At 42.6% G+C, this 57,671-nt stretch carries 51 protein-coding genes and 1 tRNA gene; 23 read left to right on the forward strand and 29 right to left on the reverse strand.

The genetic code is table 11. The features are described 5' to 3' along the window. Positions 1–574: 574 nt before the first annotated feature. The 4 genes from ade (at position 575) to Q0081_RS02925 (ending at position 3,648) form a co-directional block, all read left to right on the forward strand. Entirely contained in the window at positions 575–2,221 is a 1,647-nt protein-coding gene (gene ade, locus Q0081_RS02910; RefSeq protein ID WP_298349054.1) for an adenine deaminase, read from the forward strand. Positions 2,222–2,313: 92 nt separating this feature from the next. After that, the gene (locus Q0081_RS02915) at positions 2,314–2,895 is read left to right on the forward strand and encodes an RNA polymerase sigma factor (RefSeq protein ID WP_298349057.1); all 582 of its coding nucleotides are present in this window, start codon (positions 2,314–2,316) and stop codon (positions 2,893–2,895) included. Positions 2,896–3,043: 148 nt separating this feature from the next. Then, positions 3,044–3,247 (forward strand): hypothetical protein, encoded by a 204-nt coding sequence (locus Q0081_RS02920; RefSeq protein WP_298349059.1) that lies wholly within the window; start codon positions 3,044–3,046, stop codon positions 3,245–3,247. Continuing rightward, positions 3,247–3,648, forward strand: a complete 402-nt coding sequence (locus tag Q0081_RS02925; RefSeq protein WP_298349062.1) for a type II toxin-antitoxin system death-on-curing family toxin — start codon at positions 3,247–3,249, stop codon at positions 3,646–3,648. Before Q0081_RS02920 ends, Q0081_RS02925 begins: the two co-directional genes overlap by 1 nt. A gap of 28 nt (positions 3,649–3,676) precedes the next feature. On the opposite strand, the gene Q0081_RS02930 is transcribed toward Q0081_RS02925, so the two are convergent. After that, on the reverse strand, positions 3,677–4,216 hold the full coding sequence (locus Q0081_RS02930; RefSeq protein ID WP_298349066.1) for a GNAT family N-acetyltransferase: 540 nt from the start codon (positions 4,214–4,216) through the stop codon (positions 3,677–3,679). Between the two features lie 83 nt (positions 4,217–4,299). Here Q0081_RS02930 and Q0081_RS02935 point away from each other — a divergent pair, with 83 nt between their 5' ends. Then, the gene (locus Q0081_RS02935) at positions 4,300–5,562 is read left to right on the forward strand and encodes a replication-associated recombination protein A (RefSeq protein WP_298349069.1); all 1,263 of its coding nucleotides are present in this window, start codon (positions 4,300–4,302) and stop codon (positions 5,560–5,562) included. Next, positions 5,547–6,500: an endonuclease/exonuclease/phosphatase family protein gene (locus tag Q0081_RS02940; RefSeq protein ID WP_298349072.1), complete on the forward strand. Its 954-nt coding sequence runs from the start codon at positions 5,547–5,549 to the stop codon at positions 6,498–6,500. The genes Q0081_RS02935 and Q0081_RS02940 overlap by 16 nt, the downstream gene beginning before the upstream one ends. On the opposite strand, the gene Q0081_RS02945 is transcribed toward Q0081_RS02940, so the two are convergent. Then, on the reverse strand, positions 6,469–7,233 hold the full coding sequence (locus tag Q0081_RS02945) for an enoyl-CoA hydratase/isomerase family protein (protein WP_298349075.1): 765 nt from the start codon (positions 7,231–7,233) through the stop codon (positions 6,469–6,471). The genes Q0081_RS02940 and Q0081_RS02945 overlap by 32 nt on opposite strands. 7 nt (positions 7,234–7,240) lie before the next feature. Beyond that, complete coding sequence (locus tag Q0081_RS02950) at positions 7,241–8,785, reverse strand: DUF5723 family protein (protein WP_298349078.1); 1,545 nt, start codon at positions 8,783–8,785, stop codon at positions 7,241–7,243. Between the two features lie 243 nt (positions 8,786–9,028). On the opposite strand from Q0081_RS02950, the gene Q0081_RS02955 reads away from it, so the two are divergent. Beyond that, positions 9,029–10,459, forward strand: a complete 1,431-nt coding sequence (locus Q0081_RS02955) for a circularly permuted type 2 ATP-grasp protein (RefSeq protein WP_298349081.1) — start codon at positions 9,029–9,031, stop codon at positions 10,457–10,459. A 110-nt stretch (positions 10,460–10,569) separates the two neighbouring features. After that, positions 10,570–11,280 (forward strand): DUF4412 domain-containing protein, encoded by a 711-nt coding sequence (locus Q0081_RS02960; RefSeq protein WP_298349083.1) that lies wholly within the window; start codon positions 10,570–10,572, stop codon positions 11,278–11,280. A 154-nt stretch (positions 11,281–11,434) separates the two neighbouring features. Here Q0081_RS02960 and Q0081_RS02965 read toward each other — a convergent pair whose 3' ends face one another. The 3 genes from Q0081_RS02965 to Q0081_RS02975 form a co-directional block, all read right to left on the reverse strand. Next, complete coding sequence (locus Q0081_RS02965) at positions 11,435–12,736, reverse strand: amidohydrolase family protein (protein ID WP_298349086.1); 1,302 nt, start codon at positions 12,734–12,736, stop codon at positions 11,435–11,437. 26 nt (positions 12,737–12,762) lie between these two features. Beyond that, on the reverse strand, positions 12,763–15,792 hold the full coding sequence (locus tag Q0081_RS02970; protein ID WP_298349090.1) for an amidohydrolase family protein: 3,030 nt from the start codon (positions 15,790–15,792) through the stop codon (positions 12,763–12,765). Between the two features lie 96 nt (positions 15,793–15,888). Next, entirely contained in the window at positions 15,889–17,379 is a 1,491-nt protein-coding gene (locus tag Q0081_RS02975) for a M48 family metalloprotease (RefSeq protein WP_298349092.1), read from the reverse strand. A gap of 185 nt (positions 17,380–17,564) precedes the next feature. On the opposite strand from Q0081_RS02975, the gene Q0081_RS02980 reads away from it, so the two are divergent. The 3 genes from Q0081_RS02980 to Q0081_RS02990 are packed head-to-tail and all read left to right on the forward strand — an operon-like array spanning position 17,565 to position 19,818. Continuing rightward, a complete protein-coding gene (locus Q0081_RS02980; protein WP_298349095.1) occupies positions 17,565–18,419 on the forward strand; it encodes a glycoside hydrolase family 16 protein in 855 nt (284 codons plus the stop codon). Between the two features lie 59 nt (positions 18,420–18,478). Next, complete coding sequence (locus Q0081_RS02985) at positions 18,479–18,892, forward strand: Uma2 family endonuclease (protein WP_298349098.1); 414 nt, start codon at positions 18,479–18,481, stop codon at positions 18,890–18,892. A gap of 8 nt (positions 18,893–18,900) precedes the next feature. Continuing rightward, positions 18,901–19,818, forward strand: coding sequence for a hypothetical protein (locus Q0081_RS02990; protein WP_298349101.1), 918 nt, complete (start codon positions 18,901–18,903; stop codon positions 19,816–19,818). Between the two features lie 207 nt (positions 19,819–20,025). On the opposite strand, the gene Q0081_RS02995 is transcribed toward Q0081_RS02990, so the two are convergent. The 3 genes from Q0081_RS02995 to Q0081_RS03005 all read right to left on the reverse strand — a co-directional run bounded on the left by Q0081_RS02995 (position 20,026) and on the right by Q0081_RS03005 (position 23,373). Continuing rightward, positions 20,026–21,702: a D-alanine--D-alanine ligase gene (locus Q0081_RS02995; RefSeq protein WP_298349104.1), complete on the reverse strand. Its 1,677-nt coding sequence runs from the start codon at positions 21,700–21,702 to the stop codon at positions 20,026–20,028. A 72-nt stretch (positions 21,703–21,774) separates the two neighbouring features. Beyond that, positions 21,775–22,674 (reverse strand): class A beta-lactamase, subclass A2, encoded by a 900-nt coding sequence (gene bla, locus Q0081_RS03000; protein WP_298349107.1) that lies wholly within the window; start codon positions 22,672–22,674, stop codon positions 21,775–21,777. A 78-nt stretch (positions 22,675–22,752) separates the two neighbouring features. Beyond that, a complete protein-coding gene (locus Q0081_RS03005) occupies positions 22,753–23,373 on the reverse strand; it encodes a DUF4230 domain-containing protein (RefSeq protein ID WP_298349111.1) in 621 nt (206 codons plus the stop codon). A 217-nt stretch (positions 23,374–23,590) separates the two neighbouring features. Here Q0081_RS03005 and Q0081_RS03010 point away from each other — a divergent pair, with 217 nt between their 5' ends. The 4 genes from Q0081_RS03010 to trxA all read left to right on the forward strand — a co-directional run bounded on the left by Q0081_RS03010 (position 23,591) and on the right by trxA (position 28,085). Further along, on the forward strand, positions 23,591–25,276 hold the full coding sequence (locus Q0081_RS03010) for a CTP synthase (RefSeq protein ID WP_298349114.1): 1,686 nt from the start codon (positions 23,591–23,593) through the stop codon (positions 25,274–25,276). Between the two features lie 157 nt (positions 25,277–25,433). Next, on the forward strand, positions 25,434–26,333 hold the full coding sequence (gene miaA, locus Q0081_RS03015; RefSeq protein ID WP_310586473.1) for a tRNA (adenosine(37)-N6)-dimethylallyltransferase MiaA: 900 nt from the start codon (positions 25,434–25,436) through the stop codon (positions 26,331–26,333). Next, entirely contained in the window at positions 26,327–27,616 is a 1,290-nt protein-coding gene (locus tag Q0081_RS03020; protein ID WP_298349117.1) for a serine hydrolase, read from the forward strand. Before miaA ends, Q0081_RS03020 begins: the two co-directional genes overlap by 7 nt. Positions 27,617–27,749: 133 nt before the next feature. Beyond that, positions 27,750–28,085 (forward strand): thioredoxin, encoded by a 336-nt coding sequence (gene trxA / locus Q0081_RS03025; protein ID WP_298349121.1) that lies wholly within the window; start codon positions 27,750–27,752, stop codon positions 28,083–28,085. 82 nt (positions 28,086–28,167) lie between these two features. Here the strand turns inward: trxA and Q0081_RS03030 are convergent, their stop codons facing one another. From Q0081_RS03030 to trpS, 4 genes are all read right to left on the reverse strand, one after another. Continuing rightward, positions 28,168–28,731: a 50S ribosomal protein L25/general stress protein Ctc gene (locus Q0081_RS03030; RefSeq protein ID WP_298349124.1), complete on the reverse strand. Its 564-nt coding sequence runs from the start codon at positions 28,729–28,731 to the stop codon at positions 28,168–28,170. A gap of 89 nt (positions 28,732–28,820) precedes the next feature. Continuing rightward, positions 28,821–29,765, reverse strand: a complete 945-nt coding sequence (locus Q0081_RS03035) for a ribose-phosphate pyrophosphokinase (protein WP_298349215.1) — start codon at positions 29,763–29,765, stop codon at positions 28,821–28,823. 135 nt (positions 29,766–29,900) lie between these two features. Beyond that, a complete protein-coding gene (locus Q0081_RS03040) occupies positions 29,901–30,488 on the reverse strand; it encodes a phosphatase PAP2 family protein (protein ID WP_298349129.1) in 588 nt (195 codons plus the stop codon). Positions 30,489–30,616: 128 nt separating this feature from the next. Continuing rightward, positions 30,617–31,594, reverse strand: coding sequence for a tryptophan--tRNA ligase (gene trpS / locus Q0081_RS03045; protein ID WP_298349136.1), 978 nt, complete (start codon positions 31,592–31,594; stop codon positions 30,617–30,619). Between the two features lie 151 nt (positions 31,595–31,745). Here trpS and Q0081_RS03050 point away from each other — a divergent pair, with 151 nt between their 5' ends. The 3 genes from Q0081_RS03050 to Q0081_RS03060 all read left to right on the forward strand — a co-directional run bounded on the left by Q0081_RS03050 (position 31,746) and on the right by Q0081_RS03060 (position 33,378). Then, complete coding sequence (locus tag Q0081_RS03050; protein ID WP_298349139.1) at positions 31,746–32,426, forward strand: DUF2461 domain-containing protein; 681 nt, start codon at positions 31,746–31,748, stop codon at positions 32,424–32,426. A 77-nt stretch (positions 32,427–32,503) separates the two neighbouring features. Further along, the gene (locus Q0081_RS03055) at positions 32,504–32,932 is read left to right on the forward strand and encodes a hypothetical protein (RefSeq protein ID WP_298349141.1); all 429 of its coding nucleotides are present in this window, start codon (positions 32,504–32,506) and stop codon (positions 32,930–32,932) included. A 38-nt stretch (positions 32,933–32,970) separates the two neighbouring features. After that, a complete protein-coding gene (locus tag Q0081_RS03060) occupies positions 32,971–33,378 on the forward strand; it encodes a hypothetical protein (RefSeq protein ID WP_298349144.1) in 408 nt (135 codons plus the stop codon). Between the two features lie 14 nt (positions 33,379–33,392). Here Q0081_RS03060 and Q0081_RS03065 read toward each other — a convergent pair whose 3' ends face one another. The 10 genes from Q0081_RS03065 to Q0081_RS03110 form a co-directional block, all read right to left on the reverse strand. Beyond that, positions 33,393–33,539: a hypothetical protein gene (locus Q0081_RS03065; RefSeq protein ID WP_298349146.1), complete on the reverse strand. Its 147-nt coding sequence runs from the start codon at positions 33,537–33,539 to the stop codon at positions 33,393–33,395. Positions 33,540–33,609: 70 nt separating this feature from the next. Then, positions 33,610–34,887 carry an ADP-ribosylglycohydrolase family protein gene (locus Q0081_RS03070; protein WP_298349149.1) on the reverse strand — a complete coding sequence of 426 codons (1,278 nt, stop codon included), beginning with the start codon at positions 34,885–34,887 and terminating at the stop codon, positions 33,610–33,612. Positions 34,888–34,976: 89 nt separating this feature from the next. Beyond that, positions 34,977–37,676, reverse strand: a complete 2,700-nt coding sequence (tnpC, locus tag Q0081_RS03075; RefSeq protein ID WP_298349151.1) for an IS66 family transposase — start codon at positions 37,674–37,676, stop codon at positions 34,977–34,979. Between the two features lie 254 nt (positions 37,677–37,930). Further along, positions 37,931–38,530, reverse strand: a complete 600-nt coding sequence (locus Q0081_RS03080; RefSeq protein WP_298349154.1) for a hypothetical protein — start codon at positions 38,528–38,530, stop codon at positions 37,931–37,933. A gap of 41 nt (positions 38,531–38,571) precedes the next feature. Continuing rightward, positions 38,572–39,240 carry a hypothetical protein gene (locus tag Q0081_RS03085; RefSeq protein ID WP_298349155.1) on the reverse strand — a complete coding sequence of 223 codons (669 nt, stop codon included), beginning with the start codon at positions 39,238–39,240 and terminating at the stop codon, positions 38,572–38,574. Positions 39,241–39,381: 141 nt separating this feature from the next. After that, positions 39,382–40,044 (reverse strand): LytTR family DNA-binding domain-containing protein, encoded by a 663-nt coding sequence (locus tag Q0081_RS03090; RefSeq protein ID WP_298349157.1) that lies wholly within the window; start codon positions 40,042–40,044, stop codon positions 39,382–39,384. Positions 40,045–40,321: 277 nt separating this feature from the next. Then, on the reverse strand, positions 40,322–41,074 hold the full coding sequence (locus Q0081_RS03095) for a succinate dehydrogenase/fumarate reductase iron-sulfur subunit (RefSeq protein WP_298349159.1): 753 nt from the start codon (positions 41,072–41,074) through the stop codon (positions 40,322–40,324). 17 nt (positions 41,075–41,091) lie between these two features. Continuing rightward, positions 41,092–41,475 (reverse strand): four helix bundle protein, encoded by a 384-nt coding sequence (locus Q0081_RS03100; RefSeq protein ID WP_298349161.1) that lies wholly within the window; start codon positions 41,473–41,475, stop codon positions 41,092–41,094. Positions 41,476–41,511: 36 nt separating this feature from the next. Next, a complete protein-coding gene (locus tag Q0081_RS03105) occupies positions 41,512–43,500 on the reverse strand; it encodes a fumarate reductase/succinate dehydrogenase flavoprotein subunit (protein WP_298349164.1) in 1,989 nt (662 codons plus the stop codon). 136 nt (positions 43,501–43,636) lie between these two features. Then, complete coding sequence (locus tag Q0081_RS03110; protein WP_298349166.1) at positions 43,637–44,422, reverse strand: succinate dehydrogenase cytochrome b subunit; 786 nt, start codon at positions 44,420–44,422, stop codon at positions 43,637–43,639. A 317-nt stretch (positions 44,423–44,739) separates the two neighbouring features. On the opposite strand from Q0081_RS03110, the gene Q0081_RS03115 reads away from it, so the two are divergent. From Q0081_RS03115 to Q0081_RS03130, 4 genes are all read left to right on the forward strand, one after another. Next, complete coding sequence (locus Q0081_RS03115; protein ID WP_298349169.1) at positions 44,740–47,595, forward strand: gliding motility-associated C-terminal domain-containing protein; 2,856 nt, start codon at positions 44,740–44,742, stop codon at positions 47,593–47,595. A 16-nt stretch (positions 47,596–47,611) separates the two neighbouring features. Further along, positions 47,612–48,004, forward strand: coding sequence for a thiol-disulfide oxidoreductase DCC family protein (locus Q0081_RS03120; protein WP_298349172.1), 393 nt, complete (start codon positions 47,612–47,614; stop codon positions 48,002–48,004). A 99-nt stretch (positions 48,005–48,103) separates the two neighbouring features. Further along, a complete protein-coding gene (gene fabD / locus Q0081_RS03125) occupies positions 48,104–48,985 on the forward strand; it encodes an ACP S-malonyltransferase (RefSeq protein ID WP_298349174.1) in 882 nt (293 codons plus the stop codon). Positions 48,986–49,147: 162 nt separating this feature from the next. Next, a tRNA-Gln gene (locus Q0081_RS03130) sits at positions 49,148–49,218 on the forward strand. A 482-nt stretch (positions 49,219–49,700) separates the two neighbouring features. On the opposite strand, the gene Q0081_RS03135 is transcribed toward Q0081_RS03130, so the two are convergent. From Q0081_RS03135 to Q0081_RS03155, 5 genes are all read right to left on the reverse strand, one after another. Next, a complete protein-coding gene (locus Q0081_RS03135; protein WP_298349177.1) occupies positions 49,701–51,017 on the reverse strand; it encodes a gluconate:H+ symporter in 1,317 nt (438 codons plus the stop codon). A gap of 95 nt (positions 51,018–51,112) precedes the next feature. Further along, complete coding sequence (locus Q0081_RS03140) at positions 51,113–51,907, reverse strand: ABC transporter substrate-binding protein (RefSeq protein ID WP_298349179.1); 795 nt, start codon at positions 51,905–51,907, stop codon at positions 51,113–51,115. A gap of 29 nt (positions 51,908–51,936) precedes the next feature. Beyond that, complete coding sequence (locus tag Q0081_RS03145; RefSeq protein ID WP_298349181.1) at positions 51,937–53,391, reverse strand: capsule assembly Wzi family protein; 1,455 nt, start codon at positions 53,389–53,391, stop codon at positions 51,937–51,939. Positions 53,392–53,506: 115 nt separating this feature from the next. Continuing rightward, the gene (locus Q0081_RS03150; RefSeq protein ID WP_298349183.1) at positions 53,507–54,967 is read right to left on the reverse strand and encodes a capsule assembly Wzi family protein; all 1,461 of its coding nucleotides are present in this window, start codon (positions 54,965–54,967) and stop codon (positions 53,507–53,509) included. Between the two features lie 21 nt (positions 54,968–54,988). Next, a complete protein-coding gene (locus Q0081_RS03155) occupies positions 54,989–56,041 on the reverse strand; it encodes an exopolysaccharide biosynthesis polyprenyl glycosylphosphotransferase (protein ID WP_298349185.1) in 1,053 nt (350 codons plus the stop codon). A 201-nt stretch (positions 56,042–56,242) separates the two neighbouring features. Between Q0081_RS03155 and Q0081_RS03160 the strand changes: the two genes are divergently transcribed. Further along, complete coding sequence (locus Q0081_RS03160; protein WP_298349186.1) at positions 56,243–56,815, forward strand: dTDP-4-dehydrorhamnose 3,5-epimerase family protein; 573 nt, start codon at positions 56,243–56,245, stop codon at positions 56,813–56,815. Here the strand turns inward: Q0081_RS03160 and Q0081_RS03165 are convergent. Beyond that, the gene (locus Q0081_RS03165; protein ID WP_298349187.1) at positions 56,757–57,617 is read right to left on the reverse strand and encodes a glycosyltransferase; all 861 of its coding nucleotides are present in this window, start codon (positions 57,615–57,617) and stop codon (positions 56,757–56,759) included. The genes Q0081_RS03160 and Q0081_RS03165 overlap by 59 nt on opposite strands. Between the last annotated feature and the right edge of the window lie 54 nt (positions 57,618–57,671).

Genomic DNA, 57,671 nt, shown 5'->3' on the forward strand with positions numbered 1-57,671 from the left:
CAACCATATTCGTAGTATCATTCGGAGGGCCTTTGGTTACGTAGATTTTGCAGCCCTTCGTTTGCGGGTATTAACCGAGTGCGGGTGTAGTCCGTAATAATTTTCTAAGAACTTCATCTGTTAATTCTTTAAAGCCATCGACTGGGGTTTTAAATTTAAACATTAAAACAGATTTAGTAAGTGCAATAAAAAGCTTTTTGAAGTCTATTTTTACAACTTTATTGTACCACTTTATAGGTCGATTTACGGAAACAAAAGTCGTATCCTGCATTGAATTGATTGTATTTAAGGATTATAACAAAGGTTTAGCCAAAAATAGCATATTCCTTTTTAATGCCCTAAAAACATCGTCGTAGAACATATATAAACGTTAATACATTAAAGATTTTATGGTGATTTTGCCTCATTACTCCCAAAAATTTGGCTTCCTTTGACGAAAATCCTACTTTTAGGACATGCTCGTGCGTATATTGTTGAGGAAAAAGGCAGGATTATGAAAAATAACTCATAATCGGGCAGTTAGTCCATAAACTTCGTTTACATAACTTCTTACTTATTTAACCCTTTGGGTCTTATGCGTCTTACAGCCAATCTTCTCAATGTATTTGACCATGTAATTTCTTATGCCGAAATTGAAATCGAAGACAAACGAATTGTCAATGTAACTATTTTGGGAGCGGAAAAAGTAGGGGCGCCTTATGTCATGCCTGGTTTTGTGGATGCGCACGTCCACATCGAAAGTTCTATGCTGACACCGGCTCAATTTGCGCGGCTGGCGGTGGTGCATGGTACGGTCGCTACCGTGTCTGACCCGCACGAGATTGGGAATGTATTGGGCGTCAAAGGAGTAGAGTACATGATTGAAGACGGAAAGCGGGTGCCGTTCAAGTTTTGTTTTGGGGCTCCTTCCTGCGTTCCGGCTACTACGTTTGAGACGGCAGGTGCGACTATTTCGGTGAAAGAAGTGCGGCAACTATTGGCATTGAAAGAGATTGGATACTTGGCTGAAATGATGAATTTTCCTGGGGTATTGCACGAAGACCCCGAGGTAATGATGAAAATTCAATGGGCAAAAGCGTTTAACAAACCCGTAGACGGTCATGCACCGGGTCTGCGGGGAGAAGTGGCCAAAAAATACATTGAGGCAGGCATCAGTACTGACCATGAGTGTTTTACCTACGAGGAAGCATTGGATAAACTTCAATTAGGACTTGATTATATTCTGATTCGTGAAGGAAGTGCGGCCAAAAACTTTGAAGCATTAATTCTGCTTATGGCCGATTATCCGACGCGACTTATGTTTTGCTCCGACGACAAACACCCGGATAATCTCGTTGCAGGTCACATCAATCAGTTGGTAAAACGTGCTTTGGCCAAAGGACATAAGCTCTTTGATGTTTTGAGAGTAGCCTGTCTCAATCCTGCCTTGCATTATCGCCTTCCCGTGGGGCTGTTGCGGGAAGGCGATCCGGCCGATTTTATTGTGGTGGATAATTTGGAAGATTTTAACGTACTGGAAACCTACATCAACGGGCAAAAGGTAGCCGAGCGCGGTGTCTCGTTTCTTCCTGATTTGCGGAGTCCGATGGTGAATCAGTTTGATTGTCAGCCCTGTCAGTCGGCTGACTTGGCAGTAGAAGCACCTGCTGAGCACGTAAGGTTGAAAGTAATAGAGGCGTTGGATGGGCAGTTGATTACCAATGCTTTGGAATTTCCTGCTCGGATTGTAAATGGAACCATTGTGCCCGATGTTGAAAATGATATTTTGAAAATAGTGGTTGTCAATCGCTATCATCCAGCACCCGTGGCAGTGGGATTTATCAAAAATTTTGGTCTGAAAGAAGGGGCTATTGCGTCGTCGGTAGCGCATGATTCGCACAATATCATCGCTGTGGGGTGCGATGATGAAAGCTTGGCCCGAGCTATCAATTTGGTCATTGAGGCAAAAGGCGGAGTCAGTGCAATACAGGACGACAAAACCGCGTTTTTATTAGCGCTGCCTATAGCGGGACTGATGTCTGATGAGGATGGATACGAGGTTGCACGACAATATACAGCGATTGATGATTTTGTTAAAAAAATATTAAAATCTTCGCTGACTTCTCCCTTTATGACACTCTCTTTTATGGCATTACTGGTAATTCCTTCTCTGAAAATGAGTGACTTAGGGATTTTTGATGGGCAAAGTTTCAATTTTGCCAAATATTATTTTGAAAATTAATTGTAAAAAAAACACTTTTTATTTTGCAACTTATTATAAAGAAAATTACATTTGAGTCGTGATTGTTTCTCAACCCCAAACCCCTCCCCCCAATGCCCCGGTTTCATCTAACTACCCAAGAAGAGGTAACGCTCTGGAATCAGTTCCGTCAGGACGACGAAGCCTCATTCGCAAAACTTTACCAATGCTACGTTCAACTTTTGTACAACTATTGTACACAATTTAGCGCCGACAAAGCATTGATTAAGGATTGTATCCACGATTTATTTGTGGAGCTTTGGCAGCATCGCCGTACACTGGGCGATACGACTTCGGTGCGTTATTATTTGATGGCTTCTATCAAGCGCAAGCTGGTACGTCATCTCAATGCCCAACAAAAAAATACGAGTAGTGAAGAAATTCCACTCGAGTATCACCACTTGTACACTGCTTCGGCAGAGTCGTACGTGATTGCACAGGAAGAATATTTACAAACCAATCGTAACTTGAACGAAGCGATGGAGCGTTTACCACGCCGTCAGCGTGAGGCGATTTTCCTGAAATTTTATGTTAACATGACCAATGAAGAGATTTCTAACTTCATGAAAATCAACATTCAATCGGTTTACAACCTTGTATTTGGTGCTTTGAACAGTATGAAAAAGCAGTTGACTGTAGAGCACGTGATTGTGTAGGAATTAAAAATAGTAGAGAACAACAAAACGCCCGCAGAAATTCATCTGCGGGCGTTTTGTTGTCTATAGCGGGCCTGAGAACGTTTGATATTGTAAAAATGTTAAATTTGTAAAAGAGAAGTATAATCACGCATAAACAACTACTGCAATGACGGCAATTATTGATAAAGCTTTAGTAAAACAAGCACTTAAAGAATTGATTCAAGAAGACCCTGTAACTTTCAAAGCCTTGTTGAAAGAAGTTTTGAATGAGTCTTTTCTTACTGCAAATCAAGAAGAAGATGTAGAAATAGAGCAGCTTATTTATAAAAATTTTGACCGTTATTCAGCCACTTTTAAGGCATTGGCCTGATGCGTTATTTGACAAAAAAGCAGGTTGTTCGGTTTAATAGAGCAACTATTCAAGAGCATGGCGGCAATTTTACGCCTCCCGATAACTTCCTTCACGAAGAAAATTTAGATTATTTAATCGAAGCGGTACAAGCCGAAATGTTTGGCGCACCTTTGTACCCTTCTATTGCCGATAAAGCCGCGCTTTATTGTTACAATATCATCTGCAATCACATCTTCATTGATGGCAACAAACGCACAGGTCTTGCAGCTGCTTTAGTCTTTCTCAACCTAAACGGCTTCGATTTATCTATCAACATAAATGATCATGTCTTAACCGATTTCATTATCAAAATAGCCTCCGGTGAATCCAACTTGGAAGAATGTCGCGAATGGTTTGCAGAAAATAGTGTGGAGTTATAAATCCCCAATAAAAACGGACTCTTAGCGCTCAAGACTTAAACTTCTGCCATACATACCGACAAACATTGACACTTTTTCCTCCCGGCATTATTTCTGAGAAATCAGCCTGCTTTACCCCGCCCACTTTCTCATAAAAAAATCGGGCAGCATGATTGTCTTCGAGGACTTTCAGGTAGAGCTTGGGTTGATTGAAATGTTGAAGACTCCAATTAGACACTTCTTTCATTAAATCCCTACCAATCCCTTTTCCTTTGAAAGAAGGTAATACGTGGAGATTGTCAATAAATGTCCCGAAATTGTCGGTGGAACTTCCGTAGGCACATACAAACCCAACGACTGAATTGTCTATTTCTTTGAGTAGGATGATTTGATGAGCAGGAGGTTCATTTATTTTCTGTGTCCACACCTGAATTCGGTCCGCCAAGACGTGATTGTCTAAATAATCGTCGGTAAGCATACCTCGATAACTGTTTTGCCAGCTCAGGGCGTGCAGGTTAGCGATTGTTTCAATATCGTTGTGAGTGGCTATTCGGAAGTTGTGCATGGTTTTAAGATAAGTAGAATTCAAAAATAATAGAAGTTTGGGAGTCTTTGAAGATAGATTTCTACGAGCGTTTGTATTTTTGTGCCCACTATTAACAAGCCAACCCTATGTCTGCTCCCCTGCCTGAACGAATGCGTCCGCGAAATCTGGATGATTTTATCGGCCAAAAGAAATTAGTAGGTCCTAATGGGGCGCTGCGACGTGCCATTACTAACAACCTCGTTCCGTCTTTGATTTTGTGGGGGCCGTCTGGCGTTGGCAAAACGACGTTGGCGTTGCTGATTGCAGAAACGACCAAGCGTGTATTTTATCCCTTGAGTGCCATTAATTCGGGCGTAAAAGAATTGCGTGAGGTATTGTCGCGGCCTTCGGGGCTTTTTTCGCCCATTGTGTTTATTGATGAAATTCATCGCTATAACAAAAGTCAGCAGGATGCTTTATTGGGAGCGGTTGAAAAGGGACAAATTACGCTCATTGGTGCCACTACTGAAAATCCTTCCTTTGAGATAAATTCCGCTTTGTTGTCGCGCTGTCAGGTATATATTTTGGAAGGTCTGGGGAAAGATGAACTCATTCAAATGCTGCATCAAGCGGTTGAAAAAGACGAAATTCTGAAAACAAAAACCATTCAGTTTGAATCGTATGATGCGCTGTTGCGATTGTCAGGAGGAGATGGGCGTAAACTCTTGAATTTGTTGGAATTGGTTGCCAATGCTCATTTTCAGGAATCACCGATTGTGATTACGGACGAGATGGTGACGGAAGTAGCGCAACAAAATTTAGCCCGTTATGATAAATCGGGGGAGCAGCACTACGACATTGCCTCGGCTTTTATTAAATCCATGCGGGGAAGTGATCCCAATGCGGCGCTTTATTGGATGGCACGTATGATAAAAGCGGGCGAAGACCCCGAGTTCATCGCGCGTCGGATGTTGATTTTGGCATCGGAAGACATTGGAAATGCGAATCCAACGGCGGTGATTATGGCCAATGCGTGTCTGCAGGCCGTGAAGGCGATTGGGTATCCCGAATGTAGAATCGTGTTGGGGCAAGTGGTGGTTTATTTGGCGACTTCTCCCAAAAGTAACGCGAGTTATTTGGCGATTGATGAAGCCTTGGCTTTGGCCGAAAAAACGGCGCATTTACCTGTCCCTCTGCATTTACGAAATGCTCCCACCAAATTGATGAAGGAGATCGGTTATGGTAAAAACTACCAATACGCTCATGATTTTGAAGGAAATTTTACTCCGCTTGACTTTTTGCCCGACGAATTGAAAGGAACGAAACTCTATCAACCAGGGCAAAATGCCCGCGAAAACGAAATCCGTAAACAATTGCAAAAATGGTGGGGCGAATGGTACGGCTATTAAAACGATTCTTAGTTCTGGCCCCTTGGGGTGTTTTAGTAGCTTCCTTGATTGGTTTTGCGGGAAAATACAGCCGTTGGTTTGACCATTTTTCCAATTTTCGGGTACAGTACTTGCTGCTGAGTATGGCGCTTTTGGTTTACTTTTTAGTGAAAAAACAGCGTGCAGGAATGGCAATCAGTTTCGTAAGCCTATTGCTGAATGCCTGGTTGGTCGTGAATTGGTTTGACACTTCTCGAAGGAACAGCGATTTAAAAGCCGACTTTCGAATTTTTCACGCCAATGTGCTTTTCAAAAACTTAGATTATTTGCCTGTAACAAAACAGATTCAGGAAGAAAAGCCCGATTTTATTTCCATCAATGAAGCAACACCGGCGTTTATCAATCATTTCCGAAAGGCACTTGCGGAAGAATATCCGTATACTTTTTACGTAGTTGCTAAAAACAATACCAAAGTGTTGGTAGGAAGCCGGACGCCTTTTGTTGTGGATTCTGTGGCGAGTTTTGGCGTGAAAGGAGTACTGAAACTGACGACTTTGGTAAAGGGGAAACCGCTGATCATTATTGCCTGTCATGCGTATAATCCGTTGGTTTTAGCCGATTTTGAGATGCGGAATGAGCAATTGAAACAGATGGCTCGTTTGGTAAAAAAACAAATCAACCCAACGCTCGTTGTGGGGGACCTTAACATTACACCTTGGTCGGCTTTCTATGAGGATTTTATTGTAGAGTCGGGCTTGATAAACTGTCGACAGGGTTTTGGATTAAATCCTACTTGGCCCTCTTGGTTTTTTCCCATGTGGATTCCCATTGACCATTGCCTGATTAACAATCAATTGGAAACAGCCGATTTTCGAGTCGGGAAGTACAACAAATCCGATCACTTACCTGTTATCATTGATTTACGTTTTATTGATTCTTCGACTTCATCCGGGCGATAGCCGTTTGTGTGTGTGTTGACAAAACCAAGCTTCCACTTAGGGCGGCCCGTTCCAAAAGAAGCGTATCCCATTGTTCGGTACCTTCCCAAAACACCTTTTTTAATTTGTGCAATGCATCGGGATTGTATTGAATAAGTTGTTGGGCAAAGGCTTCTATGGCCGCATCCATAGCTTCTGTATTTTCATAGACCTCAGAAAACAGGCCTTTCTCTTTGGCCCAAGCGGCTTCGTAGAAAGTAGGGGCGTTGAGGGTCATTTGGGAAAAAGAGGCGATTCCAATTTTTCGCTCAATGGCAGGGCCTACCACAAAAGGCCCAATCCCAATCAGCAATTCACTGAGGCGAACAGCGGCATGTTGGGTGGCAAAACAGTAATCAGTGGCCGCGGCCAAACCAACCCCTCCGCCCACGGCTTTGCCCTGTACCCGTCCAATAATAAGAACCGGAGAACAGCGGCAGGCATTGATGACTTTGGCAAAGCCCGAAAAAAAAGTCAGGCCTTCGGCTTCGGTTTGAATAGAAGCTAATTCGTCAAAACTCGCTCCTGCACAGAAAGTACGGTCACCGCCGCTTTTGAGAATGATGATTTTTGCGTTGGGATTTTGCCCCGTTTGCTCAATGGTATCTGCCAGCAATTGCAAAAGATGCCCCGGCAGGGAGTTTTGAGCCGGATGAAAAAAAGTAACGGTTGCAATACCCTCGGGAGAAAGGTCGGTGGTGACGTAAGGGCTCATCAGGGAATTATCTTTTTCGTCTTGCTCTTTTTTCGTAGGGCATGTACCAGCACTTGTTGGGGTCTTGGGGCTTGCGGTGAAAAAAGGGCGCATACAGGCCAAAGTAAAAATCCAAGCCTTGCGGTTTGCCAATGTCGATGATACCGCCCAAGTGGTCGGTGCCGATAATGACCGGTCCCAAACGCGCCGCCAAACCCACCGCAAAAACGCGGTAATTGTCTATCATAGACACCGGTATGGCCACTTCAATCCAGCGCGTTTCGTAACGCGGTGTAACGGCTAAAACAGACTGAGGTTTGATGTCCAAATTGTTATTCCCTCTCAAACTTTGTACTAAAAGGGCATTAACGTACCAGTTTTTTTTGTGATGATAATCAAAACTGATGTTTGCCGCAGTAGGCAATCCAACGGTAAAGGCACGGGCATTTTGATCGGGATTTACCGGTAAAGATTGATTGAGTGCTGTAAGTGCCTTGCTGCTTGTATTGGCTTTGTCAAAAAAGCGGTAAGAAAACTGTTGAGCGTTTTTGTTGACATCAATCTCTCTGACGTAATTCAGATTTTTGTAATGAATAGCCCCTACATCGGTCAATGCCGCCGAAATTCGAAACTTATACTTGCTTTTGTTGGGATCGGGTTCTTTCCCTCCGCGTGGCGCATTCCGTTGAAGTTTTCCAAAATCAGGGCGATATTCATAAACGGCTCCTATGTCGAACCCCCAGCCTGCACCCGCGGATTGTTTCCCAAACAAAAAACCGGGTGAAGGGCTGATATTAGTAAAGGCTTCGTCAGTAGTATAGCCGTATTTGGCTTGTAATAGGGTCGCTGAGATGAATTCACGCTCCCGATTAAGATTGTCAACCAATACGCGATAAGTAGCGTTTTCCATGTCGGCATGAACATTGTACACTCCAACGGCACGCTTGACAGTCGCTCCTATTTTGAGAAAATCTTCGTCATTATCCATGACTACTGCCCCGAAAGTAGCCCCCAACTCTATATAACCATTGGTAGAGAGTTTGGCTGTTTGATTGGTATACCGTTTGTTTTGTAATTCTAATAAATCAGTACCGTATCGTATCACCCGTGCCGTTTCTTCAGATACGTTGGTCATGTTCAATAAATAGCGCGCTCTACTCGTAAGACCAATGGCAAAGCGATTTTTTTTAAATGAATACAAAACAGAAGGCCCGCGCAGGTCACCACCCATGTGAAAATGTTTGGGTTGACCGTTGAGGCGTTCGGCATAGTAGCTATCTCTCCATATAATAAGCCCTCGCTCACTGCGGTATTTTTGAGGAACGGTATTGGTAACAAGGCTTAAAAATGAATAGGGGGCGTCGTAGCGGAGATAGTTGTTGATGACGAAAAAATCGTTGCCAACCAGATTGATGTACAATTTATGACGGGAGTCGGCGGCGTGAGCGGGATTAAGAAAAAGGGCGTTGGTTCCTGCGTAATTACTGGAAGATAAACCCAACCAATGTTGAGCCTGACTTGGAATACAACTGATTATCCCAATAATAATACTAATCAAAAAGCGATGTAACATCCCCAAAATGTGGTGTTAAGTGTTTAGAAAGAAGGCGCTGTGAACATTGGTAAGACAGTATATAATTACTTCCCCAAAATAACGCTAAAAGAAGTTATAAAGTACGATATAATTGTATAAATTCAGAAATGTATTAAGTAATTATCACCGATTTTGATAAATCTCCACAGATAATTTGGCTAAATTCGTGATTTGTCCATATCTTGTTCGGCAAAACAAAAAACTCACCAACGATTCGCCATTATGCAATTTACTTTCAAAGACTACGATACCGAAAAATTCTTCGACGAGATGTTTACGCCCGATGGTAAAATCCGGCCCGGGTATGAAGCTTTTAAACAGAGAGTCGAGCAGTTGAATCAAACTGAACTCATGAATCGCCAGCATACCGCTGAACGTGCCCTGATGTCGATGGGAATCACTTTTAACGTATATTCTGAAGGTGAAGGAACCGAGCGCATTATGCCGCTTGATATTATTCCCAGAGTAGTATCGGGAGAAGATTGGAATAGGACAGAACAAGGCCTTATTCAGCGAATTACGGCTCTGAATATGTTTATTGATGATATTTACAATGATCAAAAAATCCTGAAAGACGGCGTTGTACCGCGCGATTTGATTGAAACTTCCAAGTGTTATTTGGAAGCTTGCCGTGGTCTTAAACCTCCTAAAGGGATTTGGTGCCATATTACGGGAACCGATTTGATTCGTGGCGATGATGGTGAATTTATGGTTTTGGAAGACAACCTTCGTTGTCCGTCGGGAGTATCGTATATGCTCGAAAATCGGGAACTTTCTAAGCAGATTTTCCCCGAAGTATTGGCCCGTACCGGTGTTCGCCCGGTGTCTGATTATCCGGCGCGCTTGTTTGAAATGCTCAAATTCATTGCTGACCGTCCTGATCCCAATATCGTCGTTCTGACGCCGGGAATTTACAATTCAGCTTATTTTGAACACTCTTACTTAGCCCAGCAGATGGGAGTGGAGTTGGTAGATGCCCGGGATTTGGTAGTTTCGGGTGGCTATGTCAAAATGCGGACTACTCGCGGTTTTGAAATTGTTGATGTGATTTATCGCCGTTTGGATGATACATTTCTTGATCCTCAAGTGTTTAACCCTCATTCGTTAATCGGTATTCCGGGTATTTTTGAGGTCTTCAAAAAAGGCCGTGTAGCCCTTGCCAATGCGCCGGGTACAGGAGTCGCCGACGACAAGGTAATTTATGCGTATGTGCCTCGAATCATCAAGTATTATTTAGACCAGGAGGCTATCATTCCTAACGTTCGTACCTACATCTGCCGCGAGCCTGACGATTTGAAATACGTATTGGAAAATATTGAGAATTTGGTGGTGAAAGAAGCCAACGAAGCGGGTGGCTACGGAATGTTGATTGGGCCGAAAGCTACCAAAGAAGAACACGAGATTTTCCGTATAAAAGTGAAAGAAAATCCGCGTAATTACATTGCTCAACCGGTGATCTCATTGTCGAGAGTACCGTGTATTGTGGATGATCACGCTGAAGGCCGCCACGTGGATTTGCGTCCCTACATTCTTTATGGAGATGGTATCAACGTGATTCCGGGCGGATTAACGCGGGTGGCGTTGCGCAAAGGCTCATTGGTTGTCAACTCCTCACAAGGGGGAGGTGGAAAAGATACATGGGTAACGTACTAAACAGTTGCCTGCAATAACATAGATTTCTGATCGTTACAAACGTCCTGCCTGTATTTTTATAATTCAGGCAGGACGTTTATTTTTATGGATAGTTAAAAACAGATTTTACAATGAAACAACTATTGATTTTGAGCTTAAGTATACTGATCACGCTCAGCGCTGTTGCCCAACAGGGAACTTTGGAATATAAAATGATCCTATCAAGAGGACAGGAAAAAGGCATGGTATCGGCCAGTAAAATGATGTTTTCGGGCACTAAAATACGAGTGGAAACCAATATGGCTATTGCCGGGACAACGATTAAACAGGCGATGTTGATGCTTCCTGAAAAGCCAAACGTAATCACCATGTTGGACGAAAGTTCTAAAACGTATCGGGAAGTAAGTACGGGGCAGAAAACGATGGATAAAGTGACTCTCAAAGTGGTTGGTAAAGAAAAAATTCAAAATTTTAATTGCACCCACGTCATTGTTACGACTCAAAATCGCCCAATGGATATGTGGACGACCAAAGACATCAGTGGATACGAAAATATGCTGGCTTACTGGAAATCAAGCATTAGTGGTGGTAATGACCAAATGTATACTGAACTGAAAAAAGCAGGGGCCGAGGGTTTTGTGGTTAAGATGCAGATTCCCGGCAGCATGACCATGGAGTTGGTAAAATACGATGCTAAACCCGTTTCTGCATCGGTATTTACTATTCCGGCAGGATACAAAAAAGGGACCTCTATGGATCCCGAAAAAATGAAAAACATGACCCCCGCCGAAAGACGGAAGGCCATGGAAGAAATGATGAAACAATACGGAGGGAAGCAGTAGCGGGGCCGCCCGTGCGGCAGTTTACAGTTAAAAAAAGTTTACAGGTTATATGCAGTAGGCAGTTAAAAATAGGGTAAATTTTACTGCCTACTGCCTACTGCCTACTGCCTACTGCCTACTGCCTACTGCCTACTGCCTACTGCCTACTGCCTACTTATTTATCTCCAATCTCGTATTTATCGGAATATTTGCGGTACTGACGTTTTTGGCGGTCGTCAAGGTCGGTTTTTCGGCCTCTGATAAAAGCCTGTTCGATGCCGTTGGAACGCATATCCAAAATGTCACCTTTGCAAACTACAAGCGTAGCCATTTTCCCTTTTTCCAACGTACCTACCAGTTTATCAATTCCTAATAGTTTGGCAGGAGTAGAAGTAATCATCTTTAATGCTTCTTCGCGGTCGAGATTTCCGAATCCCGCAGCTGTACCAGCTACAAAAGGAAGATTACGGGTTCGCCAATAGGCTTCGCCGTAGCTAAGGGCCACGGTTACTCCCGCTTTCTGTAAAAGCGCAGGCAACTGATAAGGTTGATACACAGGCTCATCCTGCCGATTAGGCAAACGATGAGTTTCGCCCAATACGACTGCCACATTATTCTCTTTTAAAAAATCGGCAACGCGCAGGGCATCTTCGGCTCCCACAATATTGATTTTTTGTACCCCCTGTTGTTTCGCAAATTTTACGGCTTCTATGATGTCTTTGCTGTTGTCGGCACGGATGTACAGACTTTGGCTTCCGCTGAAAAGCCCTCGCAATGCCTCCAGTTTGAGATTTGTAATGCTTACATTTTTGATTTGACTGTACGCACGAGCATCAGAAAACAGTTGAGTAAGGCTATTGATAATCTCCTGACGACGTGTATTTCGTTGAAGACTCAACGAAAAATCATCGAAGTTGAATTCGCGGGCAAAGTAAGGAGGCCAAGTGAGCCACAAACCATCGTCTTTTTTCAAAGCAGCATCTTCCCAGTTCCAGCCGTCAAGCTCCATCACGGATGAGGAGCCAGAAATCGTACCGCCCTGGGGCGTGGCTTGAGTTAACAGCAAACCATTGTTACGAAGCGTTGGTATCACTTCCGAATCGGTATTGTAAGCAACCAACGCCCGCACACTGGGGTTGAGGTTGCCGGTTTCCTGATTGTCACTGGTAGCGCGTACCGAGCTGATTTCGACCAAACCCGTTGTGGCTCCCATGGCGATGAGCCCCGGATAAAGATGCTTACCTGACACCTCAATTACCTCCGTTTTACTGCGGTCAAATGCCGTGTTGGCATCACCTACCGCTGTAAGAATACCTTTATCAAATACAACGATGCCTTTTTCAATTACGGTTCCATTTCCAACGTGGATGGTTCCTCCTACCAAAGCAATGGCCTTGGTCTGAGGTTTAGCCGGCGCAGGGTTTTGAGCCCAAACGCCGAGAGAAATAAGGCTTAGAAATATAGTTAGTTTTTTCATTTTTCGTAATTCTTGATTTTGAACGCTTATTTTTTCTCCTCTTCTCCTTCAGCCATCATTCCCTCAATGTCCTCGCAATGCCACATGCGTTGGCGGCGGAATGCAGGCCGTACTGTGGTCACGCCTCCTGTTTTGGCCGAAATCATTTTCTGAATCAAACGAGCGCGTTCTTTTTCTACTTCCGTACGGCGTTTTTCATCACCGTCGGTCGAATAACAAATGGTTCCTTCCACAATGGTGTAATCGGGGCGGGCATAAATAGAAAGAGGGTGATTGTTCCACAAAACCAAATCAGCGTCTTTCCCCACTTTGATACTTCCCGTACGTTTGTCCAAATGAAGGATTTTAGCGGGATTAATGGTCACCATTTTAAGCGCTTCCGTTTCGGCAATACCGCCGTATTCCACTGCTTTGGCCGCTTCCTGATTCAGACGGCGTGCCATTTCGGCGTCGTCAGAGTTGATACTGGTCAATACACCTACTTTGGCTAAAATGGCGGCATTGTACGGAATGGCGTCTTTTACTTCCATTTTGTAAGCCCACCAGTCAGCAAAAGAGGAACCGGCAGAGCCGTGTTTTTTCATTTTGTCAGCTACTTTGTACCCTTCCAGAATGTGCGTAAACGTATTCACTTTAAAGCCCAATGAATCAGCCACTTTCAGCAACATATTGATTTCGGACTGTATGTAAGAATGGCAGGTGATATGGCGTTTGCCGTTAAGGATTTCGGCAATTGCATCCAATTCAATATCGCGGCGCGGTGCGGGCATTCCAATTTTGTTTTTCATGGAATTGTAAGAATCCCAAGCACGTTCGTATTCGCGAGCACGGGTAAAATGATCGAAAAATACCTGCTCGACACCCATTCGAGTTTGAGGAAATCGTCCGGTAGGATTGGGACTGCTGGACTGCTTCACGTTTTCTCCCAAAGCAAACTTGATGTATTGCGCTTCTGGAACCAACATTTCGGAAACATTACTGCCCCATTTCAATTTGACAACGGCTGATTGCCCTCCGATGGAGTTGGCCGAACCGTGCAATAATTGAGACATCGTAACGCCTCCTGCCAATTGCCGATAAATGTTAATATCATCCGGGTTAACGACGTCGCTCATGCGTACTTCTGCCGAACTGGATTGTCCGCCTTCGTTGATGGAAACCAGTGCAATGTGCGAGTGTTCGTCAATGATTCCTGCCGTGAGGTGTTTGCCGGCTCCGTCTATGACGCGGGCATTGGGAGCGGAAATATTTTTGGCAATGCGGGTAATCTTCCCGTTTTCGACCAACACGTCCGTTCCTTGCAAGACACCGGCCTCTTCGCTGGTCCAAACGGTCGTGTTTTTGACGAGAAGTGTTTCTGTTTTAGGTTTTTCCGGGTTTCCAAAACCAACAAAAGGAAATAAAGGTCTCCCTACGTTGGGTGCCGGTTTTTGTGCTGTATCTCGACGAGCCTCGGCTACTTTAAGCGGTTCGGTCAAGGTTGCTGTCCATTTAATGGTTTCACCTTTAGCATTTTCTCCTGTGCCTTTAAAACCGGTTCCTTCTTTGTAGCCGGTTAAACGAGTTGTGGCGGTTGGGACTTTTTTGTCAGGTTGAAAATTAAGAGAGATAACGTCGTTGAGGTAGGTTACTTTGGGAGTAATCTTTACGGTATCGCTCAGGACAATTTGGTAGTCAGGCTTTTCAGGTTTTCCCGAAATAATGAGTTTTCCCTTTTCCGAATTCAAATTAAGTTGGTAGGTAGCGCGCAAATCCGCTTGCTCCAAGGAGTTGATGATGTATTTTTTGCCCCGAATCCAGTTCTCAATGATGATGTTATCGGCATTGAATAAATTGCCCGACGTGATGATAAAATTGGCCCAAGAACCTGTTTTTAGGTTTCCTACTTTGTCACCAGATTGCAGAAGTTGAGCTGGCACTGTTGTAAGGGCTTCCAATGCTTTGGTTTCTGATAAACCGTACTCAATTGCTTTGCGAAGATTAGGCCAAAAATCCGTTTTGGCTCTGAGCAAGGCTGAAGTAATGGCAAAATTGACGCCTGCTTTTTCGAGCGCTGCGGCGTTGGCAGGGGCCATTTCCCAGTGTTTCATCTCGGCCAAACTTACGTTATCGGCATCCCAGGCATCTTCTACGTCGAAGGCTGCGGGGAAATTGACGGGTACAATAATCGAACCTCCGGCAGCTTTTATTTCGTCAATCCGTTGGTATTCATCACCCGTTCCGCGAAAAATATACTGTGTTTTGAATTCATTGCCCAGTTTGTCGGCACGAAGCAGACTCCACTTGTCGGTGGTTTCAAAAACCGCAGGAAGAGCACTTTGCGCATTGAAGGCTTCAAGCGAAATATTATGCTCCACGTTTTTGCCCGTGGTTTTGTACCATTCCGCATCGTAGTAAGTTTGACGCAATAACGCCATCGCACCCATTGGTGAATTGGGGTATTGTTGCGTAGAAGAACCTTTGCTAAACGATAAATGAGAAGATACCGGGCTGCGAACGATAACACTGTTGTCTCCTTCGGAAGCAAGACTAACCAATGCTCCACTGCCTCGAATAAAGCCGTCGTGGTAGTGGGTCAATACCGTTCCGAAGCCTAATTTTCGTAATTCGTCGGCTTTTAAGCTGTTGACTGTAAATAGTTTACCCGCGTCGGTTTCGGCATTGATGGCTTGATTCCAGCCATAAGCGCCTTTTTTGTTGGATTCAATTTGCGGAGGTGTTCCGCGTCCGCCTCCTTGGGTGCGTTTTACTTCGGGCATCCCGTAGTCGGATTCCATGTCAATCAAAGCGGGATAAATACGGCGACCTTTTAAGTCGGTTACCACCGTGCCAGCGGGAATTTGTACGTCTTTTCCTGCTACGACCACAATGCCGTTTTTGATAAGCAGCGTGGCACTTTCAAGCACCGTTCGGGCATCTACGTAAATAGTGGCGTTGGTAAAAGCGTACATTTCGGGGCGTTCATCATACACCCCGTTGCGGGGAAAAGTAGGCGATTGGGCCCAAACAGATGAAAAGACGGATAGCGTGATGAGAAGTGTAATGATTTTTTTCATGCAAAAAAACAGGTTAGTTTAGGATTCTATCCCAAATCTAACCTGTAAATTTTTGCAAAAAAAGGGAACAACGAAAAAGTCCAATAATCCCTAAATTTATTTACTAATCACCTTAATTAAAGTGCCTTGAGTCACGGGATCAGTAGGTTGCATTTGATTTAAAATGCCCAATTCGTCGATTCGGCTGTCGGGCATTCCGAGATTCTTCATCGTATCTTTGAAAGAAGCCGTGCGGGTGACGGTTTTGATACGAATACGGTCAGGCTTGCGGTTAAGTTTGTCGGGGTCATTCAAAGATTTGAAACCTTCGGCTACGCCGCGAAACGTTCCAAAAGAATCGTTGAAAGCAGGGGTATACGCCATGCCGTGAATGGCCAGAATTATTCCGTTGTATTGGAGCAACCAAGTGCCTACCTGCACTACTGTTTTGGGGTCTTGTGCCGGGGTTTGCGTAGTAGTGGCCTGTGTACCTTGCTGTTGTTCTGGTTGTATTTGAGATACCATTGCTAAAGCAGGGATGCCGTTGATGGTCGTGTTTTTGTTTTCCAAGACCTTAAAATTGTAGTTCTTCACCACACTTTGGGCGGCCTCTTCCAGCGTTTTTCCTTCGGCTACTGTAAGCATCATCATTGATTTCCCATCTTTGGCAGCCATTTGAAATTGAATGGGAGAGTTTTCATACTGCCAATCGCGGGGAATGGGAAATTGAAATTTGAGTTCGGGATGGTAAAAATTCCAGTTTTCGACAAAACCCTGTTTGGGGTCATCTCCATAAATGATGCCATCAATCATGCGCAGATAGCTGTCTCTTTCTACCAAGTAGTTGCCCGGATTGGCTTTCTGATATTCCTGCGCCATTTGGTTTACATTGGTTTGGCGATTGCCCGGATCGGGGTGCGTTGACATGAATGTAGGAATGGATTGGCCGCTTTTTTCAGACAACCGCTTTAATGTGCCGAAAAACTGTGCCATTTCACGGGCATCGTACCCAATTTTGCCAGAATACCCTACGCCGATTTTATCCGATTCTGACTCGTGGGCTCGACTGTAACTCAATAAAACCATTTGTAATCCTTGCATGGCTTGGTCGCCCATTTGACGAACCTTGTCAGAAAGTACCATCCCTGCCATCAGGCCGACAGTACCAAGTACTTGAGTGGTTTGCTGACGGGCAGAATGGCGAGCCGTAATGTGCCCGATTTCGTGACCCAGAACACCCGTAAATTCGGCGGAGTTGTTGAAATGAGCCATTATGCCTCGTGTAAAATAAACGTAGCCACCGGGAATGGCAAAGGCATTGACCACGGGTGAATCCACGATATAAAACTGATAAGGCAAATCGGGACGGTGAGAGATGGCGGCCATGGCCTTGCCCTTTTCGTTGATAAAATTCTGTAATTTCGTGTCATCATACAGACCCATTGTAGCTACGACGGAAGGATGAGACTGCGCCCCTAAAGCAATTTCCTGTTCTTGGGACATAAAAATAAGCTCTTTTTTACCGGTCACCGGATTTCTTGAGCAACTTTGCAGCGTCAATGAAGTGACAGCGAGACAATACAACCAAATAGAGGAGGTTTTTTTCATAGATAGGCTTCGATTATGGACTGATTTGGTAAAACCGCAGGATGATTTCCTGACACAAATTTTAGAAAAAGTAACCACTTTGCACTGGATATAAATACTAATTGTGAATGGTGAATGGTGATTTAGTGAATAATTAATTGATTATAAGTGTATTACACAAATATTTGTAAAAACTGAATTGATATATGAAAGTTAACGGAAATCTATTCATTATAACAATAGCCATTTTTATATGGGGCCGGTCAAGTCAGCAAATTTACGCGCAAAAAAAGTCAAAGTATTTAGGTTGGGGATTGGTTTGGGCCGATGAATTTAATACTCCGGGTACTCCCAACCCTGCCAATTGGAAGTTTGAAAAAGGCTTTGTAAGAAACCACGAACATCAGTGGTATCAGCCCGAAAATGCCTATTGCAAGAAAGGGAAACTTATCATCGAAGGTCGCCGTGAAAATCGCCCTAATCCTAATTATGATGCCAATAGTCAAGATTGGAAAAAGAGCCGCCCAACCATCGAATATACCTCTTCCAGCCTCAAAACAGCAGGTTTGCACAGTTGGAAGTACGGGCGTTTTGAAATGCGGGCCCGAATTGATACGCGTGCCGGCGTGTGGCCAGCGTGGTGGATGTTAGGAGTAGAAGGCGAGTGGCCTCGCAACGGTGAAATAGATATTATGGAATTTTATCGGGGAATGCTGTTGGCCAACTTTGCCTGGGGAAGCGAAACGCGTTTCAAAGCCGTGTGGCGCGATCTTAAAAAGCCCATTGAAACGTTTGAAGACCGTCGTTGGAGCAAGAAATTTCACGTTTGGCGCATGGATTGGGACGAGAAAGCCATCCGACTTTACGTAGACGGAGAATTGCTCAATTTTGTGGATCTTTCCGATACAATCAATCGCGACGGAACGGGCAAAAACCCCTTTATACAACCTCATTATATGTTGCTTAATCTCGCTATTGGCGGTGATAACGGCGGCGACCCTTCACTCACAAAATTTCCTTCCAAGTATGAAATTGACTATGTACGGGTGTATCAGCGATGAGGGTTGGAATAAAATGCTAAAAAGCTTATTTTTGGTAGAAAATTTTAAATGAATGAGCTATGAACGACAACATAATTTATATGGGAGTAAACGCGCCGCGTATCCACCAAGCCATTATTGCAAAATTGATAACAGGTTTAACTAATTTGTATTTACAAGATAAAACTTCCTTATTCGCCTATCCTGAGACGATGATTGATGAAGGCCAAACCAGCCCTACGCCTGATATAATGCTGGTAAATTCTGAAACGGAACTTACCGAGGCTATCATTGAAATAACACATACCCAAGGTGTGAAGAAAGATACCCAAAAGCTGAAAGAATTGATGCAAACGTACGACGTAAAAGAAGGGTTTGTCTATGATTATAAGCTTAATCTTTGGCACCGATATATACTTGAAAACCTTGATTACGCCGAAAACTCGTCTTATTGTCAAGCTGTTGATTGTGAATTGAGTAAGTTTTTGTTTTAAGGGATGTTATGAGTAATAAATTAGATAGTCGAAGCCTTTGGAGCGCGTTTAGTAATGAAGGCCACTTTTTACTCATTTTTACAGGATTAATCTTAATTTTTTCGGGTCTATTTATAATCACTCAGGTTGCTACAGGCCATTTTTTACCACATGACAGTTATTATTTAGGTTTAAATGCGCAGGAATTATCAAGATTCTACAAAGGTCGTATAACCTATTTTATGTTTCATGACAGAGTTGCTTTTGGAGGTTCAATCATATCTGTAGGAATACTGTATATGTGGTTGGCAGAATTTCCTCTAAGGAACAAAGAAGCGTGGGCGTGGTGGGTTTTTCTTTTCTCTGGTTGCATTGGTTTTGGTAGTTTTTTAACCTACTTAGGTTTTGGTTACTTTGATACTTGGCACGGAATAGGAACGGCTTTATTAATTCCCTTTTATGTAACTGGTTTGGTAAAATCATACCAAAACCTAAGGGGAAAAAGTTACAAAGATTTATTTGTCACTACTAATAAAACTGCTTTAACAACCCGTGCATGCATTGGAAAGATTCTTTTACAATTGGTAAGCACGGGATTGTTTTTGGGCGGGATAGTAATTATGACAGTGGGGATGACAACCGTTTTTGTACCGCAAGATTTAGAATTTATGGAAATTCCGGTTTGTGGATTGCTTGACCAAATAAGCCCTCAATTGATTCCATTAATTGCCCATGATAGGGCTTGCTTTGGAGGAGGCTTGGCTACGATAGGGTTAATGTTGTTCTTTATTATCAGGAGAAGTCATTTTACCAGAAATCTATGGGAAGTATTATTTTTGAGTCTTTTTATTGGTTTCAGTTGTGCTATCGGAATCCATTTTATCATTGAATATACCGATTTGATTCATTTGGCACCTGCCTATTTGGGATTTTACTGCCGGCTATAGGTTTAATACTAACTTTTGGTAAATGGGCTACATCAAATACAACAGAAAGATTGTTATAGCCAAATGCAAATAGCTATTATGCCCTTAGAGGTGTTTTCACCGCCAAATACCCTGATGTTTTCTTGCCAAAATTAACCAAAAAATGCAGCCAGTTTATCAAAACTGACTGCATCATATTTTTAATTCGCCTTCATTGAAGAAGATATTCTAACCCACAAAGCGCCGTGTTACATTCTTGGCTTTTTCTTTCGTTTCTACGATGAGCGGATGTGTGGGTTGGGAAACCATTTCCAGCACATCTTCAATGGTATCTTTGAAAAGCAAACTGATAGGCAGTGGGTATTTTTCTTCTTCGTTTATTGTCAGTACGGCAATGGGTTTCACTTTACCGGAAGCGGAAAGTTGCGCGAATGTTTTACGAGCGTTTAAATAAGCTTCCTGAGTCGCTTCAAATTCAACCGTTTGCTCGACCAGTTCACCTAATTGTTTTTCAATGCTTTGGTCCAAATCAGCCAAAAGTACTCGTAAATGCACCGTGTCTTTTCCCGTACGAATCCGCTCACGCAGGGATTGCCGAATCAAATACGTGATGGCGTGAGTGACGTCCAATCCAATCTCGGCCATTTGTTTAAAAATCAGTGACGTAGGCGACATTCCCGGCAAGGTGTTGGGATCGTGCAAAAGAACGCATCCGTCGGGAGTCAAAAAACCGTCAATTCGTGCTACGGCGTTCATGCCCAATTTCTCAAATACCAGAGCAATGTTATACTGAATCTTTTGGTTGTTGTCGAGTGTCGTTCTGACGGGGATAAATTTACGCGTAACGTTCAGTTTGTATTTTGTCTTGAAGTCAAATGTTTGTTCTTCTTCCAGTTTAGCGATTTCGGTAGGAGGGAGAGCAATCACCGTTCCGTCATCGTCCTGAATCACTCCGCACGAAAATTCCTGACCTCTCACAAATTCTTCCAGCAAAACTTGGTCTTCGGCGTTGATAGACAGCAAAGCCCCCTTACCCCCAATGGGGGGATAATTATCCAATTTTTCCAATAAGTCAATGGGATGATAAATGATTTCGCCCGTTTCCTGAATAGCTACGGGATAACCGATACTCTCGTCCAAATTGGCAATCCGTTGTGCGAACGTATGTTTTTCAACATCTGACCAACTTTTCCAATCGTCTGCTTTTACTTCCAGCGAGAAAAAGCACTGGTTCATGGCTTTGACAAACGCATCCAAGCTGTCTTCTTTCACAATTGCCACTCCAATGGAAGAACCCTGATGCGGCGCTTTTACCACAATCGGAAGTCCTAATTCGGCTTTCGCCGTTTCAAAAACTTGGTGAACATCGGCTCCGTTCCACTGTTCCCAACGAACTACCTGCATTTTTTTCTGTTGACCATTGGCGCGGGCAATCTGCTCATTTTGCAGAATTTTGTCAATGCTCACAGCTGAGCCCAACAGACCGGGACCCATGTAAGGCATTTTATGCCATTCCAATAAGCCTTGAATCGCGCCGTCTTCGCAATTGGGTCCGTGGAGGATGATAAAAGCAAAATCAAAATACTTTTTGAAATCCTGCGGTTGAATAGGGGTACCGATACCGTGCATCAACTCATCTAACTCCGCCTGCGAAAGTTGCTGTTGCAGAGATTCTATATACACGTCAAAGCTGCCTTCCCGAAAGGCCGGTCCTGGGTAAAAATCTCGGATGCCCGCGTGATAGAGTTTAGATTCATCGGTGAGAATAAAATTGCCGAGGCTGTCTACAAATATTAACACGGGCGTAAACAACGCCTTATCTATGTTTTCGTAGGCTGTTTTACCGCCTGCATAAGAAATTTCGCGCTCACGCGCAGGGCCGCCAAAAAAGATTCCGATACGCACGATGTGAATGAGTCAAGGGTGAATGAGTGATTTGTGAATGTTACAAAGGTACTCTGTTGAAGTTTTTATCAATTATTTTGTAGAAAAATAATCCCAAACAGCTTTAGAAACTTCCGCAATGACTCGGTCGCTGTCTTTATCTGCCATTTTAGTATTAGCGAAGAAAACGGCAATGGCATAGTGCTTGCCGTTAGGAAGGGTTACAATTCCAATGTCATTGGTAGCAGCGGTAAGTCCTTTCTCGTCGGTTCCCGAAAGACCTGATTTGTGGGCTACTACGGTGCCTTTAGGCAACAATCCTTTGAGTTTCTGACTGCCGGTAGTCGCTTCTGCCAAGGTTTTCCACATAAAATCATGACCGGATGCGGAAAGAATCTTCTTTTGGTAAAACTTTTCCAACAACTTCACGGTCGACCACGGCGTACTCCAATTAGTGAATTGAGCTTTCGGGTCTTGGTGCATTTCCTGCTCTGTGGTAGAAATAGCCACGTCTTTGATACCCAAGTTTTTGATATACGTATCCACCGTTTTAGGACTGCCTACCAAATTGAAAAGAATGTCGCAACCATTGTTATCACTTTGAGCTACGGTAAATTGAAGCAATTCACTTAGCGGAACTTCTACCTCTCCATTGGGATATTTTTCACGCAATGGACTCCACGTATTCGGCAATAAATCCTTTTTTCTGACCAAGATTTTTTGGTCCAATTTGAATTTTTCTTTGTCTACTTGATCTAACACCGCCAAACCTAAGTGAAATTTATACACACTTTGCATGGCAAAATGGCCTTTCCCGTTCATGGTTAATGTGTCTTCCCCGGCTAAATCCAGAACCGCAATCCCCAATTTCCCATCGACAGAGGAAGCGATTTGTTGAATTTTTTGTCGGAGTTTTTCAATTTGTCCAAACGAATTGGTGACGCATAAAGTCAGGAAAATAAATAGTGTGGTTTTTAAAATGGGCTTTTGCATGAAGGTGGATGGGTTATCGTTTGATAAAATTGATTTTAAACAGTTTATTCATTTTTATCATATGGTTAAATTATATACTCATCTCGGTCTGGGCAGTGTCGCTTTCATTCGATACCGAAGCGCAATTTTTTTGCCTGATACTTTTTCCAAAACGGGTTTAAGAATTTGCTCGGCGTTCCGTTTGGTTTGGTCCAGAATACCCATTTCCAGCGCTGATTTTTGAATTTGTTTTTCAGCTTGCTGATAGGCTTCCTGTACCAATTGAGCCTCTTCCATAAATGCATATTCAGTATTGTACACCTTCGACTTGGAATGGTCAATTTTATAGCTGCATAGTTCAGGTTCAGGCAAATGCACTACGACGGTGTCTGATTCCGTGGTAATGTCAGAAACGGTGATTTTGGTTAAATCAATGCAACCAACCGCTTCGCCCTGAACAATTAAAACTGCCTTTGGATTAGGCATCCATTGGACAATTTGTTCGTGTTCAACAATGTCTTTAAAATTGTAGCGAACAAGTTCCAGTTTTCCCAATGCCTGTATTTCTTCCAATACCATGGCGTGGGTAGTTTGGACTTCCTTATCACCACTGAAAGAAAACCATCTCCCTGTTCTGTACGTCTCCCAAATAGAGATGATACCAAAAATCAAAACCACAAAAATCAATAATCGGAGAAGTAAACGCAGGCCGGAGGTCATACAGTGGAAGATTTGAAGGGTAAAAATACAAAAGTTGAGGGAATGTGTATTCAAAACCTGCTATCTGCGATTTTATATAGATTTTCAAGCGGGTTATTGCTGTTGTGTATCAGTGATTTACCTGAAAATAAGGTAGGGGTCTGAAAATTATATAGTAACACAGACCGAATTTTCTGTACCTTTGTATCCCGTAACCAGTCCACCAAACTACAAAGTCATGGCTGCTCACGGGCAAAAAACCGCAAAATATATCTTCGTTACTGGCGGCGTAACGTCTTCATTGGGAAAGGGCATTATTGGCTCTTCACTCGCAAAACTCCTTCAATCACGCGGATTGTCGGTCACTATCCAAAAGTTTGATCCATATATCAACGTTGATCCAGGAACACTTAATCCCTACGAACACGGAGAATGCTATGTTACCGACGACGGAGCAGAAACAGATCTTGATTTAGGGCACTACGAACGTTTTTTGAATGAACGCACCTCGCAGGCCAACAACGTCACTACCGGGCGCATCTACTACGATGTCATCATGCGGGAACGTCGTGGCGATTTTCTGGGTAAAACGGTACAAGTCGTACCCCATATCACGGATGAAATCAAAAAAAGGATGCTTTTGCTCGGTGAAACGGGCGAGTACGACGTAGTTATTACCGAAATCGGCGGATGTGTGGGTGATATTGAGTCGTTGCCGTTTTTGGAAGCTGTGCGTCAATTAAAGTTCGAATTAAGCGAAAACGACGCGTTGGTTATTCATCTTACTCTTATTCCGTATCTCAGTTCCGCAGGCGAATTGAAAACCAAACCCACGCAGCACTCCGTCAGGATGTTGCAGGAATCCGGTATTCAGCCTGATATTCTGGTATGTCGTACCGAGTACCCATTGCCAGCCGAAATGCGCAAAAAAATTGCTCTTTTTTGCAATGTGAAACCTCCGTCGGTAATTGAGGCCATGGATGCCTCCACGATTTATGACGTGCCGTTGTTGATGAAAAAAGAACGTCTCGACCAACGCGTGCTGTATATGCTAGATATCTACGATGACAAAGACGTGGATTTGGACGCATGGCAGGAGTTTGTAGATCGCCTTAAAAACCCAAAAAGCACGATTCGCATTGGGTTGGTAGGAAAATACGTAGAGCTTCACGATGCGTACAAATCCATTACCGAGTCGTTTATTCATGCCGGAGCGGTCAATGAGTGTAAAGTGGAGATTGAATGGATTCATTCCGAGCACCTTACGCCCGACAATGCGGCTGAGAAAATGTCGACCTTGGATGGTGTACTTGTTGCGCCCGGCTTTGGCGAGCGCGGCATTGAAGGTAAAATCGCGGCTGTACAATACGTTCGTGAAAACAACATTCCTTTCTTCGGAATTTGCCTTGGAATGCAAATGGCCGTCATTGAATATGCTCGCAATGTACTGGGTTGGTCAGATGCTCACTCTACTGAAATGGACAGCGAAACCGACCACGCTGTGATTGGTATGATGGAAGAGCAGAAAAATATTACTAACAAAGGTGGTACCATGCGCTTGGGAGCGTATGCCTGTAAGTTGCAGCCACATACGTTGGCTCACAAAATTTACGGCAAAAGCAATATCAGCGAGCGCCACCGCCATCGGTACGAATTCAATAACCAATACCGCAAAGATTTTGAAAAATCAGGTATGGTATTGTCGGGAATTAATCCAGAAAACGATTTGGTAGAGGTGATTGAGTTGCCGAAGCACCCGTATTTTATCGGTGTTCAGTACCATCCGGAACTTAAAAGTACCGTTATGGCACCGCATCCGTTATTTGTTCATTTTGTAAAAGCCGCTCTGACCAATGCTCATCAAAAGCAGGAAGTAAAGCAACTGATGGAAACTGAAGTGCTTGAAACAGAACAGAGTATTTAATATCAGGAGGTAGGAAATAGGAGATAAGATGTAAAAATTGATTTGTTATCATTGTTTTTCCTTACCTCTTATTTCCTGCCTCTTACTTCGATAGGCATTCCATCCAATACTATAATTTGTCTTACAACTGCAAACTGTAACCCCCAAACTAATTGTTATTCTTGGCCCTACAGCCTGTGGGAAAACTCATTTGGCTACTCATTTGGCCTATAAGATGAATGGCGAAATCATCAGCGCTGATTCGCGGCAGGTGTATCGGGGAATGAGCATTGGAACTGGCAAGGATTTAGGTGAATATGTCGTTAATAATCAACCGATTCCGTATCATTTGATAGACAATGTAGAGGCAGGAGATTCCTACAATGTTCATCGTTTTCAACAAGATTTTCAACGGGCGTATTCGAATATTCAGGAGCGAAGCCGAACTCCGATTTTGTGCGGTGGTACGGGGCTTTACATCGAAGCCGTTTTGAAAGAACATCAGTATACGGCCATTCCCGTTGATGAAAATTTGAGAGAAACCTTGTCTCACTGCTCGAATGAAGAGTTATTGCAAAAGCTCCATTCCACTCCTTCTGCTTATACTCCGTTAGCTGATACCTCTACCCGAAAACGCCTCATTCGTGCCATTGAAATTACCCTATTTTTACAAAGTTATCCGTTGTCCGTTATCCGTTATCCGTCCATTAATTATCAAATTTTCGGTCTTGATTTGCCCGTAGAAGAACGACGTGCCCGAATCACACGACGGTTGCATGAGCGTTTACAAAATGGCATGATTGAAGAAGTGCAGGGATTGCTGGCTCAAGGAATTTCTGCCGAAAAGTTGATTTACTATGGTTTAGAATATAAATTTATCACAGAATACCTCGTAGGTACGTTAGAGTATGGTACGATGGTCGAACGCCTCACTATCGCCATCCACCAATTTGCCAAACGTCAGATGACGTTTTTTCGCAAAATGGAACGTGATGGAATGAACATTCATTGGCTGGATGCGTTATTACCTATGGAAAAACTCATTGAAATCATTCTAAACCTGGATATGTCATGCTAAAAGACCTTTTGTTTGGTTTGCAGTATCGGTTTCCTAACTTCTCAAAGAAGCTTTTTCAAAACGGTTTATTACTGCCTGTCCTTCTTTTATGGTTTTGCCACAGTTGTAACCTGAAAGATGAAACGGAACCTACAAAACCAACCTTACCCGCTTTGATGGCGCAAAAACTGGAAGATTCATTGCGTGGTAAAGACGTAGGCTACGCTTTTACAATCTATGAGGGAACAGAGCTAATAGCACAAGGGAGCGGGGGCTTTCAGTCGCGGAAAGTAGACGCTGAAGGGCAAAAAAATTTTACAACTGACACTAAAATGCACATTGCCAGCATGACCAAAACGCTGACGGCTATGGCATTTTTAAAAGTAGCACAGCAAAAAGGACTAAATACAACCGACCGAATTGCCAAGTTTCTGCCGCCTGCCTGGCCGCGCGGTGCGGGAATTGACCAAGTCACGTTCGGGGATTTGCTGACCAACCGAAGTGGGATTGTAGGACTGGGAAACAACTGCCAGAATGGTTCTTTTACCGAAAATATCTATTCAGGATTGCGTCAACTTATTGCAAAAGGAGTAACAACAAGAGGTAATTATTGTTATCAAAATACCAACTTCGGTTTATTCAGGGTCTTGATTCCAAGCATTTTAGGGTATCAGTTTACGGGGAACGAAACGACCGATGCCGCTGAGACAGAAAAACGCTACTTAGCTTTTTTGCAACAAGAGATTTTTGAGAAAGCAGGCGTATCCAACGCTACAATTACTTCCCCCGCCGGTAATACAACGTATACCTATAATTATCCTTTGAGTGCTTCCCAAATAGGTTGGAATCCGGGCAATTTTAGCCAAACATTGGGTGGTTACGGAATGTATTTAACAACGGTAGAAGCAGGAAAAATTTATGCTGCAGCACTTTCATCGGCTGTTAATTCGGTTTTACCTAATGCATTATCGGATTCGTTATTGGTTAAGAATTTAGGGTGTTACAAAGCAACTTCCGGAATAGGGACCTATTACTATCACGATGGATGGTGGTATTCGGGTTTAGTTTCTACCGGGCAGGGATTGCGTACTATTTGGATGAAATTTCCTAATAATATTACCTGTGTATTGTTTGTCAATGCCCTGCAATGGAAAAACAGCTCGCTGATTTTCCCATTCAATTCAGGCAACATTGTGGGCTTTATGTATAATGCGTATGCACAAGCCCTTCAGGCACGTGGAATGCGCGTGGGTATTGAGACCGAAGTGCCACCACTTCAAATAGAGCATCCCGAACCGCATTAATAATCGACAATGAAAAATAATAAGATAATTTAGAATGAGCTTAAATTGGGAACTTTTGCCATAGGCAGGGTGGTTTATAGTGTAAATATAAAAATTCACTAATCGTACCGGCGACCCGGTCAATATTAAAGAAATGGGAAAGGCCCTTGAAATTACGGACGCAAATTTTGGCGACTTAGTCGCAAATTCTGATAAACCTGTATTGGTTGACTTTTGGGCAGAGTGGTGCGGTCCTTGCCGTATGGTAGGTCCCGTTGTAGAAAGAATAGCAGAGGCGTATGAAGGCCAGGCTGTAGTTGGTAAAGTAGACGTAGATACAAATCCTGAAACAGCAATGAAATTTGGTATCCGCAGCATTCCTACTTTGTTATTCTTCAAAAATGGTCAATTGGTTGACCGTGTAGTTGGAGCGGCTTCTCAGGTAGTTTTGGAAGATAAGCTGAAAGCTCAAATGGAGGTAACTGCTTAATACGATTTTAAACCTGATTGCAATAAAAAAGTCCCGAGATACCTCGGGACTTTTTGTCTATTAGCTCTTTTAAAGAAAAAGACTATTTCAATGTACCGCGCAATGCCCGTGGGATTTCGACCCCGCCGATTGGCAATGAAGGATTGTTCAATATTTTGAAGCCTTCTACTTTTAAGTCTCCTACTTTTACAGATTTACCTAAATCTAAATTAGTTACAGGTACATCCACGTAATCAGGGATGTCTTTAGCAAAACCCTGTACTTTGATTTTACGAAGTTTCTGTACCAATTTACCCCCTTTGGTAACGCCTACGGCAGTTCCTATAAAACGGACAGGTACTTCTACTTTGATTTCTTTTGCTTCGTCAATCAAAAGAAAATCTGCGTGTAAAATAATGTCACTAACCGGGTGATACTGAACGTCCTGCAAAATTCCGTAATGAATATCACCTTCAATGTTCAACGTCACTTTATAGACGTCCGGTGTAAATAAAATATCACGGAACAGGTACATGGGTGCGGAAAAGTGTACTTGTTCTGCACCTCCGTACAATACACATGGAACCATAGCTGCTTCGCGCAACGCACGAGCATCCTGCTTGCCGAGATTCGCTCTTTTAAACCCTACAATCTCTGTACTTTTCATAATTTTTTTGTCCCCAACCCCAAAGGGAATTTTTTGTGAATCATACCTTGGGATTAAAAAGGTATGTGTTTGATAACGTAAACGTGTGTTTACGCCGGATTTATAAATAATGAACTAATAGATTCGTGGTCGCGGATACGTCCGATAGCCTTGGCAAATAGCTCTGACACCGACAGTACCTTGATTTTTTCATTTTCTTTATGCAAGGGAATGGTATCCGTTACAATCAATTCTTCCAATACAGATCCGCGAATGCGTGAGTGGGCATCGCCCGACATCACAGGGTGCGTACAAATGGCCCGTACTGATTTTGCTCCTTTACTCATTACCAATTCTGCTGCTTTGCAGATAGTACCTCCTGTGTCAATCAAGTCGTCAATAAACACAACATTGGCATCTTTCACATCTCCAATGACCTGCATAGAGGCTACTTCGTTGGCACGCTTGCGGTATTTATCGCAAAGAATGATATCGGCGTTGAAAAACTTGGCAAAGTTACGGGCGCGGGCTGCACCGCCTACGTCCGGAGAAGCCACCACCAAGTTATCTAATCCCAAGCTTTTGATGTAAGGAACAAACACACTTGTCCCTTCCAGATGTACCACGGGAATATCAAAAAAGCCTTGAATGGCACCTGAGTGCAAATCAAGGGTCATGATTTGCTCGGCCCCTGCGGCAGTGAGCAAATTAGCCACCAATTTGGCGGCAATGGGTACACGTGGTTTATCCTTACGATCTTGACGAGCGTATCCAAAATAAGGAATAACTGCCGTGATTTCGTGAGCAGAAGCACGCTTTGCTGCATCAATCATCAGCAACAATTCCATGAAATTGTCGGAAGAGGCAAAAGTAGACTGCACCAAATAGACATCACATCCCCGCAATGATTCCTCGAAACTTGGCGATAATTCGCCATCGCTGAATTTGCGAAGATTGTAACCGCCCAAGTCTCTGCCATAATGGCGAGCCATTTTTTCGGCCAAGTATTTGGAACCGGAACCGGAGAATATTTTAATCGGATTGAAAGAAGCCATTCCTAAGAAAATTTCCGCAAAATTAGGGATAATCTTTGACAAAAGCGACTCGAAGTCGAAAATTGGTCGCGGGCTTCATTGGTCAGTTGCAATCATTTCGGCCCTTCTTTGATCAAAAGGCTCTGTAAAATAAATTTATCGCGTTCTCAACGTCAATATTTTCTGCATTCCCCACACCGACAAATACGCTGCTCCACACCCAATCAGTGCACCTGCCAATACATCGAACGGATAATGGACACCTACGTAAATGCGGCTGTAAGAAACCACGGCAGCCCATGGAAAAAAAAACCATAGGTATTTTTTATGCCTGTTGGAAAATCGCCCTGCTGCTCTGCAAACCAGCCATACGGCCATGGCCAATCCAAAACTGTTGGCAGCGTGCGATGATGCGAAACCATACATGCCTCCGCAACTTTCTACGACCAGATGCACTTTGTTTTGTAAATAAGTGACATGACAGGGGCGAAGCCGTTGTATATTTGGTTTCAACAATGTTGACGCTGTTTGGTCAGCTACTACAATCGTTAAAAAAAGGCTCGCTATCATTCCTGCGGCTCGCTGTTTGTACTGCCAAATCAACCAAATAATCAGTAGGGCATATAAGGGAATCCACGTATTGCGCTGCGTGACCCAATACATAAAGGTATCTGCCCAAGGAGTATGAAGCCCGTTGAGTGCTAAGAAAATCTGAGTATCGGCTTCCTGGATTTGATGAAGCATTTTTTGACGTTTACGGTTTGTGAGTTTGAAATTTACGGTTATTAAAGCTAAGTCAGACGATAGTTGACCGTTTTAAAATAACTCAAAACAGTCAACCTTAAACAGTAAACTCAAAACCTCATAAACCATTAAGAAAGACCCAATTTTTCCCGTACTTCCGTAATTTTTTTTGCGGCTATTGTATGGGCTTTTTCTTCACCTTCCTGCAATTTTTGTTCTAAGGCAACGGGATTTTCCAGGTAATAGTAGTTAAACAGTTCCCGTTCTTTGGAAAAGCGTGTTTTCAAAGCTTCAAACAGTGCCTGCTTGGCGTGCCCATAGCCATAGCCGCCTTTTAGGTAATTCTGACGCATGGTTTCAACGTCAGTTTCGTCGGCGATAAGTGAGAAAAGCTTGAAAGTAATGTCAGTATCAGGATTTTTGGGTGCTTCGAGCGGGGTAGAATCCGAAATAACCTTCTTGGTGATTTTCTGTAATTCTTTTTCGGGTAAAAAAATGTCAATGTAATTTCCGTACGACTTGCTCATTTTTTGCCCGTCAATGCCCGGAATCACCATCAGTCGCTCGTCAATTCGCCCTTCGGGGAGGACAAACGTTTCGCCAAAGGTGCGGTTGAATGCTTCGGCCATGTCGCGTGTCATTTCCAAGTGCTGTTTTTGGTCTTTTCCCACGGGCACGTAGTTGGCATCGTATAATAAAATATCGGATGCCATTAAAACGGGATATATAAAAAGTCCTGCATTCACGTCGGACAAGCGATCGGCTTTGTCTTTGAATGAGTGCGCATTGGCTAACATGGGAAACGGAGTCAGGCACGACAGATACCAAGTCAGCTCGGTATGATAAGCCGCTACCCGCGACTGACGATAAAATACCACTTTTTCGGTATCCAATCCGCAGGCCAACCACGCTGCGGCTACGGCACGGGTGTTGTCTTTCAGGACATTACCGTCTTTAACGCTGGTTAGCGAGTGTAAATCGGCGATGAACAAAAACGATTCATTTCTGGCTTGTTCAGAAAGTTGGATAGCGGGCAGGATGGCACCCAAAATATTGCCAAGATGCGGTTTGCCGCTGCTTTGAATACCGGTTAATATGCGAGACATTTTTCTCAGTTAAAAGCGTATTTATAATCAAACAGTTATTCACCGCACGGGCGGCCCCGTCATTTACCATTCACTCATTCACCATTCACTCAATCACCATTAGTACTTAACGCGACAAAATTGCTATTTTTAAGCCAAAATACGAAACCTTATGCTGACGCAGTCCACCTTTATTTTTTTAAAAGACTTAGCCGAAAACAATAACCGTGAATGGTTTGCCGAAAATCGTAAACGTTACGAAGCCTCCAAAAAAGAGATTGAGATATTGGTAGGTGCTTTGCTCAAAGGCGTGAATGAATTTGAACCGTTGCCCAACACGGAAGTAAAAGACTGTATTTTTCGCATCAATCGCGACATTCGCTTCTCCAAAGATAAATCGCCTTACAAGCAATGGTTTAGTGCAGCTATCGGTCCGGGTGGTCGGCATTCCGGCAGAATAGATTTTTACCTGCATATTCAGGCGGGAGAATCGTTTTTGGGAGCAGGGATGTGGAATCCGACTCCTAAGCAATTGGCCAAGTTTCGGCAGGAAATAGATTTTAATCCTGAAGCCTTAAAAAGTATCATCCAGGCTCCTGAATTCAGAAGTTATTTCCCCGAAATATGGGGAGAAAGCCTTCAACGGATGCCCAAAGGGTATCCTGAAAATCATCCTGATATAGAATTATTGAAGCGTAAACAGTTGTTTTTCATGCACAAATATTCCGATGCAGAAGTTACTTCGCCCGGTTTTGCAGCCGAAGTAGTGAAAGGGTGCCGTTTGATTAAGCCTTATTGTGAATTTCTGAATTACCTGTTTTTTGAGGAAGCTGAGGAGACGTTTGAGTTGTAATTTTGCGTTGCTAACGCACACTCTGTTATCCGAAATTTTCCGTATTTTTATTTCAAATTTTAACAACTCTTTTGACAATGGGCTTAGTTTATGCAGAAATAGAATTAATAAATGCAGGCGATTTAGAACTTGCAAGACGGTACTATATTGGAGAAGATGAAATCAAACGAATGTGGGTAACGGGCTTAGTGGATACGGGTAGTTATATGCTGTGCATCAACGAATCTATTCAGGCACAAATGCAGTTTCCGGTGATGGAAAAGTGTATTGGGCAAATGTCCAATGGCGACCGTATCGAATGTGACGTTGTAAGCCAAGTAGAGGTGCGTTTCAAAAACCGAAGAACCATCTGCAATGCCATGATATTGCCGGGTGATAGTGAAGTGCTGATTGGAGCAATACCTTTGGAAGATATGGATGTGCTAATTCATCCATTAAGACAAGAACTTATCGTCAATCCCGATCACCCCTACTTTGCCCAAATGAAATTAAAAGGAGTTCGATAAGAATGAAAATCGTTTTGAAACCTTAACACGATATAACGATGAACCCCGAAAAAATGAGTTGGGAATATCTATCTAAGTATAGTCAGTTTTTGAATTATATCAGTACTGAGCCCGAACTTCCTGTTGCCTTAACCCAAATATGGGATGAGTACTATAATTTTACTGTTAAATTGCTCGAATTCGGCCACAGTAAAGGAATCGCAAAGGAAGATTGCGAGCTTTACTTAAAATTACCCAAACCTCAAATGTATGATATTGTGCGAATGGATTTGGATATTTTGCAGACTCAGACCTCCTTACTGCTCTTTTTAATCAGCCATTACAGAGTCCATTATCTTCAGGAAAGAAAGGAGTACCTTTTCGGCCTTAAAATTGCTGACATGACCGAGGACGAATACAGGGATCTTGTAAAAATTATTAACATGAGCGAAAAATACAGGAAGTAGCCCCTAAACGATTCTTATTTCTGGAATTTCCACAGAAGCACCAGTACAACCAAGACAACAATCCAAACCCACCAAGGGGTTTTCTGAAACATTTCACCCATTAAATTGGGAACTCCCTGATTGGAGCGACGAGAAGGCGGGGAATAACGTGAACGTGCCATATCGGTGTTTTTTAGATAAAAGTAGGAAGATTAACAAAAGTAATCGTGAGTTTTTATCTGTCCGCTTTCGTTAATAACGTTTCAAAATTTTCTCCGTCAAATCTTTCGCCAGTTTTTCTAAATCCGTTCCTAATTTTTCTTTGTTGACGGTCAATACCTGCCTTTTCATTTTTTCGGGTAAATGATCAGCTCCCCAATACGCCCCCAAAATGCCGCCTGCAATCGCGGAAGTAGTATCATTGTCGCGACCAAGATTCACGAGAAAAGCCATGGTTTTTTCAAAATCAAAATCGCAGAACAACAGTGCCGTTATTACCTGTAAATAAATTTCTCCTGCGTGGAAGGGCATATCTTGGGTTTGAGCATCCAGAAGTTCAAACGCTTTGTACATGCGCGCCATGAAAAGCGTGTCGGCGTTAAGATTTTTGGGTAAGGGGAAGTTTGAAAGAGGGATGTCTTTCTTTTGAAGTTTATTGGCTTCCGAAACAATCAATCTTGCTTGTTGCAGAATTCGGTAGGCCGAACGCCCCACTAATCTGCTTTTGAAAAAATGCTGCGGGTCAATGGTTCTTGCTACGTTGATAATAGTCGTTTTTGAAGGATTTTTACGCATTGCTTCCGACGTCATTGCGGCTGCTAAACCGCTGATATCTCGGGCGTAGCCGATGTCAAAAAGGCTGATTTTGTACATTTGTCGGTAGGCTTCCGTAGGGTTTTCAGGATAAAAAGCCCCCACGGCAGGTGCGTATAGCAGTCCTGCACATACCATTTCACCCCCATAAAACCGACTCAAAGAATCGGTATAGGCCGCGTAATTTTTTTCAGCAAAAGGCTTAGCTACCCGTGCCCATTCCTGCAACCAAGCCATGCGCATGAGATTCATTTCATAAGGTTCGGGATCAAAACCTTCCGTTTTTTTGAGTCGTTTCAGGTCGTTTTCGTATTGTTTGACCAAATGTGCCGCAAATTGACCTGCGTCTAAATCGCCTGAATTGGCCTGAGTGAGTAAAAATTCTATTGTCAATTTTTTCCAGCGAGTGTCGTCGGTGGTGCCTCCTGCGGGGAGATTATATGCCCACGTTCCTTCAGCTGATGGTGCACGAACCATTGAATCCAATCTATCCACAAATCCGTATTCGAGTTGAATAGTGGGGCGCAGCCACATTTCGGTAGGAGCTCCCATGGCATCACCGATGGCTGAACCCAACAACATTCCGAAGACTTTGTCGTAGAGTTCGTCGCGGGTAAGGGAAGATTTCGAAATGGGCGATTCAACGGCATTATTTGGCTTTTGTGGCTGGCAACTCCAGAGGAGGGCGGTAGAAAATAAAAGTAGAAAAATTCGCATAGAAAAATCCTGTTTTGCTAACTGGTAAATATACAAATTTCAATGCTGTGGGAGGAATATAGTACAAATTTGTGCTTGTTTTGGAGGATTTATTGCCCGGAAGCCTGTTCACTTTCAGCTACTTTCTTTTTCCTAACGCCAAAGTTATCAATGTCTTTCTCCTTGGAAAGCAGGAACTCAAGAAACGATTTGTTTTGAAAACGACAGGTTTGCATTATACTAACTAAACGGAGGTAATATAGTGTTGTACTCTCAAATAAAGTACCTGATATTTTTCTCTGAGTACAAATATGTCTTAATGCTCTTTCTGCTGAATTGTTATGCCAATTAACGTTGTCATGATCTAAAAAAGTGAATAAGTGATTTCGATGTCGGATGAACCTTTTTTGATAGAGACTACAAAGTTCTGATTTATAGGTTTTATCATCAATGTGACTTTTATAAAATCTATCTATATATTTTTTGTATTTCGATAGAAAATGTTTTTTTAACCCGTGTTTATGTACAGTTTGGATAATGGGTACAATTAAATTCCGAACCTCTGAAACGAAACATTCGTATTCTTTGTCAAAAGGATTATCCCATAAATCATTGTTCAAATCACGAATGAAATGAACCCAACATTTTTGCTGAGGGCAGTCAATATTGTCATAACCAGCGTAAAAATCAGTAACCAAAACACCCTTGTAGTTTTTAAGAAATTCATCAGCTAAGTTCGATTCTCTATTTTTTGAGAGCCTTAAAATAACATATTTATCATTAGTGAAAACCCAAACATATTGATTCTCCCCACGAATATTAATTGAGGTTTCATCAGCATGGACAAAGGGGCTGTCTAATAGTTTTTTGACTATATTATCTTCTGTTTCTTGGTAAAAACACCCTAAATTTTTTATGAAGTTAGAATAATTTCCTTCACAACTCATTTTTTTGCCAAAAATTGACTCCAGACATTCTCCGATTTTTGAATACGGCAATTGTAGTGAGACCCTTTGATAAATTAGCCATGCTTTGAAATTATGGCCATAAATTTTTGAACGTTCCAAATAAAAAGAGTGGAAATGCATTTTGTGGCACAATTCGCAATAACCTCTAAACCCTTCATATTTCACAACACTTTTTCTAACTCCATTTTCAGTGAATACAATATCTACAATTATTCTAATTGAAGTTGTTTGGGTAGTAGAAAGTTTGGTTTCTGGGTGTTGAGGGCAAAATTCTGGGTGATTAATAAATACTTTTTTGGTAATTTTAGGGGGAGAGAAAGTCACACCTATTCTTTTTTGTTTTACTCGTTCAACGACTTCTTTATCAAATGAAATTTTGGATTTATTAGCGTTATTATGAGCTAATTCAAGTATATTTTTAAACTGATTATGAACACCTTGACTAATTTCAGAAGCTATTTTCTTAGGATTTTGAACAAATTCTACGTCATTTGAAACAGTTGCCGTTGTTTGGATTCGGGTCAATTCATCGGTCAATATTTTTAGGGCTAAACAGTCTTCTTGGTTGTAGTTCAGTAAATCGTCTTTTCGTTTTGTTTGGCCTCTTTCCCACTCGTTACGCCAACTAATCGTTTGCAAACCGGAAGCCTTTTCATCTGTCCACTTCACCCCCAATGATTTGCCTAAATCCTTCAAACCGTTTGAGTAAGTTGGGAAGTAAATCTTCCCGTAAATGAACGAGTTGATGTTGACAAATCGCTTTTTGATGCTCTCAATGTTGGTTTGATGCTTTTTGGCTAACTTTTCAAATGCGGATGGCTCAAACGTGCCGTAATGATAAATAGGGCTTTCGGGATAAGAGTCAATCAAATGCACTACTTTTTGCCAATTTTCGCTTTCATCTTTTGGACTATCAACCCAAAAAGAATAATGCTTGGACTTTTCGTTCTCTACAACCAAAACACCAAAAAGGTAATAAAAGCTGTCGTCGGGTAAGCCCTCCATGTCTAAAAATAACTCAACCGGTTTTCTATCAATACTTGGCAGCCGTTGGATATACGTTTTTTCAGTACGAATGGCAAGTGCTTGTAATTCGGGTTTGTAAGAGATAGGTGGATTTTTTACTCGTTTATTTCTACGGCGTGGTTTGTAAATAAAGGAAAGCTGTTTCACGGTAAAAATGCCCTTTTTCTCCAGCTTACTGATTTGCTTGATGGTAATTCGGTCGAGCAAACTCAAATTATCCTCTTTTTGGGCTTGGGTTTTGCAGAAGGTTTCAAACGAACATTGACTACAATGCTTATTCAAAAGTAATTTTGGGGGATTGGCTTCAAAGTCCTGGATTTCGGCTACTACGGCTTTGATTTGCTTTTTTAGTTTACTTAGTTCAACACGATGTTTTCCACCACTTTTATCAATAATTACTCCCTTTTCAGGGAATTTATTTTGAATTTTTTCGAGCAAATAGCCTAAAAATGCTAATTCTAAGCGGTTTTCTTTGGAGATTAGGTTCGTACCCAGAAATAGAGCAGGCTCATAATAGAATTTTCCCAAAGCTGATTTTCCTTCATTTTTCACCAGAATCGGACTTTCAAATTCAAACCCCTCAATATGCTGTCTGCAATGGCGAATTACCTCAAAGCCTTTCTTTAAAATACCGTTATTATAACCTTGAATGTCGGGAGATTTTTGTAGATACTCCTCGAATGCCTGATTTTGAAACGACTGAAGCAGAGTCTCATAATTAGTGAGCTGGTAAGTCTCGGAAGAATTGAGCATTAAAAATGCTTTTCGAGGACAGCGGAGATAAGCAGCTATGTGCTCAGAAGTGATTGATTTCATGGACGTTAAGAGGGTTTAGAGTTTATATCATCTTAACGTTAATAGGCTTAAATCAATTGTATTTTCATGATGTTCACTAACTGTTATGCAAAAAAAGCGTCGGTCGGTTTGGAACGGGATTGTCCAAACCGACCGACGCTTAACATCGTACCGTTTTTAGAAACCACATTATCTGAAGTATGATGCTTGACAACTGGCCTGTAAAATAAGATACAGGTCAGGTTTCGATGTGTAAATGTAAGGGAAAACCTAACTTACTTCCACGCTTTGTTCCTTCCTACAAACCACACGAGCTGAATAAAATTGAACTCCATTTGATCAAACATTACTTTCTTGCCTTCGGCTTTAAGGTGCAAGTTGGGGGTGTAACGTAAGTTGGTACGCAGCAGCCAAGTTTCAGCACGACTGATACGGATATCCCAGCCAAAAATAACTCCAAGTGCTAATTTTTTGGCCTCAAAGGTTTTAACATTGCTGCCATCGGTGTCTGTAAACCGTAGATCCTCGTACGCAAGCGTAGGGCCAACGTAGGGTACAAAGCCATGATAATCACCCAAAAACTTGTAAGTTTCGAGGGTATAAGAACGGCGTTGGTAGTTTAACTTTACATCATAGCCACTTGAACCATAGCGAAGTCTGCGGTATGAAAGTCCCACATTCAGGTCCAACTTATGAAAATACCGTCCTGCCGCCAGATCAGGAATGAGAGTTCCGGGATTTGATTGCTTCAAAAATGGGTATTTGTCTTTGACATATTCCGATTTGCTTATTTCAAAAGTGCCTGACGGGCCAATTCCAGAATACCAACAATCCAGACGGTTTTTGGCTCCCAATTTCTTTACGCCTACTTTCATGTAGCGTTCTCCACCTTTAGAGGCAAGCCCGCCGTTGGTATTTATCCAATACTCAAGCCTACGTTAAACGCCCACGGAGATAGTGCTAGGGCACCGTATTGAGTGCGGGAAATGGGGTACTGATACTCCATATTTTTTTTGTAATTGACGCCTGCCTGAAACAATAGTTTTTTGGTGGCGTATACCACCCCTGCTTGATAAGGAAAAATTGTTTTAGCCACAGAGGGCACTGTTTTGTAAGTCTTGTTAGGGTCATTGGACACTTGAGCAAACCCAAGTCCTTTGAGCGACATTCCAACGTAAGGGCGAAGTTTACCTTCTTGAATAGCCCAAGGAAACACCCGAAAACCCGTCTCTACTCCTTCGCTATACGATACATTTCTGAGTTCTTTGGGTATCACTTTTCCAAATTTTGCGACAGGAATGGCCACGTAAAAATCAGCGTGTCCCCAGAAGTGTGTACCACCCAATAAAATCCGAGGCGAAGTTGTCCCTGAAAAATTAACCGATTGTAAACCGCCTTGTGTGGCGTATTGAGTAGTGCCACCCGAAGTAGTAAAAGCATCTACTCCAAAGTAAGATTTAGCAAAAGAAGTTCTGATTTTAAGCCGCTCTACCGTTGTATCTTTTTCAGCGGTTTGAGCAAAAGCAGTCAGGTACGAGAGGAATAGGTAAAATAAAGTGGCTGTACTTTTGAATAAGGCTTTCATAAAAATAGGCGTTTATGTTTTGATTGACACAAACGTAACAACCTAAAAATTCACCCACAAAAAACAGGGGTGATGACCCCACTTTTGGGAAGAATATCCCGTTTTAGGGCTAATTACCCCTTTTTGGGACAAATGACAAGCCTATTTTTTGAAATATTCTTTCACTAAATCGGTATAGCGACGGGCGACGGGTAGGGTGCAATCCCAATTTTGAAGCTGTAATTTGTAACCTTGAGCGTTGCCTGATATGGCAGTCACTTGACGCAAATTGATGATATAGGAACGATGGCAACGAGCAATAGGTGGATACTTGATTTGCTCCTCAATCCGACTTAGACTACTGCACAGCAATACTTTTTGAACTTTGTTTTCCTTCCAAAATACCACCTCCGAATAATTGTCTGCCGATTCGATAAACAACAGTTCTTCCGTTTTCACAATGAGAGTATCTTTTTCATTTTCGGCCAAGAGCCTGATTTCATTCTGTGGTGTAGGATTCGTTTCGATAGATGCCTCAGCACTTTTTACCAACAGGGAATCTGTAGCGTATTTTCTCAGCAAACGATTGTAATTCACCAGCGTAATGACCGTGGCAGGAATAGTTCCAATGGAGGCTGTTATGCCCAGCCAAAACAACATACCTCTTAAATTAAAAATCCTGCCAAAAAACCATTGGCTGTAAAATATATTCCCAAAGGTGATTAGGAGAATCACCAATACATTCCAAACAATCTCGCGGCCTACTGTCCAGTTTGCTTCTGAATACCAGTTTTTAAACCAATGAGGAACGATATAACTAACCAATGTTAGCCCCACAAACGTAATTACCCCGTAGCCCCCCTAAAACAAATGCCTTTCGGGGGTCTTGCCATTCGGAAGTACCAAATGGTTGAAAAAAAATCAAAAAAAACTCACAAATAGCCCTGCTCCGGTCGCAGCCAATAGCCAATGACGCGTTGTGAAATGGTTGTGTGGGTAGGGTTGTGAAAAGTAGGATAACATAGTAAAAACCTAAAAAAAGCGTCAGTCGGTTTTGAACGGGTTGCCCAAACCGACCGACGCCTAATGTAGCATGTTTGTATTATACTTTATCGGAAGAAACCTTCGCTCCCAAATACTCGCGGTTGAGGCGGGCGATATGTTCCAAAGAAATTTCTTTCGGACATTCAGCCGAGCAGGCACCTGTGTTGGTACAAGCTCCAAAACCTTCTTCGTCCATTTGAGCTACCATACGTTCTGCCCGCATCGTACGTTCAGGCTGACCTTGAGGTAACAGGGAAAGTTGAGATACTTTGGCCGATACGAAAAGCATGGCTGAGGCATTTTTGCAGGCTGCTACGCAGGCACCGCAACCGATGCAGGCAGCGGCTGAAAAGGCTTCGTCAGCAGCGTCTTTCGCGATTGGAAGGCTGTTGGCATCCTGTGCGTTCCCTGTATTGACCGAAATATAGCCCCCTGCTGCCTGAATACGGTCAAAAGCGGAACGGTCAACGACCAAATCCTTGATGATCGGAAAGGCTTTGGCGCGCCAAGGTTCTACCACGATGGTATCCCCGTCGCTGAAACTGCGCATGTGGAGTTGGCAGGTTGTTACAGCATCTTTTGGTCCGTGTGGGCGGCCGTTGATGTACATGCTGCACATACCGCAAATACCTTCACGGCAGTCGTGGTCAAAAGCGATAGGCTGTTGTCCTTCGTTGATGAGTTGTTCGTTCAAAACGTCGAACATCTCCAAAAATGACATATCGGGTGAGATACCGGTGAGTTGGTAGGTCTCAATTTTTCCCGCTGTTTTTTTATTTTTCTGACGCCATACTTTGAGGGTCAGGTTCATATTTCCTTCCATTTGTGTTATCCGTTATCTGTACTTTTACGCTTTTTAAGATAATTGATATAACCATTAATGAGAGCCAGACATTTTTCTGCCTGTGTATCAATTGATTGTTGTTCATCAATAGTAATATAATTTTCTTCAAGTGCAATCATAAAATGGTCTTGAACTTCTGTAAGAGAACCCCTACTAATTCTACAAAACTGAATGTTTTCCTGATAATTATACCTTCCAAAACCTTCAGCAATATTATTAGTAACAGAACGCAAAGAGCGAATAAGCTGATCCGTTAATCTATATTTTTCATCTGCGGGAAATCCATTCAAAAGCGGTTTTGCCATTTTTCGAAGCTCGACGCCTTCTTTCCAACATTTTAAATCTCGAAAAGAGCGAATTTCATCCATTTTCGGATAACTGATAACAATTAACGGTTAACTTGTCTATTTGTAACTCCGCTGTGCTATCTTGATGTTATCGTAAATCAAATCCTCTTTGTGAAGCTCCCATTGGCTTTCGCCTTTGTGTTCCCACGCCGATACAAACATGTAGTTTTCGTCGTTGCGCATCGCTTCGCCTTCTTCGGTTTGGTATTCTTCCCGGAAGTGACCACCGCAGGATTCGTTGCGACTGAGAGCATCCGTACACATCAGCTCACCCAATTCGATGAAATCAGCTACGCGGCCTGCTTTGTCAAGTTCAGGGTTGAACTCGTCGGCGTCGCCCAGCACTTTCACATCTGCCCAAAACTCTTTTTTAAGGGCTTGAATTTCTTTGATAGCTTCTTTTAAGCCTTCAGCGTTACGTGCCATACCACATTTGTCCCACATGATTTTGCCAAGACGTTTGTGGAAAACTTCGGGAGAAGTTTTCCCTTTGATGGTAAGGAGTTTAGCGATACGCTCTTTCACTTTGTTCTCCGCTTCAACGAAAGCAGCCTGTTCGGTTGAAATATGCGTAGTCCGGATTTCGTTGGCTAAATAGGCCCCAATAGTATAAGGAATTACAAAATACCCGTCGGCCAATCCCTGCATCAATGCACTGGCCCCAAGGCGGTTGGCGCCGTGGTCAGAGAAGTTTGCTTCACCCAATGCGTACAGTCCCGGAACATTTGTCATTAAATTGTAGTCTACCCAAAGACCACCCATGGTATAGTGTACCGCAGGATAAATACGCATAGGTACTTCGTAAGGATCTTCACCAGTAATCTGCTGGTACATATCAAACAGGTTACCGTATTTTTCTTTTACAACTGCTTTCCCAAGTTCAACGATTTTCTCGGGAGTAGCATCGTGTAAATTGAGCTTATTTACTTCTCCTTTGCCATATCGGTCAATCGCTGCGGCGTAATCAAGGTAAACAGCCATCTTGGAAGTTCCTACGCCATAGCCTGCATCGCAACGTTCTTTGGCAGCGCGCGAAGCGATGTCACGCGGAACGAGGTTTCCAAAGGCAGGATAACGGCGCTCCAGATAATAATCACGTTCCTCTTCCGGAATTTGATTGGCAGGACGCGTATCGTTTTGTTTTTTAGGAACCCAAATCCGACCGTCGTTACGGAGAGACTCCGACATCAACGTCAGTTTTGACTGATGGTCACCCGAAACAGGGATACAGGTCGGGTGAATTTGTGTAAAGCAGGGATTTCCAAAGAACGCCCCTTTTTTATGTGCTTTCCAAGCCGCAGTTACGTTAGAACCCATGGCGTTGGTAGAAAGATAAAATACGTTTCCGTACCCTCCCGAGCAAAGCAAAACAGCGTGTGCCGAATGGCGTTCAAGTTCACCGGTGATTAAGTTACGGGCAATAATGCCACGGCATTTACCATCAATAACCACTACATCCAACATTTCGTGGCGGGTGTACATTCTTACAGTTCCCAAACCTACCTGACGTTGAAGACCTGAATAGGCTCCCAGCAAAAGTTGCTGGCCGGTTTGACCTGCGGCATAAAAGGTACGTTGTACCTGAGTTCCCCCAAACGAACGGTTGGAGAGCAATCCGCCGTATTCACGGGCGAAGGGTACACCTTGAGCAACACATTGGTCAATGATACCGCTTGAAACTTCAGCTAAGCGGTAGACATTGCCTTCACGAGCGCGGTAGTCGCCTCCTTTAATGGTATCATAAAACAAACGGAATGTAGAATCGCCGTCGTTTTGGTAATTTTTAGCAGCGTTGATTCCACCCTGTGCTGCGATAGAGTGCGCACGACGGGCTGAATCCTGAAAACAAAAAGCTTTGACAGAATAGCCTAATTCGGCGAGCGTAGCTGCTGCCGAAGCACCCGCTAAACCTGTTCCGATGACGATAATGTCTAATTTTCGCTTATTGGCGGGGTTGACGAGCGGGACGGTGGAGCGATACTTGGTCCACTTGGTTTCCAACGGCCCGTCGGGGATTTTGGCGTCCAATTTGGGTGATGTTGCCATATTTACTGTTGTCCGTTTTTTTTGTTATCCGTAAAACGTTATCTGTTATTTGTGAAATCTGTTATCCATGCAATTGTCATTTGCTACCGGGTTAGTTAGAACTTCTGATAACAGATAACAATTAACTGATAACTACCTACATACTCTTAATAAAGAAGTACAAAGGCATGAGAGCAAAGCCAATCGGAATCACAATTCCAAAAATACCTATTCCCAGAAAATTGAAAATAGGGTTGTATTTGGGGTGATTCAGACCCAGTGTTTGAAAAGCGCTTCTGAAACCGTGTACTAAGTGAAACGACACGGCAAACATGGAAAGGACGTAGAAAAATACCAAAAGTGGATTTTTAAAGCCTTCCATCACGCTGCGGTACAGGTCTTTGGCAATGACTACGCGCGTGTTGCTTTCTTCGCGGATGTATTCTTCCAATTTGCTTTTAATTTGCCCTTCATACGGTGTAGCTACGGTTTCGCCCGTGACGAGATTCTGCTCGTATTGGGTATAAGGCACGTATCCAAACTTATACTCAAACCAGAAATTAGACATGTGAACCACGATAAACACCAAAAGAATTGTTCCTAAAACGGCCATATTGCGTGAAAACCACGAGCTATTGGCACTGCCACCGTTGATGACGTATCGCTGATCTCCCCGTGCCTGACGATTTTGGTAAGCCAGGTACAAACCTTCGATGGCGTGAAGAAGAATGAAAGCGTACAATCCGTACGAAATAGTTTTTACGAGCGGGTTGGTCGTCATAAAAACGGCGTAAACGTTAAAAGCCAGTCCGTTATCCTGTTTGAACAACTGTAAATTTCCGCTCATGTGAACAAGTAGGAAAGAACATAAAAATAGGCCGGTGAGGGCCATGACCAACTTTTTTCCAATCGAGCTTGATAGTGTTTGCGTAACCCAAGACATATCTCAATTTGTTAGATTAAAACGATGATTATTACTGTTTTCAGCGGTCAAAAGTAGGCGTCAATCAATTTAGAAACAATCTAAAATGAAACTTTTTTTGCTAATCAGTTATAGTTGTATTAGGCTTAATTTTGTAACTGGCTGTGATGTTTTTTTGTTTTGGTATAAAGCGGAAAAAACAAATGCAAAAAGTGCCCTTGCTTTTAAAAAACAATAAAAATTACACCATTTACCAAAATAATTCGTTTTTTAATTAATACTTGCAGTATGCTTACAGCAAGCTGGTTTTTACCCCGTTATTTATTCCTATTCAACCGATGAGGCATTTGACACTACGTATTCTCTTGTTCCTTTTGTGCATTTGTAGTGCATACTATTCTCATGCTACCCACGTTCGCGCGGGTGAGATCACGGCAAAACGTATTTCTGACCGTGATTTGACGTATAAATTAACGCTCAATACCTACCACGATGAGATTGGGGGAAGGATGGCAAGCGATGGTCAAAACGATGTGACGTTCTGTATCCGACCTTTTAGTGGTGGTACGGGTTCCACTTTGTTAGCCAAGCGGGTAAAAAGAACCCCGATTAATACAGCTACTTCACTCAATATTTTTGAAGAGAATTTTACTTTCTCCTCGCCTGGTGTTTATGTGATTTCGGTTGGAATCGAAAACCGAAACGACGGGGTTGTGAACATGGCTAACTCAGTAAATACGCCGTTTTATGTGGAAACTGTATTGGTTATTAATGCTTCGCTTGGATTAAATCGTACGCCGGTTATGCTGAATCCACCTCTCGACTCAGCAAGGGTAGGGCAGAAATTTTGCCATAACCCTGCCGCATTTGATGCGGATGGTGATAGCTTGGCATATCGACTTTCCATTCCAAAGCAGGGAACACCAGGAACTTGTATTAACAGAAATGTGAACGGATATCGTGATCCAGCATTGGGAATTAATCCTGATGCCAAAAATGAACTTCAAAATGGGCCTGCCACATTTACGATTAATGCGATTACGGGTGATTTGTGTTGGGATGCCCCTGCCGTAGCAGGTATTTACAACGTTGCTTTTATCATTGAAGAGTGGCGCGATGGAGTAAAAATTGGAGAAGTCGTGCGTGATATGCAAATTGTAGTGGCCGATGCCATAAATCGAAGGCCGCTCATTGACCCAATTGCAAACGTATGCGTGGAAGCAGGGCAAACCGTAACCCAATTAGTACGCGCTCAGGACCCTGACAATAATCGACTTTTGTTATCTGCTTATGGGGGTGTATTCAACTTAGACCCCGAAGGGAAACCAATTGCTCCTCCTCTTATTTCTCTTGATTTTGCTACGTTTACTCCTGCTGTTACGCAGCCTCTTACCTCCCCTGCTGTAGGAACTTTTAAATGGCTCACCAATTGTGCCCACGTGCGGGAAGCTCCTTATGATGTGGTTTTTAAAGTGGAAGATATACCTAATCGAAGTATTCAATTGGCTTCATTGGAGTCTTTTTCCATTCGCGTGGTGTCTCCTAAACCTGTAGGATTAGCGGCGAAGGCTTCTACGGGTGCTATTCCCGGTTTTACGCTTACCTGGACGGCTTATCGTTGCCAATTGCCCGGAGCGCAGGTGGTGATTTATCGCAAAGAAGGTTGTACGGGAGGGACGTTCAGCGGTTGTACCAATCCCGGTGATCCGGTGGCATTAGGGTACACCGAAGTTGGTCGCGTGCCTGTAGCCACTACCACCTCCACAGACGACAACAATGGATTAGGTTTGAAAAAAGGAGGGGTTCAGTATAGTTACCGTATCCGCGTTATTTTTGCTTTGCCACAGGGAGGTACCAGTCCGCTTTCAGATGAGACCTGTCTGGATTTACCTGCTCAAATCCCTGTATTGACCAATGTAACGGTAGATACCACCAGTACCAATAAAGGTGTCATCACTGTGCGATGGACGCGCCCTCCGTTTAAACCCGGAGATGTTCCCGGCCCTTACCAATATCGCCTTTCGCGGGCAACGGGCCTGAACGGTACGGATTTTACCGTGATTGCTACAATTAATACCAATTTGGGTAATCAGCCCGATACAGTTTTTGTAGACAGAAATTTGAATACGGTACAGAATGCGTATCGGTATCGATTGGAGTTTTTCTATACGTTCAACGGAACATTGGCAACGTTGGGAACGACCGAAGCTGCGAGTAGCGTTCGACTTTCCATTGTTCCTGCCTCTTTAGGATTACGTTTGAATTGGCAGGCCGTAGTGCCATGGCGTAATGAAAACCAGCGGCATCGCGTGTATCGCGAAGTACGAAATCGTCCCGGTACGTTTAATTTGATTGCTGAAGTACCGGTGCAGGCTGCCAATACTTTCACCTACGTGGATGATGGCACAGACCGATTCCTGGCCGATGGCAACGCAACGGTGAAACTGACAACTGATTCTTCGTATTGCTATCGCGTTGAAACTGTAGGAACGTACGACAATCCTCGGATTCAGGTAGGGCAGTTGTTTAATTTATCACAAATTGTATGTGCCGTTCCTGCCGACAGTACGAAGCCGTGTCCTCCTGTCTTGAAAATAGACGCTTTAGATTGCGCGAATTTGACTTCCGCAGACTGTCCGGAAAAGGTAAGCAACAGCATTAATTGGACCTATCCTGCTAAAAATGCCAATAATCAGGATTGTGCACCAGTGGTTACTTACAACGTTTATTACACCCGATATCCCGACGAGGCTTTCAGTAAAATAGGACAAACGACAGCCCCTTTAGTCAACTTCTTGCATACGGGTTTGGATTCGTATGCAGGTTGCTACTACGTGACGGCTATTTCGCGTTTCGGTACCGAAAGTGCCAGAAGTAATGTTGTATGTAACGACAATTGTGCAGCGTACAAATTGCCGAATGTATTTACACCCAATGGTGACGGGAAAAATGACCTATTCAAGCCGCTGACCTGTTCCGTTTTTGTAGAATCAGTTACGTTTGTAGTTTACAATCGCTGGGGAAATAAAATATTTGAAACCAATAGTCCATCCCTGAATTGGGATGGAAAAACAAGTGATGGTCAGGAACTTCCTTCGGGTACTTATTTTTATCAGGCAACGGTGAAATTCAAGACCCTGCAAAAAGGCTCTGAGTCGTCAACGTTAAAGGGTTGGGTGCAATTGATTCGTTAGACAAAAGTGTAAAATAATGCCGGACATCATTCTTTTCGACGGAGTTTGCAATTTCTGCAATGCTTCTATCAATTTTGTGATAGACCATGATGGCGAGCAGCGATTTCGATTTGCTTCTTTACAGTCCGACATAGGGCAGCGTATTTTAACGGAAAATCGCCGATCTGTGTCGGATTTTGATACAGTATTGTTGCTCCGGGAAGGGGAACTGTTTGAAAAATCAACGGCTGCTTTAGAAATAGCCCGTTACCTGCGTGGTTGGGCTTGGCTCTATTCTTTTCGCTTCATCCCCCGTTTTATTCGAGATGCAGTTTACAATGTTATAGCCCAAAATCGGTATCGTATTTTTGGTAAGTCGGAAAGCTGTCGTATTCCTACGCCTGAAGAGCGCTCACTGTTTATCGTTTGAAAGTTTGACTGTCCGCAGTATGGTTGTATGTTTGCAATCAATTGCCTCACTCAACCATCAAAAACTAAACACCCTCCGGGGCGAGGGCTCTATTATTCAATGAAAGCATACCTTTTTCCAGGCCAAGGCTCGCAGTTTAGCGGCATGGGCAAAGACTTATACGAAAACAACGCTCAAGCGCGTGCGCTGTTTGATAAAGCCAACGATATTTTGGGGTTTGAGATTACGAAGGTGATGTTTGAAGGTACTGATGAAGAACTCAAACAGACGAACGTAACCCAACCCGCTATTTTTCTGCATTCCGTTATTTTGGCTTCTACCATCGAAAACTTTGCTCCTGATATGGTAGCAGGTCATTCATTGGGTGAATTTTCGGCTTTGGTAGCTGCCGGGGCCTTGTCATTTGAAGATGCACTTCGATTGGTAGCCAAACGGGCGGATGCCATGCAACGCGCCTGCGAACTCAATCCTTCTACCATGGCGGCCGTACTTGCTTTGGATGATGACAAAATCGAAGCGATTTGTGCTTCGGTAGAAAGCGAAGTGGTCGTTGCTGCCAATTTCAACTGTCCGGGGCAGGTAGTGATTTCCGGTTCACACGAAGGCGTTCGTTTAGCAGGTGAAAAATTAAAGGATGCAGGCGCTAAACGAGTGTTACCGCTTCCGGTAGGAGGAGCATTTCACTCACCGCTGATGGAGCCTGCTCGCGAAGAATTGGCTGCTGCTATTGAAAGTACGGTTTTTTCCACTCCTCGTTGTGCTATTTATCAAAATGTAAACGCGCAGCCAGCTACGGATATTGAAACAATCAAGGCCAATCTCATTGTCCAATTGACAGCACCGGTTCGTTGGACACAATCCGTTCGCAACATGGTAGCTGATGGAGCCACAGAATTTATTGAGTGCGGCCCAGGCAAAGTTTTGCAGGGATTGGTAAAGAAAATTGCACTCGAAGCAGTCACTTCTGGGGTACAAGCTTAGGATGGATATGGGTTTATTTGAAAAAAATAGTTTTTTCTTTCAAATAAACCCACTGATTGTCAGTCGCAAACCGGCAAACTTTTGTTCTAAGTTGTAAACTTTTTAAAAGATAGCTTGACATATAAACCGGAAAGCAGTACTTTTGTACCACCAAAATAAAAATGGCGGATGGTGTAATGGTAACACAGAAGTTTTTGGTACTTTTATTCAGGGTTCGAGTCCTTGTCCGCCAACAAGTTAGTATACGTAAAGTAACACATGAGTATCGCAAAAGCCTCTAATTCAGACGATTTAGAGGCTTTTGCGTTTTTCTTCACTACTTGTGTGTGCCTGCATAGTAACTAAAATCCGTCACCTATTTCATCCCTGTACAATTCGTCCTTTGTATTTTGTAAAATAAGGCAGGTAAACTGAACCTTTAATCAACTCAACAAAAATGAAGAACTATAATTATGCAAAAGGCAACCGCCAAAGGTATGTTCAGAACTCTCGTATCAATAGCAAATTTCTTGAATGGTTTGGCTATCTTATTTTGATCGGTATTCTTGGCATTATTCTACTAGGTATTTACCAAATCTTTATTCATTTCTTTGGCTAATACCCAACCGACATCTACCTGAATTTAGGCTTATATTGGTTTCTTTGCTATTGGAAACCATAAAAAAACCTCACAGATGCGAGGTTTTTCATACAATATCAAAAAGTGGAATTAGGTCTATACGAATTGATCCAAAATCAAGACACCTGCCAAACCTACAATAGAAACTATGGTTTCCATGACCGTCCAAGTTTGCAGTGTTTCTTTGATGGATAGATTAAAGTACTCTTTGAAAAGCCAGAACCCACCATCGTTGAGATGTGAGCAAATTAAGCTTCCGGAACCAATAGCCAATACCATCAACTCAGGTTTTACTCCTTGGCTTTGCACCAGTGGAGCTATAATCCCTACCGCAGTAAGACCTGCAACTGTAGCCGAACCTACGCAAATTCGTATTACCCCTGCAATAGCCCAACCTAAAATCAAGGGGGAAATATCAACCCCTGCCAATAACTCACCGATGTATTTACTTACGCCGCCATCGGTAAGAATTTGTTTAAAGCCGCCTGCTCCTGCCACAATCAGTAAAATAATAGAAACACTTTTGAAGGCTTCTTCCAACGATTTCATAACACTTTTGGTAGTTCTACCGCGCTGAATCCCTAAGAAATAAATAGCGACCAATACCGACACCAGCATGGAAATGGAAGGGTCTCCCAGAAAAGCAAAGAATGTGTATAGAGGAGAAGGTTCCGTAAATTGACTCTTTAGCCATGGCATGAGGGTCAACAATATCAAGGGTAATAGGGCTACAAACAAACTGATGCCAAGGCTTGGCATTTCTGCCTCTGTAAACTGCTTTGTGTTAAAAAGGGATGTATCTGGTTTAGGATCGTACTTTTTAAGGGTTTTAGCAAATACGGGTCCTGCTAAAATAATAGCTGGAATTGCTACGATAATGCCATAAAACAGCGTTTGCCCTACGTTGGCATTAAACTGCGCGGCAATCGCCGTAGGAGAGGGGTGAGGAGGCAAATAACCGTGTGCGACCGATAGAGCTGATAACATTGGAACCGCTACGTACAACATAGGTAAGCGGGTAGAAGCAGCAATGGTGAAAATGAGCGGAATCACAATCACAAAACCGGCATTGTAAAATAAAGGAAGACCAATAATAAATCCTGCCAAGGCCAGTCCCCATGGGAGATATTTTAGCCCGAAAATATTCATCAATGTGGTGGTAATGCGTTGAGCTGCCCCGCTTTCGGCGACTAATTTGCCCAGCATCGAACCAAAACCGATGATAATTACCAACGAGCCAAGGGTACCGCCGATGCCTTTTTCGAGCGATTGGCTAATCGCAGTTACCTTCATTCCACACGCCAAACCCAGCCCAATGCTGACGATCACAAACGAAATAAACGTATCTAAATGAAAGTAGGCTACTAACAGAATGAGTACGAAAATACCTAATAAGACGTACAGAAGGAGCATTGAGATAGGGTTTAGAGGTTTAACTTTCCATCCTTATTTACATTACAAATAGAATTTGCAATGATAAGAACTAAATTAGGAAATTTTGTACAAAATCAGGAAATGAAAAATTTTGATACGCGTTGTCGTAATTCTAAAAAGTAAGCCGCAGACTTTACTAACCTACTCCCATACCAACTAAATAACTCTCCGTCAACCAATAAAATCTTGGAGAATGGGCAAATTTCCTGAAGTTCAGCAATATGCTTTTGCGTAAAGGGATAAGGTTCAGAAGAAAGAAAAATAAAATCAGGGTTAGCGGAATGCAGTTGGGTAGGATTAATTTCAGGATAACGAGATAAATGATTAAAAACGTTGGTAAACCCTGCTTTTTGGAGTATGTTGTCTATAAAAGTGTCTTTCGCCGCTGCCATAAAAGGCTTGCGCCAAATTAAATAAGCTGCTGTAGGTTGGGGAGGACCTAAGGTCGTCAGTTGAGAAAATGAATTGGAGATGTTGGTTGCGATGGTATCAGCCTCCGGGGCTCTGTTTAGTAATTGTCCAACTTTCCGAATCATATCCAACGCATCCTCGAGGGTAAAAATATCGGACATCCAAACGGGAAAATCATTCTGAAGCGCTTTGATTCCTTGTTCATAATTTTCCTCTTTATTACCGATGATAAGGTCGGGTTTGAGAGATTTAATAAGGTTTAAGTCAAAGTTTTTCGTACCGCCAATTTGGGTTACAAGTTTTACTTTATCGGCGGGGTGAATACAAAATTTAGTGATTCCTACAATTTCTCGTTGTAAACCCAAATCAAAAAGTAATTCGGTTTGGGAAGGTACGAGCGAAATAATACGCCGGGGAGGCTGAGCCAATGTGATGATATTGCCGAGCTGATCCTCCAATTTCGGGATTTTTGAAGAGATGATTGTATTTATTTGAAAACGTAGGTGCTGTATTTGCCCGTTCCCATCACTTTGCGAAGACCTAACCTAAATCCCAAATTTTGGGTATAGAGTTGGCCATTATCATTGGCAATTGCCGCCGTCCATTCAAAGCCGTTTAAGGCAGGGATTCGCCCTCTCAATTGGAATAAACCTGAAAACTGTTTCGCAATGATTGAATAAGCATAAACATAAGTACCATAATTAGCACTGTACGAAAGTTTGGATAAAAAATGAATATTGGCACCAAGGTATCCTTCAAAACCTGCGTGAAAAACTAGAACACGGTTATTGTTCGCGATGTCGTTTGTGTTTTGAATCTCGGGTCTATTGGTATCATCTTGATTGGTTATAAAAGGAGTTCCAATAATCCGTCTTCGATACGACCAACCATCATAGTATTGTTGATGATTGAAATACTCATCTTTTCCACGCCTTTTGTTATCGCCAATGATAAAAACAGTTCCGCCTTGATTTCGGGTATTTAATAGTTCAAAAACTACTTTTTTTATGCTCAGCTTCCCTTTTTCTCGATTTGGAAATAAATTAGTGAGAACAATTCCGTTAAGACCATCCGCTATACTTGTCAGGTAAAATAAGGAGCCATCTTCATAAATATTTTGGCGATATAATAAGAGGTTGTATTTCTTTAGGTCTAATTCCAATCCTAAATCAACAGTTCCCAAGTGATTGCCAATGCGGTTGGTGGAATCAAAATTATTGGTTCCCCGCCTTTTCAGACCAATATTGGCACCAAACGCAATAACTGTTTCCAAATAAGCACCAAATGAACTCGGGAAGGTGCGGTTGGTAACGGTGGCGATATCTTGAGTGGTTTTTCCTCCCCATTGTACTTGGTGATTAAACCCTCCATACAGTTTAATAATTGAGCTTTTACGCCCTAAGCGTACATAAAGGGATTTTTGGTGTAGGTAATAGCCATAGGCAAATTCGCTTGTTCCAAACCACCCGTGTGCATAGTTGCCCTTAAATCCAAACCAAGGGTTTTTCTTACCAACGGGCACATAATCTGATAGTTCGATTTGAATCTTGGGAATGGGAAGCGCATTGCCGGACCATATATAGGAGCCGCTCGTCAGTGTACTGTCTGCAAGCCCGAACAATTCTTTTTTACGACCCACATAAAATAGAAGTTGGCCACGACGAACGCCTGCGTAGAGTTGCGGAAGGTAAACGTTGTTTTTTCTGTCATCCAATACATTGCCAACTATCTGGGCACTACTCACGAATTTCCATTTCATCGACAAAGCAGTTTCATAATCTATCGTTCCACTTAATGAAATGGCCGTTTTTTGAGGTATCACGTCGTATTGGTTGGCTCGGAACCAAAAAGGCATTTGAGAGTTTGTTCCGTAAAAATTGGCTGTAACATCGCCTCTGAATGACCGTTTGGAGGTACTGTCCTGTGCGTAGATCTCTAACATAAAAATGTTAGTCACAGCAAAGTAATACAGGAGGGCTTGAAGCTTTTTCAATGAGTAAAGATGATTACAAAAATAGACATTAATGCCTGCGAGAAATACAGGGGAAGCAAAATTATTAAAAAAATCCTCTTTTCCGAAGCCCTATTTGTATTCCCATTGATGGATCATAAAGTGTTCCTACATCAAAAGCCAATGAAGTAGACCAATCTATTCCGCCCAACCATCGAAGTTCTTTGTGAAACTGTATAAGGCTTGAAAGTTGATTTTGCCTGCGTGGATAAGGATAATCATACAATCCATCATTGACACTAAAGGAGGTTTTGAGAAGCCACTGCCAATCATCCAACCAACCATTGGCAGCCAAATGAATCATTTGAACACGATTATTATTAGTAATCATATTTTTAATAGGCTGTAATGTTTTTTTTACGTCGGCTTGTGCAGGGATAAACGGAGTACCAATGATTTGTCCTTTGTATGACCAGCCCTGGCTATATACATAATGATTAAAGTAATTGTCCCGTCCAAAAATTTGCTGTTGAAAGTCAAATACTGCCCCACCCTGATTGGTCGTGTTTAACCACTCTACTACGACTTTTTTGAGCGTAATGGTATGCGTAAAATCCTGTGATAGACGGTTTGTAAATACAACACCTTGTAGTCCATCCTGAATATTGAGAAATTTATATAGTGAACCATCATCAAAAATATTTTGACGGTAGAAAAACAGGGATTTGCCTGCTTCCAACTGCCAATTTAGACCTAAGTCAATGGTTCCCAAATGATTTCCAACTCTGCTGTCTTCCCAAGGTTTGCCAAATACGACGGCCCACCAAGCTTCTTTTGGAGGCAGACCATTCGGCCAAATTTGATCTTCGCCTCCCCATTGTGCCTGATGGTTGAATCCCGCAGTAACGTTTATTTTCCAATTAGGCTTCCCAATTTTTAGGTAAAATGTTTTCTGGTGCAAATATCCCTCCACAGCCTTCACACCGCGACCACCGTAGGCCACCGCTAATGTATCTAACCAACCATGGGCAAAAGTGCCTTTAAATGAAATAAGACCTTTGGTAAAAGGAAAAGAAATATAGTTTGGAATCGAAAATTGAACTTTGGTGATTGGGAGGGAATTACCTGACCACGCATAAGAACCCGATGACAATAAAGTATCACCCAAAAGCCCTGTAATCTCACGCCGTCGTCCTAAATACAACTCAAAAGGTCCGTACCTTACTGCTGCATGGGCCTCTACAAGGTGTGGTTTGGCTGCTGAAGTACTGATAACTACGGGGAGGTCTAAGCCATAAATCAGTCGCAATTGACTCCAATTAGTATTAATAGTATCGCTTTTTAAATTACTGAAAGCAACTCTTGGAATGAAAGAGGGAGTAGTTTTAGGGATAATTCCATATTGGTTGGCATATAACCAAAAAGGGATTCGAGAGGAAGAAGTGGAGCCGTATCCCGAAATTGAAATGTCATAATCTCCCCTTGGAAGGGAAACAAATTGCGCTCTTAAAGCAAGACGGACAACTATCAACAATAAAAAAAGGGATAAACTGCGCTTGATTCTCATGTAGGTAGTACAGCAATTATATCATCTTCCAAGTCCTGCCAGTACTACTCGAATGGTACTCAAGATAATTTTGAAATCAAACCAAAAAGATTGATGCTTAATATAATACATGTCATACATGTGTTTCCACATACCATCTTCAATAGAGGCTCCGTAAGGATATTTAACCTGAGCCCAGCCCGTTAGCCCGGGTTTAATCACGTGCCTGAATTCATAGTAGGGAATGGCAGTTTTAAGCATTTCAATAAACACAGCTCTTTCGGGACGCGGACCTATCAAAGACATTTCGCCTCGAATGATATTGAATAATTGAGGTATTTCATCAATCCGTGTTTTACGAATAAAATTACCGACTTTAGTGGCACGAGGGTCATTTTTCTGTGCCCACTGAGCGCCATTTGCCTCTGCATTGGCGGTCATCGACCGAAATTTAATTACTTCAAACTCAATATTATATAATCCCAGTCTTTTTTGACGATAAAACAGCGAGCCTTTTGATTCAAGCTTAATGGCAATAGCAGTAATAAGCATAACCGGAGAAAGTAATACCAACAGTTGAGTGGCATAAATAATATCAAAAAAACGCTTGGTGGCAATTTTTGTGCGGTTGCGAAGTACTGAAAAAGCCTCTTTATTAAGGAAATAGTCCCCATTTAAAAGACTGACTTCTGTATAGCGATTTTTTGACTCTAAAAAATCAACCAATGGCATTACGTTTACTCCATACTCAATATTCTTTACTAAGAACTCCCTTTCACTATCATCTATATAAGCAGCATTGTAATAAGTAATGGTCTCTTGTCGTTTAAAAAGCTGCTCACATTTATTAAAATGAGGTACATAAGGGTATTTTTTTAGTACTTCAGTAATGAGTGTAATACTGGATTCTGGACAGAAAATATAAATGGGAGTTAATGGAAAATCAGGAGTTGAGAAAGGTACTTGTGTTTTGTCAAGGAGAGGGGAAGTAGGATATTTGATAGAATCTTCTACTAAAGTATATTCGACAATAGCAGAAATATTTCCTGATGTAAGGTCATTCATACTGTACTTTTTTAAGAAAAAGTCTTTCATATTTGAAAAAACAAGACTGTTTTGCAAAAAGATGAAATTCAAAGATAAATGTCATTTTTGTAAAATCCAAAGAATTGAAGTACCTTTAAATAACTTTATGATCTTTAGCAATTCCCTAAAATTCATTCTGGCGAATAAAATTTTTTAAAATTTGTTAGAGTGAGTCAGCACCATTACTTTTGTAAAAAACGGATATTTTGAATGAATACCACTACTCTTGTTAAGTCTGCCCAAATAGCCGGTGTTCAATTGCACCAAGTGAGATTGCAGTCACTGAATGAGCACAAAGATTATAGAGGGTCATTTACGGAAATTTTTCAGGATAATTGGGGCACAGTACTTAAGCCTGTTCAGTGGAGCTTAGTTAGGTCTGAAGCGAATGTTTTTCGCGGAATGCACTTTCATCAACGCCACGATGAGTATTTCTGTTTGATTGAAGGACACTGTGTATTGGGATTACGTGACTTACGCCCCGGATCTCCTACTCAACATCAATCGGCTTTGTTTGAACTTTTTGGAGAAGATCCTGCCGCCTTGATTTTTCCGTTAGGAATGATACACGGATGGTACTTTCATACACCATCAATTCATATACAATCAGTTTCAGAAGCATATATAGATTACGGTCCAGATGATAATTGGCGTTGTCGTTGGGATGATCCGGAACTGGAACTGCCTTGGGGAATTGAAAATCCTATCCTGACAGATTTGGCCGCTACTGCCCCTTCTTTGCGTAGTCTAATCGCCGCTTTAGAGAGTAAAGGGCATATGTAAGCTTTACGCGCAAAAAAGGAATAAGTTCTGCCCATGTTTTTCCTTTAATTCTGATCCAATCATTTTGGAGAGCAGCCCGTTCGTCCAATAATGCCTGTAAAGCCTCCCGAGTAGCGGCTTTTAGAAATTCATTGTCTGTCAATTTAGCTTCCCAGCTTGTTAATTCATCTACCCGTTCATGAGTTGGAATTCCGGGGTAGGTTGCTCCCCGCTTAAAATACAGCAGCGTTGCTTCTCCGCTAAAATACGGTTGATAGGAAGGATGAGCCATGAATTGTGCCCACATATAGTCGTCCGTAAAAATGTCGGGAGGAGTAGTCCGCCATCCAAATGGTAAATTTTTGTAGAATTCATACGTATGGGCTACGGCCGAAAATACAAAATGCTGGCTGGCGTGAGAATACCCATAGCGAATATCGCCCGTTTGCAGAGGCTTGAAATAATTGGACGATACAAAATTTCCCTTTTCAAATAAGCGCAAAAGATTTTCAAGGTGATTGGGCAACCACAAATCGCGATCTAAAAGATAAGCGACAAATTGCCCTTTCGCTTCGTTAGTCAATACTTGGTGCCGATTAGGCTCTCCCCGCCTGATATGTTTTGGGAAATCAAAAAATTTTATTCTTTTGTCTTTTTCCAGAAGCTGATGGATAACTCCTCTCGTATATTCATTTACTCCATCACCAATGATAAGTAATTCAAAATCGGCAATTGTTTGTTTGAGTACACTCCCTACCGAATAAGGCAACAATAAACCTCGATCGTTCGTAGTAGGCAATAAAATTGTAAATCGAGGATTCATCCGTAACTTTTATTTTACCTCTCTCCAACATGGAGAGGGCCGCCCGTGCGGAGG

This window comes from Runella sp. (assembly GCF_027484545.1).
In the GTDB taxonomy this organism is placed as follows: Bacteria; Bacteroidota; Bacteroidia; order Cytophagales; family Spirosomataceae; genus Runella.

Coding starts and splice junctions, on each gene's coding strand:
- ade (WP_298349054.1), top strand. CDS start 575: ATGCGTCTTACAGCCAATCTTCTCAATGTATTTGACCATGTAATTTCT.
- tnpC (WP_298349151.1), bottom strand. CDS start 37,676: ATGAAATCAATCACTTCTGAGCACATAGCTGCTTATCTCCGCTGTCCT.
- Q0081_RS03160 (WP_298349186.1), top strand. CDS start 56,243: ATGAATACCACTACTCTTGTTAAGTCTGCCCAAATAGCCGGTGTTCAA.
- Q0081_RS02980 (WP_298349095.1), top strand. CDS start 17,565: ATGAAAGTTAACGGAAATCTATTCATTATAACAATAGCCATTTTTATA.
- Q0081_RS03070 (WP_298349149.1), bottom strand. CDS start 34,887: ATGCGAATTTTTCTACTTTTATTTTCTACCGCCCTCCTCTGGAGTTGC.
- trpS (WP_298349136.1), bottom strand. CDS start 31,594: ATGTCTCGCATATTAACCGGTATTCAAAGCAGCGGCAAACCGCATCTT.
- Q0081_RS03135 (WP_298349177.1), bottom strand. CDS start 51,017: ATGCTCCTTCTGTACGTCTTATTAGGTATTTTCGTACTCATTCTGTTA.
- Q0081_RS02950 (WP_298349078.1), bottom strand. CDS start 8,785: ATGTTACATCGCTTTTTGATTAGTATTATTATTGGGATAATCAGTTGT.
- Q0081_RS03055 (WP_298349141.1), top strand. CDS start 32,504: ATGGGCTTAGTTTATGCAGAAATAGAATTAATAAATGCAGGCGATTTA.
- Q0081_RS03080 (WP_298349154.1), bottom strand. CDS start 38,530: ATGAAAGTAGGCGTAAAGAAATTGGGAGCCAAAAACCGTCTGGATTGT.
- Q0081_RS03095 (WP_298349159.1), bottom strand. CDS start 41,074: ATGAACCTGACCCTCAAAGTATGGCGTCAGAAAAATAAAAAAACAGCG.
- Q0081_RS02945 (WP_298349075.1), bottom strand. CDS start 7,233: ATGAGCCCTTACGTCACCACCGACCTTTCTCCCGAGGGTATTGCAACC.
- Q0081_RS03150 (WP_298349183.1), bottom strand. CDS start 54,967: ATGAGAATCAAGCGCAGTTTATCCCTTTTTTTATTGTTGATAGTTGTC.
- Q0081_RS03165 (WP_298349187.1), bottom strand. CDS start 57,617: ATGAATCCTCGATTTACAATTTTATTGCCTACTACGAACGATCGAGGT.
- Q0081_RS03030 (WP_298349124.1), bottom strand. CDS start 28,731: ATGAAAAGTACAGAGATTGTAGGGTTTAAAAGAGCGAATCTCGGCAAG.
- Q0081_RS02990 (WP_298349101.1), top strand. CDS start 18,901: ATGAGTAATAAATTAGATAGTCGAAGCCTTTGGAGCGCGTTTAGTAAT.
- Q0081_RS02920 (WP_298349059.1), top strand. CDS start 3,044: ATGACGGCAATTATTGATAAAGCTTTAGTAAAACAAGCACTTAAAGAA.
- Q0081_RS03115 (WP_298349169.1), top strand. CDS start 44,740: ATGAGGCATTTGACACTACGTATTCTCTTGTTCCTTTTGTGCATTTGT.
- Q0081_RS02915 (WP_298349057.1), top strand. CDS start 2,314: ATGCCCCGGTTTCATCTAACTACCCAAGAAGAGGTAACGCTCTGGAAT.
- Q0081_RS03105 (WP_298349164.1), bottom strand. CDS start 43,500: ATGGCAACATCACCCAAATTGGACGCCAAAATCCCCGACGGGCCGTTG.
- Q0081_RS03020 (WP_298349117.1), top strand. CDS start 26,327: ATGCTAAAAGACCTTTTGTTTGGTTTGCAGTATCGGTTTCCTAACTTC.
- Q0081_RS03155 (WP_298349185.1), bottom strand. CDS start 56,041: ATGAAAGACTTTTTCTTAAAAAAGTACAGTATGAATGACCTTACATCA.
- Q0081_RS02955 (WP_298349081.1), top strand. CDS start 9,029: ATGCAATTTACTTTCAAAGACTACGATACCGAAAAATTCTTCGACGAG.
- Q0081_RS03085 (WP_298349155.1), bottom strand. CDS start 39,240: ATGAAAGCCTTATTCAAAAGTACAGCCACTTTATTTTACCTATTCCTC.
- Q0081_RS03145 (WP_298349181.1), bottom strand. CDS start 53,391: ATGTTAGAGATCTACGCACAGGACAGTACCTCCAAACGGTCATTCAGA.
- Q0081_RS02965 (WP_298349086.1), bottom strand. CDS start 12,736: ATGAAAAAACTAACTATATTTCTAAGCCTTATTTCTCTCGGCGTTTGG.
- Q0081_RS03050 (WP_298349139.1), top strand. CDS start 31,746: ATGCTGACGCAGTCCACCTTTATTTTTTTAAAAGACTTAGCCGAAAAC.
- Q0081_RS03035 (WP_298349215.1), bottom strand. CDS start 29,765: ATGGCTTCTTTCAATCCGATTAAAATATTCTCCGGTTCCGGTTCCAAA.
- Q0081_RS02975 (WP_298349092.1), bottom strand. CDS start 17,379: ATGAAAAAAACCTCCTCTATTTGGTTGTATTGTCTCGCTGTCACTTCA.
- Q0081_RS02960 (WP_298349083.1), top strand. CDS start 10,570: ATGAAACAACTATTGATTTTGAGCTTAAGTATACTGATCACGCTCAGC.
- Q0081_RS03110 (WP_298349166.1), bottom strand. CDS start 44,422: ATGTCTTGGGTTACGCAAACACTATCAAGCTCGATTGGAAAAAAGTTG.
- Q0081_RS03040 (WP_298349129.1), bottom strand. CDS start 30,488: ATGCTTCATCAAATCCAGGAAGCCGATACTCAGATTTTCTTAGCACTC.
- Q0081_RS02985 (WP_298349098.1), top strand. CDS start 18,479: ATGAACGACAACATAATTTATATGGGAGTAAACGCGCCGCGTATCCAC.
- Q0081_RS03065 (WP_298349146.1), bottom strand. CDS start 33,539: ATGGCACGTTCACGTTATTCCCCGCCTTCTCGTCGCTCCAATCAGGGA.
- Q0081_RS03120 (WP_298349172.1), top strand. CDS start 47,612: ATGCCGGACATCATTCTTTTCGACGGAGTTTGCAATTTCTGCAATGCT.
- fabD (WP_298349174.1), top strand. CDS start 48,104: ATGAAAGCATACCTTTTTCCAGGCCAAGGCTCGCAGTTTAGCGGCATG.
- Q0081_RS02970 (WP_298349090.1), bottom strand. CDS start 15,792: ATGAAAAAAATCATTACACTTCTCATCACGCTATCCGTCTTTTCATCT.
- Q0081_RS02935 (WP_298349069.1), top strand. CDS start 4,300: ATGTCTGCTCCCCTGCCTGAACGAATGCGTCCGCGAAATCTGGATGAT.
- Q0081_RS03100 (WP_298349161.1), bottom strand. CDS start 41,475: ATGGATGAAATTCGCTCTTTTCGAGATTTAAAATGTTGGAAAGAAGGC.
- Q0081_RS02925 (WP_298349062.1), top strand. CDS start 3,247: ATGCGTTATTTGACAAAAAAGCAGGTTGTTCGGTTTAATAGAGCAACT.
- Q0081_RS02940 (WP_298349072.1), top strand. CDS start 5,547: ATGGTACGGCTATTAAAACGATTCTTAGTTCTGGCCCCTTGGGGTGTT.
- Q0081_RS03005 (WP_298349111.1), bottom strand. CDS start 23,373: ATGACCTCCGGCCTGCGTTTACTTCTCCGATTATTGATTTTTGTGGTT.
- bla (WP_298349107.1), bottom strand. CDS start 22,674: ATGCAAAAGCCCATTTTAAAAACCACACTATTTATTTTCCTGACTTTA.
- Q0081_RS03060 (WP_298349144.1), top strand. CDS start 32,971: ATGAACCCCGAAAAAATGAGTTGGGAATATCTATCTAAGTATAGTCAG.
- trxA (WP_298349121.1), top strand. CDS start 27,750: ATGGGAAAGGCCCTTGAAATTACGGACGCAAATTTTGGCGACTTAGTC.
- Q0081_RS03010 (WP_298349114.1), top strand. CDS start 23,591: ATGGCTGCTCACGGGCAAAAAACCGCAAAATATATCTTCGTTACTGGC.